This window comes from Pseudoduganella sp. GW821-FHT11H04 (genome assembly GCF_058807935.1).
Map to the genome: position 1 here is coordinate 336,154 of NZ_JBXARE010000003.1, position 54,291 is coordinate 390,444.

Below are 54,291 nucleotides of genomic sequence, written 5' to 3' on the forward strand. Positions count from 1 at the left end.
CTGGCCGCCGCGATGGATGCCGCCGAAGTCCTCTCGCCGGACCAGCGCGCAAAGTTCAACGGCGCCCTGCATATGATGGCGACCAGCCACATGGGAAGCCATACGGGGAGCCATTAAGTTATAGTCTTGACCATGTCCCAACCCCTTGTCCTCATCATCGATGATGACCAGCGCCTGGCGGCGATGGTCGAAACCTACCTGGCCCAGAATGGCCTGCGCGTGGAGCATGCAGAAACCGCGCAGGTTGGGCTGGATAAGCTGGCGCAGGCAGCGCCGGGGCATTATTCCGTCCTTATCCTGGATTTGATGCTGCCGGACGTCGATGGATTGGAGGTATGTCGCCGCCTGCGCGCCATGTCGCTGCCCTTACGCAGCTTGCCGGTGCTGATGCTGACGGCCAAGGGGGATCCGCTCGACCGCGTCGTTGGCCTGGAACTTGGCGCGGACGACTACCTGCCTAAGCCTTTCGAACCGCGCGAGTTGCTGGCGCGGCTGCGGGCCTTGCTACGCCGTCCAACGCTCGCCGATACCTCTGAGGAAGCCGCCGAGCCGCCGCTGCGTTTCGGTCGGCTTGAAATCAATCCCGGCGCGCGTGTTGTGCGTGTGGATGGCGACGAACGGCCTCTGACCGCTTACCAGTTCGATTTGTTGTTGGCCTTTGCCCAGCGCGCGGGACGTGTGCTGTCGCGCGAGCAGCTGCTCGAAGCACTGAATGGCGGTGCGCTGGAGCCATTTGACCGATCGATTGACGTGCACGTGGGCCGCCTGCGCGCCATCATCGAGGACGATCCCAAGTCGCCGCGCCGCATCATCACCGTGCGCGGCGCAGGCTATGTCTTTGCTAAGGTTCAGGATGCCTGATTTCGCTCACCGCATGTACGTGCGCATCTACGCGACGCTGATTGCCTGCATCGTGCTGGCGGTCCTGCTGTTCGGCTATATCCATTTCTGGTTCGCGCCGCCGAAGCATATGCCGCGCAACGCCACGATGGCCGTGATTGTGCTGCTGGTGATGATTGCGATCGTGATTGCTGCGGGTGCTTATCCCGTCGTAAGGCGCATAACGCGCCGGCTTGAGCGCCTGCAGGCCAGCGTGCAGGCCTGGGGGCGGGGCGACTTGGCCGCACGCGTGCAGTTGGAGGGCCGGGATGAGGTGGCGCAGCTGGCTGGCAGCTTCAATGATTCAGCGGAGCGCATCGAGGCGCTGGTCTGCGCGCAGAAGTCCCTGCTGGCCAATGCTTCACACGAATTGCGCTCGCCGCTGGCCCGCATCCGGATGGCGGTAGAGCTGCTGCAGGATGCGGCCAGCCCCGCGATACGTCAGGAATTGGGGCGCAATATCTCAGAGCTGGACCAGTTGATCGACGAAGTGCTGCTGGCAAGCCGCCTGGATGCCGTGCCTTTGAACGGTGGCGCGAGGGAAGAGGTCGACTTTACGGGCATCGTCGCCGAGGAGTGCGCGCGCGTAGGCGCGGCCCTTGATGGCGTGGCGGGCGTGCTGACTGGCGACGCCACGCTGCTGCGGCGCATGGTGCGCAACCTGCTGGAGAATGCGCGGCGCCATGGTGGTGATGCAGGCGTCAGCGTGGTGCTGGCCAGCACGCTAAACGGCACCATGCTCGAAGTCTGCGACCGTGGCCCCGGCGTGCCGGTGGCGGAGCGTGAACGGATATTCGAGCCCTTCTACCGCCTCCCCGGCGCGTCGGAAAAAGCCGGCAGCGTTGGCCTGGGCCTGTCGCTGGTGCGCCAGATCGCCCGCCGCCACGGCGGCGAGGTCGAATGCCTGCCGAACGGCGAACATGGCGCCTGCTTCCGGGTTACGCTCCCGTCAGGCGGTCAGTCATCCGTTTGATGGCGCGCAGCTGGCGGCCGTTTTTCACGGAATATTCCTGGTCGTCGTAACCCCACCAGTCCCAGCACGCTTTTGGATTCGGCATCGGGCTAAGCGCCGCCGCTTGCGGGTAGAGCACCACGATCTTGTTGGTATCGGCCCAGGCGTTGTAGCCGGCGTGGCGCGCGTAGGTGTCCTTGAGATTGCCGATGTCCTGCATGCAGCCATGCAGTGCAATGTGCAGCTTGCAGCCCGCGCCGCCGGCTTCGCAGCCAGGCGGGATGTAGACATAGCCGGTGTTGGCCATGCCGTGCGAGGTGGGTGAGGGCAGGAACTCCGACTGGTCGAACTCCTGTAGCTTACCGGCAGGAGCTTCATTGTCGCCGCGCGCTTTCAGCGGGCCGTAAATCCATTGCAGCAGGTTGCCGGCGGCATCGAAACCGCAGTTGCTGATGAAGGGCGTGGCGAGTGCATCGCACTTGTTGCCGAAGCTGTCGGTCGGCATGGCGTGGCCGGCGGCCAGGTCGCTCTTGTATTCCACTTGGGCGGCGGGGATGAAGGCGGCATAGTATTTCGCCAGGTCGGCCATCGAAGTGGACGGCACCAGCTTGTCGAGGGTGCCGGAGAACATCCACACCCGGTGCGCGGCGAGTTTCGAGATTGGGTCAACCTGGCCGGCCTCGGCGCGCTTGCGGGTCAGCGCTGCCAGTTCAGCGACGTCGGCGCCTTTGCAGCTGCCAATGGCGGCCATCATGCTGCCTTGCGCGCAGTAATAGCTGCCGCCGGCGATGATGCCCGCGCCAACCAGGCTGCCCGAGTAGGCGACCTCGTATTGCACGGCCATGAAGGCGCCCGACGACAGGCCGGAAATCGATACTTGCTGCGTTTTCATCGCCGGTAGCGGCGCTGGCGCAGCAGCGGCTTGTGCGGCGGCGGCCAGCGCCAACGTGCAGCCTGCAATTGTCATACAATCGGAAAACCGAATGAAACGGAAGAGACTACCCATGCCATCTATCCTCACCAAATTTGCCGCGCTATCCGCGCTGAGCCTGAGCGCCGCCGCTGCCTTCGCACAGGCGCCTGCCGCGCAACCTGCAGTTGCCGCCGCCGCCAACGCGCCGGCTACCAACTGCCCCGCTATCCTGAAACAATCCTTCAACCGCCTGCAGGACGATGCACCGCAGGACCTGTGCCAGTACGCCGGCAAAGTGATCCTGGTCGTCAATACGGCCAGTTATTGCGGCTACACCCCGCAATACAAAGGACTGGAAGAAGTGTATGCGAAATATTCCGGAAAAGGATTGGTCGTGCTGGGCTTCCCGTCGAATGATTTCGGCAAGCAGGAGCCGGGCAGCAGCAAGGAGATCGCGGACCTCTGCTACAACACCTATGGCGTGAAATTCCCGATGTTCGCCAAATCGGTGGTGTCGGGCGACGCGCCGAACCCGTTCTACGCGAAGCTGATCAAGGCGACCGGCAAGACGCCGGCCTGGAACTTCCATAAGTACCTGATCGACCGCAAAGGCAATGTGGTCGAGAGCTTCCCGAGCAAGGTCAAGCCGGACGACAAGGCCCTGGTTGAAGCGCTCGAGAAGGCACTCGGCGGCTGATTAAGCCTGGGCGAGGCTAAAGCCTTCGTCCAGCCAGCCGGTAATCCCGCCGGTCATGATTTTCACCGGCCGGCCCAGTTTAGCCAGGCGGATCGCTGCGCGGGCCGCGCCGTTGCAGTGCGGTCCGGCGCAGTAGGTGACGAACAGGGTGTCCTGCGGGTACTCCTCAAGTTTGGAACCGATGATCTTGCGCTGCGCCAGGTCGACCGCGCCTGGCACGTGGCCGGCTGAGTATTTTTCCGTTCCGCGCACATCCAGCAGCACGAAATCCTGCCCGGCGGTGCCCATCACGCTGTGGACATCCCAGCAATCCGTCTCAAAACGCAGCGAATCGTCGAAGTGGGCGAGAGCTTCGGCACTTGGGGCGGCGGCGACTTCGGTCACGATGGATGGCATCTCAATTCTCCTGTAGCGGTTGAAAGTGGCTCCATTGTCGGCCGCCGCCGTCACGCCCGGCAGTGGCGCGAATGCCATAATGCATTAAGATTGCGCCATGAGCGCGAAAAAACACCTGGTCGTAGCGCTGGCCTACGACGGCCTGTGCACCTTTGAATTTGGCTGCACGGTCGAAATGTTTGCCCTGGAGCGCCCGGAACTGGGCGTGGAGTGGTATGACTTTTCCGTCTGCGCCGTTGAACCGGGCCCGATCCGTGCGTCGGGCGGTATCACGGTGCAGGCGCCTTACGATCCCTCCCTGCTGGAGCGGGCGGACACCATCATCATTCCCGGCTGGCGCGATGCGGACGAGGAGCCGCCGCCAGCCCTCCTGGCCCAGATCCGTGCCGCCCATGCGCGCGGCGCCCGGTTTTGCACCATCTGCTCCGGTGTGTTTGTGCTGGCCGCTGCCGGAGTCCTGGACGGCCTGCGCACCACCACGCACTGGCGCTACGTCGACCGCTTGCAGCAGCGTTATCCGCGCGTGCAGGTTCTGGCGGATGACTTGTACGTCGATGAAGGGCAAATTATTACCTCGGCCGGTTCTGCGGCGGGACTGGATATGCTGCTGCACCTGGTGCGGCGCGATTACGGCGCGCGGGTCGGCAATATGGTGGCGCAGCGGCTGGTGGTTGCGCCGCACCGCGAAGGTGGCCAGGCGCAGTTCCTGCCGCGTCCCATGGCGCATGATGAGCAGGGCAGGTTGTCGCGCTTGATGGACTGGTTGCGCAGCCATCCGGCGGAAGCGCACACGGTGGCCAGCATGGCTCAGCGTGCGGCCATGAGCCCGCGCACTCTGCAGCGGCAATTCCAGGACGCTACCGGCATGGGGCCGGTTGAGTGGCTGGTGCGTGAGCGAGTGGCGATCGCGAAGGATTTGCTGGAGTCGCCCGATATCGCGTTGGCCCAGGTGGCCGAGCGGGCTGGTTTTGGCTCGGAAGAGTCGCTGCGCCATCATTTCAGGCGCATAGCGGCCACCACGCCGGGCGCTTATCGTCGCGCTTTCCTTGTCACGGGCAATCGTGCGGCATAAGCTGGTAGCTCCTTTTCCAACTGGAGGTTGCCATGGCTTATGTCGATGGATTCGTCGTGCCGGTTCCCAAAAAGAACATGGATGCGTACTTGGAAATGTCGCGCAATTGCGCCAAAGTGTGGCGCGAATTTGGCGCAATTGAATATCGCGAGACGGTCGCTGATGATGTGAAAGTCGGCGTCCATACTTCCTTCCCGCAAGCAGTAAAGCTGGAAGATGGCGAAGTGGTCGTCTTCTCGTGGATTATCTATCCCTCGAAGGAAGTACGCGATTCATGCAATGAGAAAGTCATGGCCGACCCGCGCATGAAGGAGATGATGGATCCTGCCGGGATGCCATTCGATGGCAAGCGCCTGATCTACGGCGGCTTTGAGATGGTGATAGATTTGTAGTCACTTAATCATTGTTGCGGAAACGACTCAAGGCGGGTTTTGAGGGCAGGGCTTGGCGTATGATCGAGCGAAACCTATCCTCCTGCCCGTCATGAAACGATTGCCGGCATTACCCGAAAACCCTTTCTTTGTGCGCTCCGCAGCGTTGATGGTCATGCTGGCAGCGCTGGTGGCGTCATTCGTTGCCTACTCGTTGCAGGAACTGCGCGTCGATGAAATCAATGTGCAGCGCGAGCAATCTTTGCGATTGATGAACGAACTGCGCTTTTCCTCGCAAGACCTGACCAGCCTGGCGCGTTCACAGGCTGCCACCGGCAAGGCGCACTATCGCCGTTACTATGATGAAGTGCTGGCCATCCGCGAAGGCAAGCAGGCGCGCCCCGAGCGCTATGATGGCGTCTATTGGGACCTGGTGACCGCGGATGGCAACCGGCCGCGCTCCTTCAGCAACGACCGTACGCCCCTGGTCGAGCGCATGCGCCAGGCCGGCTTCAATGACGCCGAATTGAACCTGCTGCAGGTCGCCAAACGCAAATCCGACGAGCTGAGCGCGGTGGAATACGAAGCTATGGACCTTGCAGCAAGCGGCCAGAAAGAGAAAGCGTGGGCAGCCCTGTTCGGCGAGCGTTACGACGGCGCAAAGCAGGAAATCATGCAGTCGATCGATTCGGCGTTCATTGCGGTCGACGGGCGCACGCGCGAGGCCGTCGGCGGGGCCCAGGCCAGCGCGCGGACCTGGCGTCTGATTGTGGCAGTTCTCGGCGTGCTGTGCATGTCCATGCTGGTAGAGCTCTACTTTGCAGCGCGCCGCACGCTGGGCGGGACGGTTGGCGAGATCTATGAAGTCATGCTGGACCTGGCGGAAGGCCGCTTTGGCCGCGTGCTGGCGGCGCGCAAACAGGAAAGCGTGCTGGGTTGGCTGGGACAAATGCAGCACGACCTGCAGGAAGCCGACGCGCAGAAGCGCGAGGCAGCGCGCCAGGTGCAAGAGTCGTTCGACCGCCTGGACAAAATAGCCCGCATGGTGCCGGGCATGGTGCACGTTTTCCGGCGCCAGGCCGATGGCAGGCTCAGTTTTCCATATGCCAGCAATGCGATGCACGGCCTGTATGGCACGGACCCGGAATGTGTACGCGACGATGCCGCGCCCGTATTGGAGAAGCTGCATCCGGACGACCGAGCCGCCGCAAGGGAATCGATGATGGAATCGGTGCGTACGCTGGCGCCATGGCAATTTGAATTTCGCGTCCAGCAGGAGGAGAGCGCAGACCGCTGGCTGCAAAACAGCGCAGTGCCGGAGCGCCAGCCCGACGGCAGCGTGCTGTGGTACGGCTACACCGCCGACGTGACGGACCGCCGGCGCGCGGCCGAGGAATCGCGGGTGGCGGCGATTGCCTTCGACACCAAGGAAGGATTGCTGGTCAGCGACGCAGCGGGCCGCATCCTGCGGGTCAATCGGGCACTGGCCACGCTCAGCGGCTATACCCTGGCCGAACTAGCGGGCGATACGCCGCAACGCCTGTACTCAGTGCCGGGAGAACCGGCGCTGATGGCGGCAATTGCGGTGGCTATCGGGCAGCACGATACCTGGGAAGGCGAAATCGAATTGCGCCGCAAGGACGGCAGCGCATGCCCGGTGCTCACGTCCATCACTGCGGTGCGTGGGCTGGCCGGCGAAGTAACGCATTACGTGCACATGTTTGTCGATAACTCGGAGCGCAAGGCGCGCGAGGAGCTGGTGCGGCGCCTGGCTTATTTCGATGCGCTGACCGGCCTGCCGAACCGGCGCTTGCTGATGGACCGCCTGCAGCAGGCGCTGTACGCCAGCAATCGCAGCAAGCGGCATGGGGCGCTGTGTTTCATCGACCTTGATAAATTCAAGGCGCTCAACGACAACCACGGCCATGAATACGGCGACCGCTTGCTTCAGCAGGTGGCGCAGCGATTGCAGGATAGTGTGCGCGCCGGCGACACGGTGGCGCGGTTGGGCGGCGACGAGTTCGTGCTGGTGCTGGAAGCGCTGGATGCGCAAGCGGGAACTGCGTACCAGCAAGCGGAAGCCGTTGGCGCCAAGGTACTGGCTGCACTGTCCGCCACTTTCCAGCTGGATGATTTGGAGTGGAATTGTTCCGGCAGCCTGGGACTGACCTTGTTCGGCGCCCATCCGGTGGAGCCGGACGTGCTGATAAAACAGGCAGATACCGCAATGTACGAGGCCAAGAAGGCTGGCCGGAATGCGTTGCGCTGCTACGCCGCTTGAGCGCCAGCCACCAGCACGGCACGCAGCGCGCCGCGCAGGGAATTGCACACGACGATTTCCTCCGAGGCGAGCAACATTTCGCGAGTAATCACGCTTTCCTGGGCGCCCCAGGCTTCCATCATCACTGCGCGCATCACACCCGGCAAAATACCTGTAGATAAAGGCGGCGTTATCCACAGCCCATCCTTGCGGATGAAGACATTGCTGCGGCCTCCTTCCGTCAGTTCTTCCCGTTCATTGAAGAACAGCTTGTCGAAGGCTCCTTGTGCGTCGGCGGCTTTCCACGCCGCGTCATAACGTTCGCGGACGGTGGATTTGTGGCGCAGGAAAAGGTCGCTGCTGTCGGTGGCTTCGTCGGCCAGCTGCACGCGCACGGGTTCTTGCAAAGGCGTCAGCACGCCGGCCTGCACGGCGAAGGCGCCGGCGTTGTTCATTGCCAGGCGCAGGCGGTGTGGCTGGCTGGCGGGCAGGGCCTGGCAAGCCAGTGCGAGGCAGGCGCGGGCGGCCGCTTCATCCCAGGCGAAACCGAAATAGCGGGCGGACTTCCCAAGACGCTGCAGGTGGCGGTCCAGGTGGCGCGGTCCGGTTTCGCTGGTGGCGTACATGGTTTCGAATAGTTCGAAATCGTTCGTCAGGCCGGTCAGGAAACGGGCTTTCAGCTGGCATTCGGCAAATTCGTCGTGCGGTTCGCTGTCGTAGACAATGCCGGCGCCGACACCCATCACGCCTTTGCGGATGCCGTTTTGCGGCGCTTGCAGCGCAAGTGTGCGGATCGGGACGTTCAGGCAAAAGTCGCCGTCAGGTGCGAACCAGCCGATGGCGCCGGTGTAGATGCCGCGCGGTTCGATCTCCAGTTCTGCGATGATTTCCATCGTGCGCTTTTTCGGCGCGCCGGTGATGGACCCGCAGGGGTAAAGGGCGGTGAAGATGTCCTGCAAGGTCGCGCCTTCGCGCAGTTTGGCCTGCACGGTGGAGGTCATTTGCAGCACGCTGCTGAAGCGGGTGACTTCGAACAGCTTCGGCACTTCGACGCTGCCGGTGGCGGCCACGCGGCCGATGTCGTTGCGCAACAGGTCGACGATCATCAGGTTTTCGGCGCGGTTCTTCGGGTCGGCTGCCAGGGCTGCGGCGCGGCGGGTATTTTCAGCGTCATCGTCCGCTGCGGGCGCGGTGCCCTTCATCGGGCGCGCGGTCAGCATGTCGCCGTCCTTGCGCACGAACAGCTCGGGCGACAACGACAGCACGGCGCGGCCGTCGTCGAAACCGATCAAGGCGCCGTAGGGCACGGGCTGGCGGGCGCGCAGGCGCTGGTAGAGCGCGAATGGCGAGCCGAATGCGTCAAAGTGCAGGCGGTAGGTGTAGTTGACCTGGTAGGTGTCGCCGGCGGCGATGTAGTCGCGGATGCGCTGGATGGCGTCGACGAACTGCGCTTCGGTGACGTTGGCGCGGATGCCGGCCACGCCAGCGGGACCAGCGTTCTCGGCGCCCGCTGTGGCTTGCGCTGCCAGCCAGTCTGCAACTTCGGTTTGCGACAGTTCGTCGCAGCGCTCGAACAGCAGCACCTGCGCCAGTGGCGGCGCCTCTGGCGAAACGGCGCGCGGCGCCACGCCCACGATGTGGTGGCCCAATTCATAGCTGAGGACCGGCACTGCATGCAGCCCGCGTGCGAGGGCCTGCTCCATCCCGGCCAGCACCGACGGCCAGCCAGCGAAATCGCTGCAGGCGAGGGTGGAGTGATGGCCGGTGTAGAGGCGGGAGGTACGGCCAGCGCCGGTGGCTGGATCGACGCTTGCGTCGTCCAGCAAAGCAAAGGACAAGCAGTTCAATTCAGCAGCAATGCAATCTGTACGGCGGCGTCCTGCGAAGGATTCGACTTGAAGCCGCTCTTGGCGTATCGGTGCCAGCGACCCAACACAAAGCTGACCAGCAGCCCGGCACGGGCAGCGACGTCAGCTTCGTGGGCCTGGCCTTCGGCCGCTGCTGCACGCAGCGCCTGTTTCAGTGCCAGCTCCACGCGGTCATAGAACTGGTTCATGCGCTGTTGCAGGCGCTCATCTTCGTTGACCAGCGCATCGCCGATCAGCACACGGGTCATGCCCGGATTGCTGCTGGCGAAATGCAGCAGCATGCCCAGGATGTCTCGTGCCTGGGCCATGCCGTCCGCCTGTTTCTCGGCGATCTGGTTGATCAGGCCGAACACGGTGGACTCGATGAATTCAATCAGGCCCTCGAACATCTGGGCCTTGCTGGCGAAATGGCGGTACAGCGCCGCCTCGGACACATCCAGCTTGCGCGCCAGCGCAGCCGTGGTGATCTTTTCTCCTTTGGGTTGCTCCAGCATTTCAGCCAGTGCCTGGAGGATTTGCAGCTTGCGCTGTCCGGGCGGTGTACTTGCCATGAGTTTTGGACCTGTTTATTTTAGATTCTTGACCGATTTTACTTTGACATCAAGCCACGCCGGCTTTTTCCCCGGATTTGGCAGGTATTGCGTAACCCACACGGTGCGCATACCCAGCGCATGCGCCGAACGCAGGTTATCCAACGTATCTTCGACAAGGATACACCGGCGCGGGTCCAACCTCTCCCTGCGCATCAGCCGACGCAACATCACACGCGATGGCTTGGGCCGCAACTTGCGGTGCACCCACATTGATTCGATGGTGATCTGGTCGCTGAAATGGCGCCCGATTCCCATATGCCCAACCACACGGCGAGCGTAATCGCGTGGCGCATTCGTCAGCAGGATCTTGCGGCCCGGCAGGCGGCGCAGCAGCTGTCCCAGGCCGCGCTCATGGCGGATCATGGCCTCGAGCTCCGGAATGTCATGCGTCTCACGCAGGAAGTGCGCCGCATCCACGCCATGGTGGCGCACCAGGCCAAGCAAGGTGGCGCCGTAGCGCTTCCAGTAGCGAAGGCGCGTGGCGCTGATTTCTTCCGGCGTGGCCGGCGTCACGCCATCACCCAGCACGCGCGCCATATAGGCATTCATCTTCACCACCATGGCAGGGAAGATTGCGTGCGAGGCATTGTGTAGCGTGTTATCCAGGTCGAACAGCCAGACCGGTGCCAAAGGTTTAATATTCACGTTCTACTTGGAGAGACTATGCGACGCACGATTATAGTGATGTTTTGCCTGCTGCTTGGATTGAGCTTTGGCGCCGGCGCGGTGCAGCCCGCAGCGGCACCGGCGAATGCGGCAGCACAAGCTGCAGCGCCGGCGCGCGGCGCGCTGTATAAACTGGAATACGCTGGACATACGTCATGGCTGTTCGGCACCATCCACGTCGGCACCCCGGACTTTTACCCGCTCGAACCGCGCGTCACGCAGGCGCTGGAGCAGGCCACCGCGATTGCGCTGGAAATCGATCCGACCGCCGACCCGGCCCGCTCAATGGGCGTCATGCGCGAATACGGCCTGTATGCGGCAGGAACCGGAAGCGCCATGACCGACATCCGCCCCGAGTACCGCCCGCGCCTGGAGCGCATGCTGAAGAAACACGGCATTTCGCCTGAGATGGTGGCGCCCATGAAGCCCTGGCTGGTCGTGATGATGATTACCATCGGCGAATACCGTAACCTGGGCTTCCGTCCGGAACTCGGGGTCGACCTGCAATTGGCGCGCACTGCCCACGGCCGCAAGCTGCGCGTGGTGGAACTGGAATCGTTCGCCATCCAGGCCGCGCTGTTCGGCCGCATGGCGCCGCAGGACCAGGCACGCTTCCTCGAAGACAGCCTGGATACCTTCGAAGACCCGAAACAGGGCTTGCAGCCGCGCGATCTGATCGATGCATGGGCATCGGCCGATGCCGCCAAATTCGACGCCCTGGCGCGCGAAGTGGACGAGGACAAGACCTTCTCCGGCAAATTCATGAAGCGGGTGCTGCTCAATGAACGCAATCCGGTTCTGGCCGACGGAATCGTGGAAATGATGAAAAAAGAACAGCACAGCTTTGCCGCTATCGGCACTCTGCATCTGGTTGGAACGGGGAATGTTGCGGAACTGCTGCGCCAGCGTGGCGTGAAAGTAGAGCGGATCTACTAAGGAGAATGGTGCCCTTGACGTGGATTGAACACGTGGCCTCTCCCTTACCAAGGGAGTGCTCTACCACTGAGCTACAAGGGCATTCACGATTTTGGCGGCTGTTGAAAACCGCCAAAATTTTTAGTGAGACCGGATCATAGTGCCAAAAGCCTGTTCGGTCAAGACTTCCAGCAACAGGCTGTGTTCAATTCGCCCGTCGATGATGTGCACGGTGTTCACGCCCGACTTGGCCGCGTCCAGTGCGGAGGAGATTTTCGGCAGCATACCGCCCGAGATGGTGCCATCCGCGAACATTTCGTCGATTTCGCGCGCCGACAGGTCGGTGACCAGGTTGCCGTTCTTATCCTGCACGCCGGCGATATTGGTCATCATGATCAGCTTTTCAGCTTTCAGGATCTCGGCGATCTTGCCCGCTACGACGTCGGCATTGATGTTGTAAGCCTGGCCATCTTTACCGAAGCCGATCGGGGAAATAATTGGGATAAATGCATCATCCTGCAGGGCTTTCACCACGGCCGGGTTGATTGCCTCGATCTCGCCGACGAAGCCGATGTCCAGGAACTGGCCTGGCTTTTCCTTGTCCGGCATCGCCATTTTCTTGGCGCGGATCAGGCCACCGTCTTTACCGGTCAGGCCCACTGCCTGGCCGCCGTAGTGGTTGATCAGCATGACGATGTCCTGCTGAACTTCGCCGCCCAGCACCCACTCAACCACTTCCATGGTTTCCTCGTCGGTGATACGCATGCCCTGAACGAAAGTGCCTTGCTTGCCGATTTTCTTCAGCGCGTTGTCGATCTGCGGACCGCCGCCGTGCACCACGACCGGGTTCATGCCCACCAGTTTCAGCAGGATCAGGTCGCGCGCGAAGCCGTGCTTCAGGCGTTCTTCGGTCATTGCATTGCCACCGTATTTGATGACGATGGTTTTGCCGTGGTAATTACGGATGTACGGCAGTGCCTCGGCCAGGATCTGCGCCTTGATCTGGGGCGTAACGCCGCTCAGGTCAGTGGACATATCCGGGTCGTGGACGGGCAGGTTGGTCATGGCAGTTCCAGAAAATTAGATTTAAGGTCAATGCTGCGCATTATAGGGCTAATCGAGTTGTCTTTCCCGGTTTGATCCGCTAGGCTGGCCCTGTTCCCAAGCATGATTGCAATGATGATATGAGTACCTGTGAGCGTTGCGGCGCCGAGTTCCACTGCGCGATGGCCGATGCGCCGCCCGGCCAAAAGCCGACCGGGGCGCCGGGCGAAACACCTTGCTGGTGTACTTTCGAGCCGCCGTCGGTCCCGGTTCCCGGGGCAGGCACGGTCGGTTGCTGGTGCCCGGATTGCCTGCGTGCCCATCTCGCCAACCTGAAAGCCCCTTGATGTCCGCCCCAGCCAATGCCGACCTGCTCGGCTTTATCGCCGCCTTTTGCACCACCTTTGCCTTTGTACCCCAGGTCCTGTTGGTCTGGCGCCAGCGCCATGCCGACGGTATCTCCACCGGCATGTACCTGATTTTCAGCCTAGGCGTCCTTCTTTGGCTGGTGTATGGCCTGCTGACCGATGCCTGGCCGGTGATCATCGCCAATGGCATCACCCTGGTGCTGGCCCTGTGCGTGCTGGCGATGAAACTGCATTTTTCGCGGCGCTGAAAAAACGCATCATCTCGCGGCTGGCATCCGGCCCTCGCGGATCGGTATAACTGCCGGCGGTGCTGCCGCCGGACCAGGCGTGGCCCGCACCGTGGATCACCCAATGCTCGCCCAGCGGCGACCCATCTTCCAGCCAATGCGCCTTCAGCGTGAAGGCGTGGCCATCCGGCACCTGGCCTGCCAGCGTGGCGGGATTGGCCTTCTCGCCTAGCGGGTGGCTGCGCAAGCCTTGTTCCAGAACGGCCTCGCCATTGGCGGGGTGCACGGTGCGGTCCCGGTCTCCGTGAAAGACGATCACGGGCTGGCCGGCTGTTAGCGACGCTTGCGCCCGTGCCGCGCCGGCACGCATGGCCAGCAGCGCCGATGGCAGGTCGCGCGCTGCTGCGAAGGGCAGGCCTGAATGCACGCCGACCGCTGCGAACAGGTCCGGATAGAGGGTACCGACGATGACCGCCATGGCGCCGCCAGCCGACAATCCGGCGATATAGACCTGGCTTTGGTGAACCGGGTAGCGCGCCATGACGTCACGCGCCATGGCGGCGATGATGGCCGGTTCGCCCTGGCCGCGGTCCTGGTCCAGGGCGCTGAACCAGTTCCAGCAGCGCGTGTGGTTGGCGTCCTGGGTTTGCGCCGGGTACAGCACCAGGCAGCCGCGTTCCTCGGCCACCGCATTCATTTGCGTGCCGGCGGCGAAATCGTCGGGGTCTTGCAGGCAGCCATGCAGCATCACCAGCAGCGGCATGGGCTGGCCCTCGTAACAAGATGGCACGTACAGCTTGTAGTGGCGGCTGCCGGCACGGCAAGCGAACTCGCCGCTGATAAATTGCGGCTGGCCAGGGGCTGCGCGGCCCAGGCGGCTGCGCGCCAGTTGGCCTAGCGCGCGGGAAAACCAATGGCGATCGAGCTTCATTTGCACCTCGCAGGCTGGTTGGTCGGGTTGTCTCCTCGCCACTCCTTTTTGTTCTGGTGCCCCATCAGTATATGGCCATTCCGGGAACTTTTGCCGCACTGCGGTAAAATGTCGCCATGAGTACTGAACTGCCGCCAGGCGCGCCGGAACTGGCGACGCCCGTGCCTTCCCCCTGCATCAGCCTGTGCAAAATGAACCCTGATACGGGTTTTTGTGAAGGTTGCCTGCGCACCATCGACGAAATCGTCGCCTGGTCGCGTGCCGACGACGCTTACAAGCGCGCCGTATGGGCCGAGCTGCGCCGCCGCGAGCAACTGATCGACTTTGACTGACGCAATGAAGCTACACCCATCCATCCACGTTTTCGAACGCGGCTGGCTCTCATCGAACAATGTCTTGCTGTTGGGCCGCCACGACGCTGCCATGATCGACAGCGGCTATGTCACGCATAAACAGCAGACGCTGGAGATGGTGCGTCACGCGCTGCAAGGCCGCCGCCTGGAGCGGCTGTACAACACCCACCTGCATTCCGACCATTGCGGCGGCAATGCCGCGCTGCAGTCGCACTTCGGCTGCGACACCTTCATACCGGAGGCGGAAGCGGACAAGGTGCGGCGCTGGGACGAGAATGCGCTGAGCTTCAAGGCCACCGGCCAGCAATGCGACCGTTTTTCGATCGACGGCGTGGTGAAGTCGGGCGACACGCTGACCCTGGGCGATCTGGAATGGCAAGTGCTGGGCGCACCTGGCCACCACGCGCACTCAATGATTTACTACTGCCCGTCCGAGAAGGTGCTGGTTTCGGCCGACGCCCTGTGGCAGAACGGCTTCGGCGTCATCTTCCCTGAGCTGGAAGACGACGGCGGCTTTGAAGAAGCCGGCGCCACGCTGGACCTGATCGCGAGCCTGGACGTGAAAACTGTCATCCCCGGCCACGGCGTTGTGTTTGAAGACGTGGCGCCTGCCCTGACGCGCGCCCGACGCCGCCTGGACTTCCTCGCGGCAGACCCGAAGCGCAATGCGGAATACGCGGTCAAAGTGCTGCTCAAATTCCTGCTGCTGGAGCGCCAGAGCATGCCGGTGGCCGAAGCCGGGCCGCTGTTCGCCTCCATTCCGCTGATGGAAACGATCGGCCGCAAACACTTCGGCATGAACGCGAACGAGTTGGCCGCCTGGGCCATCAAACAACTGGTGCGCGCCTGCAGCGCACGCATCGAGAACGAAGTCCTCCTCAACGACGGCTAAGCTATACTGGGCCGCATGAGCGCCCAATCCCCGCATGTCCAGCATGTTAGGCAGGTTCTTTTATGGCCATTGCGGTTGATGCCGCCGGATGGCGCTGAGCGCGCACACGCGCGGCCTTGGGAGCTTTTGGGTGATGACACGCCGTGGCGCGAGGTCACCTCGGCGCAGGATGCCAGTCCCGCGTTCCAGGAGCGTTATTACACCGAATTCGTCAGCTTCCTGCCTTATGTGCAGCGCTTTCTCTTTGGCGCGGGCCAGCGCCGCATCTTCCGCCGCAAGGATATCGCCCAGGTCCGCGTGACCGCGCAGCCCGGCGCCGCACCGCGCGTGCTGGATGTGCATAATCTCTGCCTGCATTTCTTCTTCGACGTCGACATCGTGCTGCTGGTGCTGGAGGTTGGCGCCAGCGATTTGCCCTTGGATGAAGCGCAGGACCTGCTGTACCGCTTTGGCCGCGCCTATCCCGCTGGTTGGGACGAACATGGCAACGCGCTGCATTGCATGCAAGGCGTGGAATGGCTGGACGCCGAAGGCCGCTTGCTGGAGCAATCGGATGCACAGGAGCGGCAAGCTTTTATCGACCAGGTGGTGCGGCACCAAGCGCCGCGCATCGCGTCGCACTGGCGCTACTTGCTGGCGCCAATGGAGCCGGATACGCCGGGCGCCACGGCCGCGCTGCGTTACCGTCAGGTCGAGTACTACCGCATGCCGATGATGGCTTACCTTGCGCTTGACCGGCCAAGCGAGCTGTCTTCCGCTGATTTTGCAGCGCTTGGGACTATGGCCGGCACCTCGGCCGCGCCGGCCGCTGTGGCTTCCGCAGGCTCCGTGGCCGCTGCTGATACGCAGCGTGTTCAATCCGATGGCGTTGACCGCCGCTTCTTTTACGACCGCTTTTGGTGCAATGGCGGCGCGGCGCCCTACACGCGCTACATTTGCAGCGGCTATGCGCTGGTCGTGGTGGGCGACGCATCGTCGCAATTCTTCTGCTGCAAGGAGCGCGGTGTACTGTCGCAGTTCCGGCACCAGCACTTCCTGCTGTTCATGATTGCGCACTTGCAGAAGGCATCTTTGCTGATGTTCTCCGACCGCCTGGCGGAGGCGCTGACTGAGTTATCGGTGACGGACGCCGACAGCGTGCGCTCATTCAAGCGCCGCATCCGTTACGCCTTCGAGAGCTTCCTGCGTTTCACGCACCGCTATTGGTTCACGGAGATCTCGGACCAGCAGCAAATCCGCGCGCTGTTCCGCATGTGCGGCCAGCACCTCGAGATTGAGCGTGCCTATGCCGAGGTGAAAACCCGCGTCGCCGACATGAACGGATACCTGGATGCGGACAGCCTGCGGCGCCAGGCCAATACCGTTGTGCGCCTGACCGTGGTGACCATCTTCGGCATGATCGGCACCATCACGACCGGTTTCCTCGGCATGAACCTGCTGGCCGAAGCCGATGCGCCAATGTCTCGCAGGGCTTGGATTTTTGGCGCGACGTTCGTCATCACGACCGCATTGACTGTGTACACGATGGCTAAGTCCAAGCGCCTGTCCGATTTTCTTGACGCGCTATCGGATGAGAGGCTGTCTGCCTGGACCAAGTTCAAGGCCTTGGCATCGGTCTGGCGTTCCTAAATTGACAATATTTCGTGGGCGCTGCAAGATCAGGCTTTCTCTCGCCTGTGAGCATCCATGAATCCAACGCGTATCGCCACTGCCGTAGCCCTTTGCCTTTCCCTGCAGGGATTTGCCTGCGCCAGCAACGCGCCGATCACGCGCGTCACTCTGTATTCCGGCATCGCGACCGTGGTGCGCAGCGCACAGGTGTCGCCGGGCATGAGGGAGCTCGAAATCACCGGGCTGCCGGCGAATTTCGATGCGCAGACGCTGCGCATCCAGGCGCCGTCCGGCGTGCAGGTTGGTGAAATCGTGACGCGCGACGTGGGTCAGGCGGAAGCGGTGAGCCCGCGTGAGGCGGAGCTGGAGGCCAAGCTTCAGGCGCTGGAAGACAGCCGAGACTTGCTGAACGTGGAAGTCGAATCGTCCGCGCTGGTGAAGAATTATCTGTCCAAGCTGAATGGCGGCGAGAACGCGCAAGCGCCGGTGGACGGCAAATCGCTCGGCGCTGCGGTGGATACCATCAAGCGCAGCGGCCGCGAGGCGCTGGCGCAGATTCAGCGTACGCAGGTGCAGATTCGTGAACTGGATAAGAAGATCAAGGCCACGCAGCGCGAACTGGAAAAGGCGCGCAGCGGCGCACGCGACCAGCGCAGCATCACCATTGCAGTCGCTGCGCAGCAGGCGGGCAGCATCAAGCTGTCCTACCAGGTCAATCGCGCGGGCTGGAGGCCGACTTACCGCGCCACGTTGAATTCCGCTACCTCCACCATTGAGCTGGAACGCATGGCGGTGGTTGCGCAAAAGTCCGGCGAGGACTGGAGCGGTGTGGAAATGCGCTTGTCCACTGGCCAGCCGCGCCAGTCGCCGCAGGCCCCGGAGCCGTTGACGCAGCGCCTGACTTATTACCCGCCGCAACCGGTCCAGGCTAAATATGGATTGGTAATGGAGGAGAAGCCGATGGCGCCGCCGGCCCCAGCCCCGATGGCAGTGGAGGTTTCCGGCCGCCGTGCGCGCGAAGACAATTTCATTCCGCCCGTGCTGGAAACGCAGGGTGCCTTCGATACCGAATTCGCCGTGCCAAACCGCGTCAACCTGGCCTCCGATGGCCGCGAAATCACCTTGGCCTTGTCGACGATGAAGGTCGCCGCCAAGCAGCTCGTACGCGTAGTGCCGCGCCAGGGAAAATTCGCCGTTATCACGGCGGAAGCAGAGCGCCCATCCGGCGTTTGGCTGAACGGGAATATCCAACTGTTCCGCGACGGCGCTTATGTTGGCGCCACCAACTGGAATACCCAGGGTTCGGACAAGCTGGCGCTGTCCTTCGGCCGCGATGAACTGGTACGTGTGACGGTGGACCGAGCCGACCAGCAATCCGGCAGCCGAGGCTTCCTGTCCCAGCGCGGCGAGCATCAGGTAGCCGACGTGTTCACGATCAGCAGCTTCCACAAGACGCCTGTGGATTTGCTGGTGCTGGAGTCATCGCCGGTCAGCGCTTCCGAGGAAATCAAGGTCAAGCAAACCTTCTCGCCGCAGCCGGGCATTGCGATGTGGGAGCAGCGCCAGGGTGTGGTCGGCTGGGAGAAAACCTTGGCGCCGAATGAGACAATGAAGATCAATGTCGGCTACAACATCACCTATCCGAAAGAGGGTACAGTAAGCGGCATGCACAATTTCTGAGGGCTGCGACATGACCATTCCAGCAGTTTTGCAGAACCTGACGCTCCCCGTCATCGCATCGCCGATGTTCATCGCCAGCGGCCCAGCCCTGGTTGCGGCGCAGTGCAAGGCCGGCATCGTCGGTTCCTTCCCTGCGTTGAACGCGCGGCCGAAAGAGCTGCTGGACACCTGGCTGACCGATTTGCAGAAGGAGCTGGCCGACTACCAGGCGCAGAATCCCGGCGTGCGGGTTGGGCCGATTGCGGTCAACCAGATCGTCCATCATTCGAACGAACGGCTGGAGCACGATGTGGAAGTCTGCGTGCGCCACAAAGTGCCGATCATTATTTCCTCGCTGCGCGCGCCGCCTGTGGAAATGTTGGATGCTATCCACAGCTACGGCGGCATTGTGCTGCATGACGTGATTAATATTCGCCACGCGCAAAAGGCGCTGGAAGCGGGTGTGGATGGCCTGATCCTGGTCGCCAGCGGCGCGGGCGGCCATGCAGGTACGCTGTCGCCTTTCGCGCTGGTGGGCGAAGTGCGACGCTTCTTCGATGGTCCGCTGGCGCTCTCAGGCTCGATCGCCACCGGCGACGCGGTCCTGGCCGCACAGGCCATGGGCGCCGACTTTGCGTACATGGGCTCGCGCTTCCTGGCCACGCAGGAATCCAACGTCACTGAAGATTATCGCGAAGCGATTATTGAGTCGTCGGCGTCCGATGTGGTCTACACCAACCTCTTCACCGGCGTGCATGGCAACTACCTGAAGAAGTCCATCGTCTCTGCCGGCCTCGATCCGGAGAACCTGCCGGAATCGGACAAATCGAAAATGAGTTTTGGCGGCGGCAGCGCCAAGGCCTGGCGCGACATCTGGGGCGCGGGGCAGGGCGTCGGCTTGATGCACGACGTTCCCACCACGGCAGAGTTGGTCGAGCGCCTGAAGACGGAATATAACGCCGCCAGGGCCCGGCTCAAACTGTAATCAGCGGGTGCTGAGGTCGTCCGGGTTGATTGCCCACAGGCCCGGCAGGTTGCGCCAGTAGCCGTAAGCATCCATGCCGAAGCCGACGACGAAGCGGTTCGGGATCGTGATGCCAACCAGGTCGGCCTTCACCGGCTTGGTTTTGCCGATGTCCTTGTCGCAGAAGACTGCGATGATGACTTCTTTGGCGCCCATCTCCAGCAGGCGCTCCTTGACGTGGGCCAGGGTCTCGCCTTCGTCCAGGATGTCGTCCAGCACGATCACTGTGCGGCCCGAGACGGTCGGGCGCGGAACGACTTTCCACACAACTTTGCCGCCCTGGTCCTCATCGCCGTAACGGCTGACGTGGATGTAGTCGAATTCGAGCGGGAAGTTCAGCTGCGGCAGGATGTTGCCGGTGAAAACAACGGCGCCGCCCATGACGCCCAGCACCAGCGGGAATTCCTGCCTGGACGGATCGCCAAATCGGTCGTTCAGCGAGTCGGCCATGCGGCTGACCGCAGCCTGTACCGATTCTTTGTCGAAGAGTTCTTCTGCGTTCTCGAGGAGCGCACGTGCACGGTTGTGGTGAAAGTCTTGCATGATGTTCTGAGGCAGGTCAAGAATGGCTCAATTATCCCGCCATTCCGCCGCCCGCCCTAGGAACAGTTGGATTTACGCCACACGCCTCTTCATCTCAACTGTAATCGCGCACATCGTCGATGATCTTGCCGTCATTCGGCAAACTGCCGCTTGGCTCAAAACAGACTTCCCCGCGCAGTTTGGTGATGTCGCGGATGGTTGCGATTATGTCGGCGGCTTGCGATTGCAGTGATGGGTCATCAGTTTCGCAGTGCAAAGTCATCACTTCGTCCGCAATTTTCCCGGAGACGACCAAGCGCGCCTTGCCCATTCCAGGGTGACGGCGAGTGATTTCGTGCACCTGGGAAGGGTGGACGAACATGGCGCGTACCTTGGTGGTCTGGTCGGCGCGGCCCAGCCAGCCTTTGATGCGGGTGTTTGTGCGGCCGCAGGGGGACGGTGCGGCGTCGACCAGCACGGCCGACAGGTCGCCTGTAGCGAAGCGGATCAGCGGGTAGTCGGGATTGAAGAGGGTGACCAGCACTTCGCCTATTTCGCCCGGTGCGACGGGCTCGCCGGAGCCGGGACGCACGATTTCCAGCAGCACTTCTTCGTCCAGCACCATCCCGGGATTGAGCTTGCCGTTGCTGCGGGTCTCGTAGGCGATGCTGCCGATATCGGCGGACGCGTAGGTTTGGATCACTTCCGGCACGCCGTGATCGGCGAACCACTGGCGCAGAGATTCGGGCAGCGCTTCCGCACCCATCATGGCGCGCTTCACGCTGCTGATGTCGGCGCCCATTTCGGCTGCCTTCTCGATGATGATTTTCAGGAAGGAGGGCGTGCCGATATAGGTGTCTGGCCGCAGTTCGGCCATGGCCTGTACCTGCAACTCGGTCTGGCCGGCACCGGCAGGAATTACCGTGCAGCCGATGCGCGCTGCGCCGCCTTCCACCATGAAGGCGGCTGGCGTGAAGTGGTAGGAGAAGCAGTTCTGGATCAGGCCTCCGGCGCGCACGCCGGTAGCGAACATCGGGCGCGAGAAGCGCCACCAGTCGAGCGAGCGGCCTTCCGGGTCGAAGATCGGGCCGGGCGACATGAAGATGCGTCCCAGCTTGCTGGCTGGAGTGCTGTTCAGGCCACCGAAGGGGCGCTGCTCGGATTGCAATGCCTTCAGGTCGGCCTTGCGCGTGACCGGCAGCTGCGCTAGTGCCTCGCGGCTGTTGATGCGCGAGGCATCCACGCCGGCCAGAATGCGTGCCCAGCCTGGCGCTGACTGTGCTTGCGCCACCAACTGCGGCAGGCGCGCCATCAAATCGCGTTCGCGCTCGGCGTGTGGGCGTGTTTCAAGGTTATCGAGAGTTTCGGCCATCATGCCGCTCCTTCAATCTCGCGTTGCAGTTTTTTGGTCAGTTTTGCGAATACCAGCTCGTGCGAGCGCTTGAGCAGCGCTTTCGCTTCGGCATCAGGCAGTTTGGACAGGTCTTCCACCATGACCCACTTGGCGCGGGCCAGGTAGGGTGCGGGGATGATGCCGTCACGGTCAGTCAGTTCAAGGAAGCGGTCGTCGTCGACTTTGAAGCTGATGGCTCTCGCTTTGTCTTTTGCATCCATTGCTGCAAACATCTTTTCGCCGACCGAAAACACCAGGTTACATTCCCATTTGATGTCTTCGGTGGCACCGGGAAGGGTGCGGCAGAATTCTTTTGCTTTGTTCAGATTCATTTTATATAGAGGTATCAGGGGCCAACACGCTTCGCGTGTCAGCACCTGACACCTGAAGTTTTTATGCCAGCCAGCGTTTGCGGCGTCGGTAAAATTTCATGTCGCGGAAGCTCTTGCGGCCGGCACCGGACATGCCGAGGTAGAACTCCTTGACGTCTTCATTGTTGGCAAGCTCGCTGGCCTCGCCTTCCATCACCACCCGTCCGTTTTCGAGGATGTAGCCAAAGTCCGCATAGCGCAGCGCTACATTGGTGTTTTGTTCCGCCAGCAGGAAGGACACGTTCTCTTTGACGTTCAGGTCTTTCACGATGCCGAAGATCTCTTCCACGATTTGCGGTGCAATGCCCATTGAGGGCTCGTCAAGCAAAATCATGGACGGCTTGGCCATCAGCGCGCGGCCGATGGCGCACATCTGCTGCTCGCCGCCGGAGGTGTAGCCCGCCTGGCTGTTGCGCCGCTCGCGCAGGCGGGGGAAGTAGTGGTAGACCTTTTCCAGCGATTCCTTCATCTCGCCGCGCGATGCATTGCGCGTGTAAGCCCCCGTCAGCAAATTCTCTTCGATGGTCAGGTGGCCGAAGCAATGGCGTCCTTCCATCACCTGCGACAGCCCGCGCTTGACAAGCTCATTAGGCGTGAGCTGGTCGATGCGTTCACCTTTGAATTGCACTTCGCCCTTGGTCACGTCACCGCGCTCGCCGCGCAGCAGGGTCGAGATGGTTTTCAGTGTGGTGGACTTGCCGGCGCCGTTGGCGCCCAGCAGGGCAACGATCTTGCCCTGTGGGACCTGCAGCGATACGCCCTTCAGCACCAGGATCACGTGGTCGTAAATGACCTCGATATTATTTACCGACAGGTAGCTCATTGGCTTCTCACTTCATGCACGCAGGCGTGATCTTCTTCTCGGCCGCGTACTTGCCGGACGATTCATCCACCAGTTTGCGCAGCAGGACTTTATCGCCCACCACCCAGTTCGGCGTGACAGCCTTCCAGGCCTTGCCGTCCCATTGCTGGACTTTCACGGCGCCCGAACCTTCGTGGTCGTCGCAGGAAGTCTTCACGGTCGGGAACATGTTGTAAACGCCCAGGACTTTCTGGCGCGCTTCGTCGATGTTCAGGTTTTCGAAGCCCCAGCGCATCTGCTCACCGGTTACTGGTTTGCCTTTGCCGAATTTGTCCTGCGCGGCGCGCATCGCTTCCACGTACATAACGCCAGCAGTCAGGCCGCGCATGTGATAGACGGAACCGATACGGGTTTGGTCAGTCAGGTTGCCTTTGCCGCCGGCGTAGACTTTTTTGCGCAGTTCATCCAGCAGCGGATAGTTGCCTGGGGTGTTGAAGGTCATCGAGGTGTAGCCCTTGGCGGCATCGCCCGATGGCACGGTGTCTTCCTCGGAACCAGCCCACCACACGCCAAGCATCTTCTCGCGTGGGAAGCCGTTGCGCTGCGCGGTCTTGATGGCTACGGAGTTCATTACGCCCCAACCCCACAGGATCACGTAATCAGGCTTAGCCTGGCGGATCTGCAGCCATTGCGACTGCTGCTCGCTGCCTGGCGGGGCGACAGGGATCTTAATCAGTTCAAAGCCGTATTGCGCGGACATTGCTTCCAGTACTGGCAGCGGTTCCTTGCCGAAAGCGGAGTCGTGGTACAGGTGCACGATTTTCTTGCCCTTCAGCTTATCCATGCCGCCGCTCTTTTCGCCCAGGTATTTCACCATGGCGGCTGCCTGGCTCCAGTAGTTGGAAATCAGCGGGAAGACATAGGGGAAGACCTTGCCGTTCGCCGCGTCGGAGCGGCCATAGCCCAGGGTGGTCATTGGGATCTTGTCCTGCGGGATGCGGTCCAGGATGCCGTAAGCGATACCGGTCGACAGCGGTTCCACCACGGTGGCGCCGCCGTTCTTGGTTTTCAGGCGCTCATAGCACTCCACCCCGCGCGAAGGATTGTATTCAGTCTCGCACTCTTCCCAGCCGATCTTCACGCCGTTCACGCCGCCGTTGGCGTTGACCAGGTTGAAGTAGTCGATGATGCCGCCGTAGAAACCGGAGCCGCCTGCCGCATAAGGACCGACGCGGTAGGAGGGCAGGGCGACGAATTGTTCGGCGGGTTGCGCCCATGCGCTACTGGCGACGATGCTGCTTGCTACGGCAATGCCAAGTACGAACGATTTCATGTGATGTCTCCAGGTTTATAGTTGATCCGCTTAGTGGGGGAAGGGCCACAGGCGGAGTTTCTCTTTACCGATTTGCCACAAACGCGCCAGACCGTGGGGTTCCACGATCAGGAAGAAAATGATCAGGGCGCCGAACACCATCAACTCCAGGTTCGACGCCACGGTAGTAGGCAGGGCCAGTGCGTGCGCCACGATGTTCAGGAACACCGGCAGGAGCACGATGAAGGCTGAGCCGAGGAAGGAGCCCAATACCGACCCGACGCCGCCAATGATGATCATGAACAGGATGCGGAAGGACAGGTCCAGGTTATACGCTTCCGGTTCCACTGTGCCGAGGTAAGCGAAGGCATACAGCGCGCCCGCCACGCCGCAGTAGAAGGAGCTCACGGCGAAGGCTAGCAGCTTGGTGCGCATCAGGCGGATGCCGATCACTTCCGCCGCCATGTCCATGTCGCGCACCGCCATCCACGAGCGGCCGACGTTTGAGCGGATCATGTTTTTGGCCAGCAGCGCCATGATCGCCACCACGCCCAGCACCAGCAGGTATTTGCGCTCCGGCGTATCGAAACCATAGCCGAAGATTTCCATCTTCTGTGCGGTGATCACGCCGGAAGAGCTGTTATTGGTCAGCCAGCCTATCTTGGTCAGGCACCAGACCACGAAGAACTGCGTGGCCAGCGTGGAAGCGGCCAGGTAAAAGCCGCGGATGCGTAGCGAAGGCAGGCCAAACGCGATCCCGACCATGGCGGCGCACAGGCCGCCCAGCACAAAGGCCGCCAGCACCGGAATGCCCGGCACGCGTAGCATGAAATTGTATGCGGCGAACGCGCCTACGGCCATGAAGGCCGCGGTCCCCAACGACAACTGGCCTGCATAGCCGGTGAGGATGTTCAGCCCCAGTGCGGCCAGCGCAAAAATCAAAAAAGGGATGAAGATGGCCGACAGCATATAAGGCGACGAGACCAGCGGCAGTACCAGCAGCGCGACGGCCAGCGTCGTGAACAGGGCGATGCGGTCTTGGCGGATCGGCAGGATCTGGCCGTCCGCCTCGTAGCTGGTCTTGAATTGTCCTGCTTCGCGGTAGAACATTGCTCAAATCCTCCGGATGATTTTTTCGCCGAACAGCCCTTCCGGGCGCACCAGAAGGAACATCAGGGCCAGCACATAAGGGAACCAGCCTTCGATACCGCCGCCGACGTGCGGGCCGATATAAACTTCGGCCAGTTTTTCGGAGGCGCCGATAATCAGGCCACCGACAATCGCGCCTGGCACCGAAGTGAAGCCGCCAAGGATCAGCACCGGCAGCGCCTTCAACGCGATGAAGGTCAGCGCAAACTGAACGCCATTGCGCGCGCCCCACAGCATGCCCGCCACCAGCGCGACCATGCCGGCTACCGCCCACAGGATGCCCCAGATGCGTTGCAGTGGGATGCCGACTGCTTGCGCGGCCTGGTGGTCGTCCGCCACGGCGCGCAGCGCGCGTCCCACCTTGGTCTTGGCGAACATCAGGGCCAGCAAGGCGACCATCACGGCGCAAATTGCTGCAGCCGTCAGGTCAAACTTGGAAACGATGATGTTGAATTTCTCCATCAGGAATTCGCTTGGCACATCCTCGATTGGGATTTCCAGCTTGTGCACCTGCGAGCCCCAGATCAGCTGCGCCAGCCCTTCGATAAAGAAGGCCAGGCCAATGGTTGCCATGAACAGCGTGATTTCAGGTTGGTTGACCAGTGGCCGCAGTACGATCCGTTCGATGGCCAGGCCAAGGATAATCATCGCCAGCACGGTCGCTGGGACCGCGAGCCACAGGGAAAGGCCGAATTTGTCCATGAAGCCTACGCAGGTCAGTGCGGCGAAAAACACCATCGCGCCCTGTGCAAAATTGAACACGCCGGAAGCCTTGTAGATCAGCACGAAGCCGATCGCCACCAGCGCATACATCACGCCGGAGAGCAGGCCGCCAATCAGCACCTCGGCAAAGAAGTTGATATCCATTTAGTGGGCCACTCCGAGATAAGCATCGATCACATCCTGGTTGGTGCGGACTTCATCCGGCGTGCCGTCGCCGATCTTCTTGCCGTAGTCCAGTACCACCACGCGGTCGGAGATGTCCATCACCACGCCCATATCGTGCTCAATCAGGACGATGGTGGTGCCGAACTGCTCGTTCACGTCGAGGATAAAGCGGCACATGTCCTGCTTTTCTTCGACGTTCATGCCGGCCATCGGCTCGTCCAGCAGCAGGATTTGCGGCTCGGCGGCCAGGGCGCGGCCCAGTTCAACGCGTTTTTGCAGGCCATACGGCAGGCGGCCCACCGGGGTCTTGCGGATATGCTGGATCTCGAGGAAGTCGATCACTTCCTCGCATTTGCGGCGATGCTCGATTTCTTCCTTTCGTGCTGGCCCCAGATAGAGCGCTTGCAAAAGGAAGTTGGATTTCATCTTCAGATTACGACCGGTCATGATGTTGTCCAGCACCGTCATCCCTTTGAACAGCGCGATGTTCTGGAAAGTGCGTGCGATACCCGACTTGGCGGCGGCGTAGCAATCCATATTCTTGCGCTGCTGCCCGCGGTAGACGATTTCGCCTTGCTGCGGGCGGTACACGCCGTTGATCACGTTCAGCATCGAACTTTTGCCCGCGCCGTTCGGGCCGATAATGGCGCGAATCTCGTGCTCGCGTACGTTGAAGGAGATATTGGTCAGCGCCTTCACCCCGCCGAACGACAGCGAGATGTTGCGCATATCCAGGATTACGTCGCCGATCTTGCGCCCGGCGGTAATAGCTTCCTGTTCATTCATTTGCATGGTGCGCACTCCGCTTATGCTGCCTTGAGGTCCATGATTCGAAGGTCAGCCGCCACCATACCGGTGCGCCCATCCTCGAATTTGACCTGGGTTTCGATGTATTGCGAAGCTTTGTCGCCGTACAGTGCCTCGATCAGCACCGCATATTTCTCGGCGATGAACTTGCGGCGCACCTTGCGGGTACGCGTCAGTTCATCGTCGTCAGGGTCGAGCTCCTTGTGCAGTACCAGGAAGCGGTACACCTGGGTGTCAGCCATCAACGCTTCCTGCGCAAGATCGGCGTTGACCTTTTCCACGCATTCTTTCACCAGCGCGTAAGTCTGCTCGTGCGCAGCCAGGTCGGTGTAGCCGGAGTAGGCGATGCCACGGCGCTCGGCCCAGTTGCCCACAGCTTCCATATCGATGTTGATGAAGGCGGTCACCTTGTCGCGCTCGTGGCCGAAAGCCACGGCTTCTTTGATGAAGGGGAAGAACTTCAGTTTGTTTTCGATGTAGTTAGGCGCGAAAATGGCGCCGTTGTTCATCTTGCCCACGTCGGCGGCGCGGTCGATGATGCGCAGGTGCCCGTCGTTGTCGAAGATACCGGCGTCGCCGGTATGGAAATAGCCTTCGCCGTCGATCGCTTCGGCTGTTGCGTCGGGGCGCTTGTAATAGCAGTGCATCAGCGTTGGCGACTTGACCAGTACTTCGCCGTTCGGCGCCAGCTTCACTTCCACGCCAGGCGCAGGTTTGCCGACGGAGTCGAATTTGATTTCGCCATCCGGTTGCAGGCAGATATAGGCGCAGGTTTCGGTGGAACCGTAGAACTGCTTCAGGTTCACGCCAATCGAGCGGTAGAAGCGGAACAGGTCAGGACCGATCGCAGCGCCTGCGGTGTAAGCCACACGGATGCGCGACATGCCAAGCACATTACGCAGCGGCCCATACACCAGCGCATTGCCGATTGCGTAGCTGATACGGTCGCCCAGCGCGACAGGTTTACCGTCAAGGATGTCCGAGCCAACGCGGCGCGCCACATCCATATAGTGATGGAACATCTTGCGCTTGATCGCCCCCGCATCTTCCATGCGTATCATCACCTGCGTCAGCATGTTTTCAAAGATGCGCGGCGGCGCGAAGTAATAGGAGGGGCCGATTTCGCGCAAGTCGGTGGTGACGGTATCCGACGATTCCGGGCAGTTGACGGTGAAGCCGGCGGTCAACGCCTGGGCGAATGAGAACAGGCAGTCGCCCACCCAAGCCATCGGCAGGTAGGACAGCACATTCTCTTCATCGGTCAGTTTGTCGAAGCCGATTCCGCCGGTGGCTGCCGACAGCAGGGCCTTGTGGGTCTGGCAAACGCCCTTAGGTTTGCCGGTGGTGCCGGAGGTGTACAGGATGATGGCGTTATCGCTTTCCGTGCCTTCCGCGATCGATGCTTCGTAGAAGCCTGGATGCGCCTTGTCATATTCGCGGCCAAGTTCCTGCAATCGTGCGTAGGAAACCAGCTGCTGGTGCGTGTAATTGCGCATGCCGCGCTCATCTTCGTACGCGATATGCGCGATCGAAGGGCATTGCTCGCACAGGTCCAGCAGCTTGTCGACCTGTTCCTGGTCTTCCACTATGGCGTACTGGATCTCCGCATTTTCCAGTACGAAGGCCAGGTCGGCTGCCGGAGCGTCCTGGTACATCGGGACCGGCACGCCGCCAATGCACTGCGCCGCCAGCATGGACCAATACAGGCGCGGGCGGTTGTCGCCGATGATCGCCAGGTTCATGCCGCGCTGGAAGCCGATCGCGGCCAGGCCGCAGGCCAGCGCACGCACTTCCTCATTCGTTTGCTGCCAGTCCCAGGTCTGCCAGATGCCCAGGTCCTTTTCACGGAACGCAGGCTTATGCGGCCGCTCCTTGCCATGCTGAAGCAGCCTGCGAGGGAAGGTCGTCAGATTATCCTGCACGGTGTCTCCTTGGATTATTAGTGCGCTTTTTAGTTTTGATGCGCATTTTGTGTGATGATATTAGCGTGAGCTAGTTCGCAAGGTTGTCATTTCAAAGACAATTGCGCGACTTTTGATGGTGCGACGCAACAACAATGAAAAATGAACCGAGTCTGATCGAGGCCATACGCAGTTCCACCTGGGCGCCCATCCTCACAGCGGAGCAATTGGCGCGCGTGGAGGCCACCTGTTATGAGGAATTTATTCCCAAAGGCGGCTTCGTTTGCCATAAAGGCGAAATTGTCGATAACTGGATCGGTATTATCTCGGGCATGGTGAAAATGAATAATTTTTCTCCAAACGGGAAAAGCGTCACATTTACTGGCGTGCCGCCCGGTGGCTGGTTTGGTGAAGGTTCATTACTAAAGGACGAATGCCGTCGCTATGACGCCATGACGCTGCGCGACAGCCGCATCGCACGCATGCCGGCTGTCACCTTCCACTACCTGCTCGAGAATAGCCTACCCTTCACCCGGTTCTTATTGATGCAGCTCAACGAACGTTTGGGTCAGTTCATTGGCATGGTGGAAAACGAGCGCTTGCTGGACCCTGATACCCGCGTCGCACGTTGCCTGGCTTCGCTGTTCAATTCCCACCTCTACCCCGGCATTGAGCGCCTGGTGCAGATTTCGCAGGAAGAAGTCGGCCTGCTGTCGGGTTCCTCACGCCAGCGCGCCAACCAGGCATTGCAAGTGCTTGAAAAAGAAGGCTTGTTGCGCGTGGACTACGGCGGCATCCGCATCCTCGACCTCGACGGTTTGCGCCGCTTCGAAGCTTAATATCTGCAACGAGCGTTCCCGAACAGACCAGCCCAACTTGCCGCGGCATTCTGGGCGCACCTGATCTGTATCGGAGGACATCATGAACTTTGCAATCAGAACTGCGCTGGCGGCTTTCCTTGCCTTGCTGGGCGCCCAAGCATTTGCACAAATCACCCTTTATCCAGGCGAAGGCTGGCGTGGCCGGCCACTTAGCGCCAATCATTCCATCCGCGACTTGCGATCCGCTGGCTTCGACGACCGCGCCTCATCAGTTGTGGTCGAAGGTGGCCGTTGGGAAGTCTGCGAAGACCCCAACTTCGGCGGCGAGTGCAAGATCCTGCGCCGTGGTAGCTATGAATCGCTGAACGGAATGGGCATGAACAACAGCATTTCTTCGATTCGCGCCGTACCGCGCCGGCGCAATTACGAGGAATCGGCTTATGCGCCTGAACCAATGCCGCAGGCAAGCTATGAATACCGCCAGCGTCCAAGTGAACGCCTCTTTGAAGCCCCGATTACTTCCGCGCGCGCCGTGGTGGGCCCACCGGAACAGCGATGCTGGGTCGAACGTGAACAGGTTTCGGCCTCAGGCGATAACGGCACGGCCGGCGCCATTGCCGGCGCCCTGATCGGCGGCGTGCTTGGCCACCAGGTCGGCCGTGGCACTGGCCGAGACGTTGCCACAGTCGGCGGCGCCATCGCCGGCGCAGCAGTCGGCTCCAACGTCGGCCGCAACGGCGGCAACCAATACGCCCAGAACGTGCAGCGCTGCGAGGCCGTTCCCAGCCGCACCCCGCAATACTGGGACGTCACCTACGACTTCCGCGGCACTGAGCACCGCGCCCAGCTCTCGACCGAGCCGGGCCGGACCATCACCGTTAATCGAAACGGCGAGCCGCGCATGTAGTCCCGGCTAAGCAACATAGCGCAATCGGGGTATGATTGCGCTATGAAAGAATCAATCAGCACCAGACTGGAATCCATGCGCGCGGCCATGCGCCGCCATCAGGTTGATGCCTGCATGGTCCCTTCCTCCGATCCACACCTTTCCGAATACTTGCCGCCGCGTTGGCAGGGCCGTGAGTGGCTGTCGAATTTCACCGGCTCAGTCGGTACCTTCATCATTACGCAAGACTTTGCGGGTGTCTGGACAGACGGCCGTTATTGGACGCAGGCGGAGACTGAGCTTGCCGGCACCGGCGTGCGTCTGATGAAAATTTCATCGGGTGCCAGCGTGCAGTATGTGGATTGGCTGGGGGAGAAGCTTCAGCCAGGCCAGGTGTTGGCGGTGGATGGAACGGTTCTTGGCTTGTCGATTGCCCGCCTGTTGCAGGCGCGCGGCATCGCTATGCGCACGGACCTCGACCTGCTGGAAGATGTCTGGGCCGGCCGCCCGGGCCTGCCGGATGCGCCAGTCTACGAACACCAGCGTCCATACGCCGACAAGACCCGCGCAGCCAAACTGGCGGCGCTGCGGGCTGAAATGTCGCGTCAGGGCGCGACCCATCACATTATTTCGACGCTGGACGATATCGCCTACCTGTTCAACTTGCGCGGTTCGGACGTCAACTACAACCCGATCTTCCTGTCGCACGCGCTGGTCGACAGCGAGCGCGCCATGCTGTTCGTTGGCGCAGGCAAGGTCGATCCCGGCCTGGCTGGACTGCTGGCTGCGGACAATGTCTTTGTTGAACCGTACGAGGAGGCAGCACAAGCGCTAGCGTCGCTCCCCGCCGGCAGCACGCTGCTGATCGACCCGCGCCGCATCACTTTTGGCACGCGCCAGGCGGTGCCTGACGGCGTGAACGTGATCGAGGCAATCAACCCGACCACCTTTGCCAAGTCCCGCAAGACTGAACACGAGGCCGACTACGTCCGCGCCACGATGGAGCAGGACGGCGCCGCGCTGTGCGAATTTTTCAGCTGGCTGGAACAAACACTGGCGGATCCAAAGCGCGAGCCGCTGACGGAGTATTCCATTGGCGTGCACCTGCTGGAAGCGCGCCGCCGCCGTCCAGGCTTTGTCAGCCCGAGCTTCGGCACCATCGCGGGCTTCAAGGCTAACGGTGCGATCATGCACTACCGCGCGCCGGCGCAAGGAAGCGCAGTGGTGGAAGGCGATGGCCTGTTGCTGCTCGATTCCGGCGGCCAGTACACCGGCGGCACCACCGACATCACACGCGTGGTGCCGGTCGGCGCCATCACACAGGAACACAAACGCGACTTCACCCTGGTACTCAAAGGCATGATGGCCTTGTCCGTTGCCCATTTCCCGCGCGGCGTGAAGTCGCCGATGCTGGACGCGATCGCGCGCGCGCCGCTGTGGGCGGCCGGCATCGACTTCGGCCACGGCACCGGCCACGGCGTCGGGTTCTTCCTGAATGTGCACGAGGGCCCGCAATCGATTTCGCCGTCGACACCGCCGGACGCGCATACGGCGATGGAGCCGGGCATGATCACCTCCAACGAGCCGGGCATCTACCGTCCCGGCAAATGGGGCATCCGCATCGAGAACCTGGTGTTGAACGTGCCGGCTGCGGATTCGGAGTTCGGCGAATTCCTGCGTTTCGAAACCCTGACGCTGTGCCCGATCGACACGCGCTGCATCGACAAATCCATGCTGCGCGAAGATGAAGTGCGCTGGCTGAACGACTACCACGCCACCGTGCGCAAACGCCTGCGACAGCACGTCGGCGGCGCAGCGCTGCACTGGCTGGAACAAAGGACGGAGGCAATATGAGCCGCTCCACTAGAGCGTCAGCCGCCCTGGCGCGGCTGAAAGAGCGCTCCGGCAACCAGGCCTATTCGATGACCATGACCGGCAGCGGCCACTTCTTCCTGACAGAAGGACCAGGCCAGCCGCCACTATGCCCGCCGATGGAACTGGACGATTTTGTAGCCTTCGTGAATGCGCAAGGCCCGCAAAAAGTGAAACGCGTCAGCAAACTCGATGTAGCATTTGAAAAACAGCTCGCCAAGAAAACACCAAAACCATAAGTGAGGCAGCCATGCCCAGCATAGAATTCCTGCGCGCTTACTGGTCGTCCGGCGAACTGGCGACCAACCTTGTGATCCTGATGAACATCATTGGAGCGCTCCTGCTTGGCCTGCTGGTCGGCTACGAGCGTTCTTATCACGGCCGAGCGGCCGGCATGCGTACTTACGGGCTGGTTTGCATGGCGTCGGCTGCGCTGACCGTGGTGTGCGGCTATCCCTCGCTGTGGTTTGGCGGCCATATGTCGGAGCTGGTGGGCACCGATCCCACGCGCGTGGTGCAGGGCATTGTGACCGGCATCGGCTTCCTCGGCGCGGGCGTGATCATGCGCGAGGGCTTCAATATTTCCGGCCTGACGACGGCGGCGTCGATCTGGGCTTCGTCCGTGATCGGCATTGCGGTGGGGCTGGGTTTCTATCTCGGCGCGATGGGCCTGGCCTTCCTGTGCGCGATGTCGATGATTTTCCTGTCCAAGGTAGAGGCCTGGCTGCCTTCGCGCCACGCCATCGCTATCACCATGCGCTTCAAGCCTGGTTTTGAGCCGAAAGAAGACCAGTTGCGCGCGATGGCCCTGGAGCGCGGCTACCAGATCGCCGGCGGTTCGCTGACCATTGGTATGGACCAAGGCAAGCTGGAATGGCGCTTCGTCGCGCTGGCGCTCAGCAAACGTAGCGGCTCGCCGCTGTCGCGCATCGCCGAAGAGATGACCCATTTCGACGGCATCGATAGCTTCCAGGTCACACACGCACGCAACTAGGAGGCCAGTTTGGTCATCAATTCACAAGACGTTCTAGATTTCTGGTTCTTGCCTATCGGCGCCAAGGGCCACAATATGCAGCGCCCCGAGTGGTGGCGTAAGGATGACGCGTTCGACCGCGCCATCTTCCAGCAATTCGGCGACGTGATCGAAGAGGCGCTGGTGGGCGGCCTGCGCCAGTGGGACGACGAGGGCACGCAAGGCACGTTGGCGCGCATCATCGTGCTGGACCAGTTCACGCGCAACGTTTATCGCGGCACGCCGAAGGCCTTTGCCGGCGATGAACTGGCACTGGAAGCGGCTAAAGCCCTCGATGATTCGGGTGCGAACCAGACCTTGCCGCCTGCGCAGCGCGCCTTCTCCTTTATGCCGATGGAACATTCGGAAAACCTGTCGATGCAGATGCGCTGCGTGGACCTGTTCACGATGCTGGCGGCTGATGCATCAGGCTATGCGGGCATGCTGGATTTCGCGAAGAAGCACTTTGAGGTGGTGCACCGCTTCGGGCGCTTCCCGCACCGTAACGCCATCCTGGGGCGGGAATCGACGCCCGAGGAAGTTGAATTCCTTAAGCAGCCAGGGTCGAGTTTCTGATGTTGCGACTTACCGTAGTTGGCGGTGGCCATGTGGGCCGCGTGCTGGGGCGTCTGTTTTCGCGTGCCGGCGTATTCGCCTTGCAGGATATTGTCGCCCGCTCAGCGGACAGCGCAGCACAGGCGCAGGCCTTCATCGGTGCCGGAATGCCCGCCGTTGCTGGCGGCGCGCTGCGCCAGGCCGATGTCTACATGCTCACCGTTAGCGACGACCAGATTGTGCCGGCGTGCGACGAGCTGGCAGCTGCCGTGCCGCTGCAAGGTGCGGTGGTATTCCATTGCAGCGGAGCGCTGGCATCGGACAAGCTGGCGGTGGCGCGCGCTGCAGGCGCCCACGTCGCCAGCGTGCACCCGATCCGCAGTTTTGCCGATACCGAGGCCGTCGCCGCCGGCTTTGCAGGAACCTTCTGCGGAGTAGAAGGCGACCTGCCGGCGCTTGACGTTCTGCTGCCGGCACTGGCGGCGATCGGGGGCAAGGCGGTGCAGATCGATCCTTCCGCAAAAACGGTGTACCACGCAGCTGCCGTTTTCGCGAGCAATTACCTGGTCACCGTGATCGATGCCGCGCTTCGCGCCTACCAGGCGGCCGGCATTCCGGAAACCATAGCGCGCGAGCTGGCGCGGCCGCTGGCGCTAGAATCGATGGAAAACGCTTTCCGCCTGGGAGCGGCGCCTGCGCTTACGGGGCCGATCGCGCGCGGCGACATGGCGACGGTTCAGCGTCAGCATAACGCTGTGGCGGGATGGGATGCGGCCACGGGCCGCCTGTACGAATCACTGGTGGCGCCGACCGTCGCGCTGGCCGAGCGCAAGCGTGCAGGCAAGCCTTGACGAACTGGCCTTGCATTCCAGCAGTGCAAAAGTATAGTTGAAAGGCAGGACATGCTTTTTGCTCCATCTTTTGTTGTGGTCGAGCAAAAAGATGGCCCCGGCGGGTGACAAAATTGGCCGTTAGCAATAAGCTAGTCCACTTGGGAAGAGCCACACACAGTTCTAGGGGAACGCTATGTTATTTTTGAAATCCACGTCGGTCACCAAGGCGCCTGGCATTTACGAAGTTGATATTGCCGCCAAACCGCCTGGCAAGACTTTCGGGGTGTACATGGCAACCGATCCGGACAATCCGCCGTCCGCCGTGCTGGAAGCCCTGGCTGCCGGCGGCTTCAAGCAAGTGCACAGCTCCGGCTACACCCACAAGGACCGCGGCAAGGTGCTGGACCTGCACTTCCAGAAAGACGGCACCGACCTGTTCAATGGCTGGAAGGCGGAAGAAGCCGAAGCCAATATGGCCATCATCAACAAGATTTTCAGCGACATCGGCGTCGCCATCACCCCGCGCGTGATGTCGCTGGCCGAAGCTTACGCCTGAACCTCAATGTGATACAGGGCCCATGGGCAAGTGGTGAAACGCTCGCCCACCGGCCTGCTTGCCATTTCCGGCACGCGGTCTGCATCGTAAATCGCCCATAAGGGCCCCAGGCCTCCCAGTGCCATCGGCGCCCCATCCAGGTGGGTCGCAACGATATAGCGTTGTGCTTTCGCGCGCGCCAGCGATACCGCCACCGCATAACCGTCCACCGCACGCAGCAGCAGGTTGCTGTTATCGCTGGTTTGCGCACCGGCAGCTTTCAGCACGTCCACCAGAAGCGGGCCGGACAAGGTATGCGCGCGGCTATCGTATTCCAGTGTCGGCTTGATGGTAATCGCCGGCAGGGCCGTCAAAGCGGCAAAATCAAAGGCGAACGCCTTCTCAAAGCTCAGCCGCTGCTTATACATCATCTGGTCGGACACGCGGTCAAAGCTGCCGCGGTTCGGCTTGGCGATCGCGCCGGTCACGGTCAGCAGCGCCGGCCCGCGCTCGGTTTTGGGAGCAGCGGCGCCCAGGGACGGGAGGGCGCCGACCGCTGCCACGGCGCCGAGGAATTGACGTTTCTTCATTGCTATATCATAACGCCTATGGACCTGTTTTCCGCCGAAGCTGAGCTTTTACCCATCCCGATCGACGATGGCGAGCTGTATTTCATGCGGCAGCTGCCGCTTGCTGTGGATAACGCGCAAGTTATGCAGGGCTTGCTGGACGAAACGGCATGGAAAGCGGAAACCATCTTCCTGTTTGGCCGTGAAGTGGCGCAGCCGCGCCTGAGCGCCTGGTATGGCGAGCAACGCTACACCTATTCTGGCCGCACCTTCGAACCCCTGCCGTTCACGCCGCTGCAACTGGAAATCAAGCGTGCCGTCGAGACCGCGACCGGCAAGCGCTTCAACAGCCTGCTGCTCAACTATTACCGCAATGAGCAGGACAGCATGGGCTTCCATAGCGACGATGAAGTGGAGCTGGGCCCGCAGCCGGCCATCGCTTCCGTCAGCTTTGGCGCCACACGCACCTTTATCCTCAAGCATAAGAAGCAACCGAAGACCCTCAAAATCGACCTGACCGATGGCAGTTTGCTTCTGATGGCAGGCAAACTCCAGCATTGCTGGCGGCATGGAATCAATAAAGAGCGAAAACCCTGCGGTGCGCGCATAAATCTGACATTTAGGCTCATCTGAGTTTAAGTTCGGCTATTTTGGGCTGAACAATGGTAATTCAAGGCCGCTTACAAATTCACACAATTCTTACCAGTTCGTCTCCCCCTTGAACTTTTGGCAGTGTTATCGTGCTTTCCATCGCACTTCCACAGACGAAGCGCGGTCCCAAGCAAGTCCATTCACTTTTGCTGAAAGATCACGAACATGAAAAAAATCGCACTCGCTCTCATCACTTCCGCCGTTGCCTTGGGCGCGGCATCCGTCCAGGCCCAAGAGCTGAAGCCGTACATCGGCGCCGGCGTTGTGGCCAACTCGAACAAGTACACCCTGCCTAACGACACCAGCAATGGTGACAAGAAGAGCACCGAATACGGTGGCAAGATCTTCGGTGGCGTGCAGATCGACAAGACCTGGGGTGTGGAAGCTGGTTATGTAGACTTCGGCAAACAGTCGTACAACTACACCACCGGCGCCGGTACCGGCAGCATTGAAAGCAAGGCTAAGTCCTTCTACCTGGCCGGCAAAGGCACCTTCCCGATCAACCAGCAACTGGCCCTGACCGGCAAGCTGGGTGTGGCTCACAACAAGAACGACGTGAACGCCACCGGCCTGGCTTCGGCCTACAACGGCGACAGCAGCCGTAACGCACTGTACGCATCGGTTGGCGCTGAATATGCGTTCACCGAGAAAGTATCGGGCGTGCTGGAATACGAACACTTCGGCAAGAACGATATCGACCAGGGCCGCCGCAAAGGCGCGGTCAACCTGGGCGTAAAAGCTAGCTTCTGAGTCGAGGGGGAGGGCAGTTCAGCTGCTTCCCCCCGCAAAGTCCCCATCGAGGCCGGGTACGACAAGGGCAGCTTCGCACTGCCTAAGTCCTTGTGCCCGCCTCACCTTCCACCCGGACATTGCGTCCGCTGCATTGGGTAGTCGAAGGCTTTTTCCTTCCCTTTCGACACGCCTTCAATGCGCGCTTTGAGGCCATCCGCCCCATCGCGCTTGTAAATAATCCGCTGCGGGAAGTCATGCTGCGGGTTCTCAAACACTACCTCACCATCGCCAATCGATTTGATCGGGAAAGCAGCTTCCGGCTGTTTGCCTGGCTTGGCAACATAGGTCCATATTCCGGGCTCGGTTTCACGGATGATGAGATGTTCCCATTCCACCGTTTTGCCGTTCTTGACCGTGCGGGCCATGCCGAGCATGGTGCCGCCGGCAGGCGGGGACCACATTTCCACTGAACCCGCATCTGAGCCGGTTTGCGACCAGCATCCGGCCAGCCAGGCCAGCTTGTCGAGCGGGGCCTCGTGCGCGATGGCGCCTGCGCTGGCCAGCAGCAGGCCGCAAAGGAATTGTTTGCGCATATGAGGCCCCTTTCGATTAGCCGTGCAGCGGCTTGTAGCGGATACGCTTCGGCTTGGCGCCTTCTTCACCCAGGCGCTTCTTCTTGTCCGCTTCGTATTCCTGATAGTTACCAGCAAAGAAGGTCGCTTGCGAGTCGCCTTCGAAGGCCAGGATGTGGGTGGCGATACGGTCCAGGAACCAGCGGTCGTGGGAGATCACCATCACGGAACCAGCGAATTCCAGTAACGCATCTTCCAGCGCACGCAGGGTTTCCACGTCCAGGTCATTGGACGGTTCGTCCAGCAGCAGCACGTTGCCGCCCATCAGCAGGGTTTTCGCCAGGTGCAGACGGCCACGCTCACCACCGGACAGGTTGCCGACGATCTTCTGCTGGTCCGAGCCCTTGAAGTTGAAGCGGCCTACATAGGCGCGCGAAGGCATTTCGAAACGGCCAACGCTGAGGATGTCGGCGCCGCCGGAAACTGCTTCGAACACGGTCTTTTCGTTGTCCAGCTTGTCGCGGCTCTGGTCCACCAACGAAATCTTGGCGGTCTTGCCGATTGCCACTTCGCCGCTGTCCGGCTGCTCGATACCGGCGATCATTTTGAACAGGGTCGACTTACCGGCGCCGTTCGGGCCAATGATGCCGACGATCGCGCCCGGTGGGATGGTGAAGGACAGGTTGTCGATCAGCAGGCGGTCGCCAAACGATTTGGTGACGTTCTTGAATTCGATCACATCGTTACCCAGGCGTTCGGCCACAGGGATGAAGATCTCCTGGGTCTCGTTACGCTTCTGGTATTCGTATTCGCTCAGTTCGTTGAAGCGTGCCATACGGGCCTTGGACTTGGCCTGGCGTGCCTTCGGGTTCTGGCGCGACCATTCCAATTCCTTCTGCAGCGCTTTCTGGCGCGCGGATTCGGTGGCTTCTTCCTGCTTCAGGCGGTCCTGCTTCTGGTCCAGCCAGGAAGAGTAGTTGCCTTTCCAAGGAATGCCGTGGCCGCGGTCCAGTTCCAGGATCCATTCTGCGGCGTTGTCGAGGAAGTAGCGATCGTGGGTGATGCCGACCACGGTGCCTGGGAAGCGCACCAGGAATTGCTCCAGCCATTCCACCGATTCAGCATCCAGGTGGTTGGTCGGTTCGTCGAGCAGCAGCATGTCCGGCTTGGACAGCAGCAGTTTGCACAGCGCCACGCGGCGCTTCTCACCGCCGGACAGCACGCCGATCTTCTGGTCCCAAGGCGGCAGGCGCAGCGCATCGGCAGCCATTTCCAGTTGCAGGTTCAGGTTGCCGCCGTCGGCAGCAGCGATGATCGATTCCAGGCGCTCTTGCTCTTTGGCCAGCGCGTCGAAGTCTGCGTCTTCTTCCGCATAGGCAGCGTACACGGCCTCCAGCAGGGCTTGAGCATTGAAGGCTTCGCCCAGGCCGGATTCAACTTCCTGGCGCACGGTTTTTTCTGGATCCAGCTGTGGTTCCTGCGGCAGGTAGCCAATATTCAGGCCAGGCATCGGGCGTGCTTCGCCCTGGATGTCGGTGTCGATGCCTGCCATGATTTTCAGCAGGGAGGATTTGCCGGAGCCGTTCAGGCCCAGCACGCCGATCTTGGCGCCTGGGAAGAAAGACAGGGAAATGTCCTTCAGAATCTGACGTTTCGGTGGGACGATTTTGCCCACGCGGTTCATGGTATAGACGTAATTGGCCACGGTATGTGTTCTTGTCGGTTCGTAAAGGCGCTAGTTTAGCGCATTTGGTGGGACGTAAAAAAACCCGGCATCTGCCGGGTTTTATGGAAGCGCGTTTGGCGCTGCTTATGCTTTGCGGCGGCGCATGGTTGCCAAGGCAGCCAGGCCCAGGCCGGTCAGAAGCAGGCTGGTCGGCACAGGAACGGCACCTTGCGCTGGCGCTGGTTCTTCCGCATCGAAGTCCAGGCGAATATTGGTAATGGTGAACTGGCCAATGGTGGACTTGATGGACATGTTCAGGATGCCGTCGGCGAACAGGTCGTTCAGCGCGACTTCGTCCAGGTCCAGCAGGACGTCCAGGCCGCCGAAGATCGACTGGTGATGGTCGCGGTTGCGGTGGTAGAAGTAGTTATAGCCGTTCTTGGCAGTGCCGGTGGTCTTGTCCGATTCCAGGACGCTGTCGGTCCAGCTGGTATAGATGCTGCTGAAGTCGCCAACGGTGTCGCTGCCGGAAGCATCGCCAGCCGAAACCTTCATAATGTCGGCCACAGGGTCGCTGAACTCGTTGGTGATGTCCTTGACGCGCACTTTGTCGAACACGGTCTTGTCCGCGCAAACGCCTTTATTGTCGCAATCGCGGTAAATGTGGCTGGTGTTCGGACCTTGAATGTAGCCGGTGCTGGAAGTATCGACGGAAGAGAAGTTCGCAGCCGAGTAGCCGGTCACGGTCAGGAAGCCCGACAGGATCGAATTCTTGCTGAGGCCATTCGCGGCCAGCAGGCTGTTCACGTCGATCTGGAAGTCCTTGGTCTGGCCGTTAGTCACTTGGCTAGCAGGCGACATCGAGGTCGACAGCGAAATTGGAGCAGCCTGGACGGATGCTGCGGCGACGATGGCGACGATACCTGCCAGAAACTTTTTGCTTACCATGGATAATCTCCCGTTACGATACCGATAGTAATGCAACTATCGTGCCTGCCGTACCGATAGATCATCCATGTCCTTGATTTGTATGGGAGAAACTTAGTTGAACGCAAGCAAGCGCACTTATTGAAGCTGCAATGCTGTAAAGTTTTCCGACACTCAATTCGCCTTTCTGCTTACCAACCAGCCTTCCAGCATGTAAATAACGAGCGCGCTCCAGATGAAGACGAAACCGACTAAACGCGTCTGGGAAAACGCCTCATGGAATACCCACACGCCCAACAGCATCTGAAGCGAAGGCGACATGTATTGCAGCATGCCCAGCACCGACATCGGAATGCGGCGGGCGCCGGCAGCGAACAGCAGCAGCGGGATCGCTGTGGTCGGCCCGGCCGCAGCCAGCAGCCAGCGCGTGCTGTCCGATTCGGCATTCAGGAATACGCTCTGGCCGTTGTACACCAGCCAGCCGAGGTAGGCCACCGCCAGGGGGAACAGGATCAGGGTTTCGAAGGACAGGCCTTCCAGCGCGGCCAGCGCCGCCGTCTTACGCAGCAGGCCATAGGCGCCAAAGCTGATGGCCAGCACCAAGGCAATATATGGCACCTGGCCCGCTTGCCAGGTCAGCCAGGCCACGCCGGTTGCCGCCACCCCAATTGCGATCCACTGGCCGCGGCGCAGTTTTTCCTTCAGCACCAGCATGCCCAGCAGGACATTGACCAAAGGATTGATGAAATAGCCGAGGCTGGCATCGACCACATGGCCGTTGTTGACGGCCCAGATATACACAAACCAGTTCGCACTCAGGAGAAAGGCGCTGGCCAGGAAGCTGCCCACCACTTTGGGCTGGCGCAACACTTGCGGCAGCCATTTCCACTGGCGGCGCACCGCCAGAACCATCATCAGGAAGAGCAGGGACCACGCCATGCGATGGGCGAGGATTTCGGACGCCGGTACGTTCTTAATTGCGTGAAAATACAGTGGGAACAGGCCCCAGGACAGGAAAGCGCCTGCGGCGTACAGCATGCCGGTATTCATGAGAGCGGTGATTTTCTTTTCGTAAAGGTGGAAAATAGCACATCCGCCACATTTTCACCGGCGACCTAAAAAACTTGCAAAAGGCCTATAGTTGGCCTATTGTGCGATGCACCAAAACCAATTTGGGTGAAATCTTGTCACAACATAAGAAAAGCAGCGTTGCCGCGCTGACGCTGGCCGCCGTTGGCATTGTTTACGGCGATATCGGCACTAGCCCCCTCTATACCCTCAAAACCATCTTCGATCCGGCCCACGGGCTCCCGCTGAACCAGGAAAACCTCCTGGGCATCGTTTCCCTGATTTTCTGGGGCCTGACGATGATTGTGACCGTCAAATATGTCACCTTGATGCTACGCGCCGATAACCGCGGCGAAGGAGGCATCATGGCCTTGATGGCCCTGGCCCTGAATTCCGTAAACAAGGCGGCGCCGAAATGGCACTTCCCCCTGCTGCTGATCGGTACCTTTGGCGCCACCATGTTCTATGGCGACAGCGTGATTACTCCCGCCATTTCAGTGTTGTCGGCGATCGAAGGTCTTGAGGTCGCAGCACCCGGCCTGGAAAAATTCATCGTCCCGCTCACCATCATTGTGCTGGTGAGCCTGTATGCCGTGCAGCGTCACGGTACTGCCGGCATTGGACGCTTCTTCGGCCCGATCATGGTGCTGTGGTTCGCTGCCCTGGCGGCGATGGGCGTCATTAACATCGCTAAAGAAACTGCCATCCTGCATGCGCTCAACCCGGCGCATGCATTTACCTTCCTGTTCTCGCATGGCATGGTGGCCTTCGTGGCGCTGGGTGCAGTAGTGCTGGCATTCACCGGCGCCGAGGCGCTCTATGCCGACATGGGCCACTTCGGCAAGAAGCCGATCCGCATCGCGTGGTTCTTGATCTGTTTCCCTGCGCTGGCGCTGAACTACCTGGGCCAGGGTGCGCTGCTGATCAAGGATCCGGCTGCGTTGGCCAACCCCTTCTACAATCAGCTCGGCAGCTGGAGCGTGATCCCGCTGGTGATCCTGTCGACCGCCGCCACGGTAATCGCGTCGCAGGCCACCATTTCCGGCACATTCTCGATGACTAAGCAAGCGATTGCGCTTGGTATGCTGCCGCGCATGCGCATCCAGCACACATCGGAAAGCGAGATGGGCCAGATCTACATTCCTGTCGTGAACTGGCTGCAGTTGGGCGTAGTGCTGATTGCGGTGATCGGCTTCCAGTCTTCGGATGCGTTGGCTGGTGCTTACGGCATTGCGGTGACCGCAACCATGCTGGCGACCACCATCCTGACGTTCTTCGTGACGCGTTACCGCTGGCACATGCCGCTGATCCTGTGCTTCGGCGCTACAGGATTTTTCATTGTCATCGACATCACGCTGTTCTCGGCGACGACCCTGAAACTGTTCCATGGTGGCTGGTTCCCGCTACTGCTAGGTATCGCGTTGTTCACCACAATGCTCACCTGGCGCACTGGCCGCGAGCTGGTGTTCAAGAACCTGGAAAAGCACGCGATCCCGCTGGAAGACTTCCTGAATTCCCTGTTCATGGCGCCGCCGACCCGTGTGCCTGGCACCGCGGTGTTCCTGCGCGGCGAGAGCGATGGCGTGCCGCATGCGCTGCTGCATAACCTGTCGCACAATAAGGTGCTGCATGAGCGCGTGGTGTTCTTCACCGTGCACATCGTGGAAGAGCCGTATGTATCGCCTTCGGAGCAGGTGCGCGTCACCTCGCTCGGCCATGAGTGCTACCAGCTGAACATCCACTACGGCTTCAAGGACGAACCGGATGTACCGGCCATCATGGCCTTGTGCGAGCAGTGCGGCCTGAAGTTCGAGATGATGGAAACCTCCTTCTTCATCGCGCGCCAGACCGTAATTTCCACGCCGGGTGAAGGCATGGCGCCATGGCGCGAACACCTGTTCGTGGCCATGTCGCGCAATGCGCGCGCGGCGGCGGACTACTACCAGATCCCGCCGAATCGCGTGATTGAACTCGGCACACAAGTGGAAATTTAATTTGTAACGGGAAGGTGCGTCATATGCAGGGTGAATTTACGGTCTGCTAAACTTCTGCTCCGTTACCCCGATTCATTTGACGAATAGGCAAGATTGAAATGAAGAATTCGATGTTCAAGGCAATCGCCACCCTGGCTTGCGCCGTAGCCCTGACGGCTTGCGGCGGTGGTTCCAACAATAGCGAGACCACCACTCCGCTGCCACCGCAGCCCAACTATACAAAGGTAAGCGAAGTCATTGGGACCGGCGCGGTCGTTGCAAACGGTGACCTCGTGTCTTACTATGCCACGGGTTACGTCTACGACGAGACCAAGGCGGACAAGAAAGGTGATCCGTTCGTGACGCCGACTGTTGGCGCACCGTTTGTGGTCACCGTGGGCGTCGGTGCGGTTATTCCAGGCATTGACCAGGCACTGGTCGGCATGAAAGTGAATGGCAAGAGCACCTGGCTGATCCCGGCAAACATGGCGTTCGGCGCGACTGGCTTTACAGACACCGCCGGAAAAGTGAAAGTGCCGGCCAATACCGCCGTGGTCTATGACCTTGAAGTAGTCGCCTCGACTACGCTGTCGCTGTTCCCTAAGATTGACACCGTTATCGGCACCGGCGCAGTTGCTGCTTCGAAGAACTTGGTGACCATCAATTACACTGGTTATCTGCGCGACGATAACCAGATCGATAAGAAGGGCGCGAAATTTGAAACTTCCAGTGCGCCGTTTTCCTTCCTGCTGAACGTCGATAGCCGTATCCAAGGATGGGACCTGGGCATTCTTGGCATGAAGGTGGGCGGCAAGCGTACGCTGCTGATTCCGTCCGGTATGGCATGGGGCAAGGATGGTCGCAAAGATAACGCAGGTACGGTGATTGTTCCGGCCAATACCGACGTGGTATATGACATTGAGCTGACTGCGGTTAATGCATCGCCGCCTGCCCAAACGACGCAGCCTGCATTCGATGCAAAGGATGAAGTAATTGGTACTGGCACCGTGGCCGCGGCCACTGGCTACACCCTGGCCGTGCAATATACAGGCTACCTGTACAACGATAGCGTGACCGATAAGAAGGGCCTGCGCTTCGACACCTCACGTATCACTGGTACCGCGTTTTCCGTCAAGCTGGGTGAAAATAAAGTCATCCAAGGCTGGGAGAAGGGCTTGCTTGGCATGAAGGCTGGCGGCAAACGTACGCTGATCATTCCGGCAAACTTGGCCTACGGTGATAAGGCGCAGACCAACATTCCGGCAAACTCTCCATTGATCTTTGACGTGGAAGTGACTACCGTTACCGCTCCTTGATCGGGCGGAAGCCAGTAAAGAAAAACGGCCTGCGGGCCGTTTTTTTTATCACCGCAGCATTTCCAGGTGTGGAATGCCGTCTTCGTCGTAGGGCTGGCCAACTGCCTTGAAGCCGAAGCTGCCATAGAATTTTTCCAGGTGCGCCTGAGCGCCGATGCGGATGCGTTGGCCGGGGTGCAGCGCTTCGGCGCAGCGGATGCCCTCGGCGATCAGTTGGCGGCCCGCGCCACTGCCGCGTGCCGCATGCGTGGTCAGCACACGCCCCAGCGACATCTCGGGATACTTGATGCCCGGCGCGATACAGCGCAGGTACGCGGCCAGCTTGCGTTTGCCGTCGACTAGCTGCCAGCCGAGCAGGTGGTGGGCGTCCTGGTCGCAATCATCGAGGTCCGAATAAAAACACTGCTGTTCGATGACGAAGACCTCTTGCCGCTGCCGCAGCATTTCGTAGAGGTCTTTGTTGGGAATGCTGTTGAAGTCCAGCCACTGCCATTCAATCATTGGTCGCCTCGCATGATGGGAGGCGACCATTTTATGCCAGCTTACTGTTCCTGGCGGAGTTCGCCATTCTTGATCGCTAAAGCGAGTTCGGCTTTCACCTCGGCGCGGGTTTTTCCACCGCGCATTGGAGAGGCAAAGTCGAGCGGATACAGTTCGCCGGTAAGGATTTCACCTTTGCGCAGGGCGGCGATGGCTTCAGCACGCACTTCGGCACGGGTTTTGGTCGAGACGAAAGTATTGTCGAATTGGGAGCCGTCGTAGGCCTCGCCCGACGCTGCGGTACGGGTGGTCGGCGGCGCTGCCTGGGCAGCAGCGGAGAGGGCCAGGGCAGTGCTGGCGATGAGGGTTGCAAATGCTTTCATGATCTTTCTCCTTCAACGGTGGGCACGGCCGGCTTGGCCGCCGTGCCCTTTCTTGCTTATACGATAGTCAGGGTGACGTCGATGTTGCCGCGTGTCGCGTTCGAGTACGGGCACACGATGTGGGCGGCGTTCACCAGTTTTTCTGCGGTTTCACGGTCCAGGCCGGGCAGGGAAATTTTCAGTTCCACTTCGATGCCGAAGCCGGTTTCGATCGGGCCAATGCCGACCGTGGCGTTGATCGAGGCATCCGCCGGAACCGCGATCTTGTCGCGGCCGCCAACGAACTTCATGGCGCCGATGAAGCAGGCGGAATAACCGGCTGCGAACAGCTGCTCAGGGTTGGTGCCGAAGGCGCCATTGCCGCCCAGTTCTTTTGGAGTGGTCAGCTTGACGTCCAGGGCGCCGTCGCTGGTAGCGGATTTGCCTTCGCGGCCGCCGGTGGAAGTTGCGTTAGCGCGGTACAGGATGTTCGAGATCTTAGCCATGATGAGTTTCCTTTTCGTGAGTAGTGAGCGATTAACTAGCGTGCTATTTGTTTCCGGTTTCCGGGGCGTTGTTTGCTGCCCATGTGCACACTATAGATAGCGCGCGATTTAATTGCAAGCTATTTTTGAAGAATTTTTCGCTCATGAGGAATCTCACTCGGTTTGCGCCAGCAATTGCTGGATCCGCGCTTCGGTTTGCTCGTATTGGCCTTCACCAAAGTGTGTGTACACCACTTGGCCTTTTTTATTGATTAAATAGAAAGCTGGCCAGTAGCGGTTGTTGTACGCATTCCAGGTGGCGTAGCGGTTGTCCTGGGCGACTGGGTAGCGTATGTCAAATCGCTTCAGGGCGGTGCGCACATTCTCTGTCTTGCGCTCGAACGCATATTCCGGCGTGTGGACGCCGATAACGACCAAACCCTTGTCCTTGTACATATCGTGCCACTTCACGACATGGGACAGGGTGTTGATACAGTTTATGCAGTCATAGGTCCAGAAATCAACCAATACCACCTTGCCACGCAGCTGCTTCATGCTCAGCGGTTCGCTGTTCAGCCATTGGTCGATGCCTGTGAATTCGGGAGCCTCGGCTGGGGCGGCGCTGGCGCCGGCGGAAGCGCCGAGCAGGGTGGCCGCGGCGGCCAGGAATTTCAGGGTGTTCTTCATGATTACAGTCCTTTCAGGGTTGGGAAGTGCTGGGCGGCCCAGGCATAAGCCAGGGTGTCGTATTGCAGGTAAATCGCGACGGCGGTGGCAAGCACCAGTACGCCGAATACTTGTTGCAGGCGATGGGCATGGCGCGCCACGGCACGCACATGCTGGGTGGCGTACTGGCCGCCATAGATAATTCCGAGCATGGGGACGGCGGCTCCGATGGCATACAGGGTGAGCAGCAGGGCGGACCAGGCAGGGTCCTGCGCTTTCACCACCAGCACCAGGATGGAAGCAAGCACCGGGCCGGCGCAGGGTGTCCACACGGCGCCGAGCGATACCCCCAGCAGGAAGGCGCCGCCGTTGCTGCCGTCGTCCTCGCGCGGAGCGGACGAAGCGCTGCGGCCGGGCAGGCGGGCCAGCAGCCATTCATAAGGCCCCGGCCACACGCGGAACAGGCCGGACAGGGCAAGCAGGGCGATGGCGGTATTGCGCAGCACATCCTGCGCGACTTCGATAGCGCTCGAAACGGCGCCCAACAGCATGGCGACACTGGCAAAACTCAGGATAAAACCAGCCACAATGAAAAGCGGGCGGCGTGGATTGCGCTGGTTGACGCCGGAGCCCAGCAAGATGGGCAGCATAGGCAGCACGCAGGGCGAAGCGACTGTCAGCAGGCCGGCCAGGAAAGCCAGCGGAGTGTCGAGCGGGTTGGTCATGGTCGGCTCCGTGTTTTGGAATGACTCCATTGGACCGCGCCCACGTATCCGCCATATTTCGCCGCACCCCCGCGTGTGCAATGTTTTGTGTACCTGCACCGCCCGTACACACTGGGATACAAAACTACCCGCCGCATTGGGTATCATGGCTTCATGGAAAACCAAGACCACATCCTGATCGTTGACGATGACCGCGATATCCGCGAGTTGATCGGCGCCTATTTGCAGAAAAACGGCTTGCGCGTTTCACTCGCCGCGAACGGGCGCCAGATGCGCGCCGTGGTGGAAGAAGACACGCCGGACCTGATCGTGCTGGACCTGATGCTGCCCGGCGAAGACGGCCTGACGCTGTGCCGCGACCTTCGGGCCGGCAAACACAAGGCCGTCCCGGTGCTGATGCTCACGGCGCGCAACGACGAGACCGACCGCATCATCGGCCTCGAAATGGGCGCCGACGACTACCTGCCCAAGCCCTTCGCAGTGCGCGAACTGCTGGCACGTATCAATGCAGTGCTGCGGCGCACGCGCATGCTGCCGCCGAACATGCAGGTCAACGAGTCGGAACCGATGCTGGCTTTCGGCGACTGGCGCCTTGACACGGTGGCCCGTCACCTGCTCGATGCCGACGGCACCCAGGTTGCGCTGAGCGGCGCCGAATACCGCCTGCTGCGCGTCTTCCTCGACCATCCACAGCGCGTGCTGACGCGCGACCAGCTGCTGAACCTGACCCAGGGCCGCAATGCCGACCAGTTCGACCGCTCGATCGACTTGCTGGTGAGCCGTGTGCGACAACGCCTGCGCGACACGGCGCGCGAGCCGCGCTACATCAAGACGCTGCGCAGCGAAGGCTATGTATTCTCGGCTGCCGTGACGCTGGCGGCAGGCCAGCCATGATGCGCCTGCACTGGCCGCGCACGCTGTTCGCGCGCCTCGCCTTGCTGCTATGCCTCGGGGTGGCGGTAGCGCAGGGCTTGTCGTTCTGGCTCACCATGCGCGAGCGCAATGAGGCCACCACCAATATGATGATGGGCTATATCGAGCGCGAGGTCACTACTTCGGTGGCGCTGCTTGATGCCTTGCCCGCCGCCCAGCGTGCCGAATGGTTGCCGCGCCTCGCGCGCCGCAGTTATGAATTCCGGCTCGAGCCTTGCGATGAAGCACTGCCGCACCTGGAGGTGCTGGAGGCGAATGCGGTGCGCTCTTTTGAAGAGGGCATCGGCAAGAAATACAAGCTGACAGTGCACCAGATCATCGGCGAACGCGAACGGTACCAGGTGCACCTGGAGCTGAGCGACGGGATGCCGCTGACCATCGATTTCCGTCCCATGCGCACCGTGCCAATGTCGCCATGGTTTGGCGCTTTGATGGCGGCGCAGCTGGCGGTGTTCGCCCTGTGCTGCTGGCTGGCTGTGCGTCTCGCTACGCGACCGCTTGAGCAGCTGGCGCAAGCGGCGGATGCACTTGGCCCGGATATGCAGGGCGCACACTTGCCGGAAAGCGGCCCATCCGAGGTGGCGCGTGCAGCGCGCGCCTTCAACGCGATGCAGCAGCGTATCGCCGGCTATATGGGAGAGCGCATCCAGATCCTGGCGTCGATTTCGCACGACTTGCAGACGCCGATTACGCGCATGCGTTTGCGGGTCGACATGATGGACGACGATGCGCAGCAGGCCAAATTGCGCCAGGATTTGCGGGCGATGGAGCAGCTGGTGAAAGAGGGCGTGGCTTATGCGCGCACGCTGCACGGCACCAGCGAGGCGCCGACCCGCATCGATCCTGATGCGCTGCTCGAAAGCATGGTGCACGACTACGTCGATGCCGGCAGCGCAGTAACGCTGCAAGGTGCGGTTGGCCGGCCGATGGATCTGCGGCCGCAGGCGCTGCGCCGTGTGCTGGGGAACCTGATCGACAATGCGCTCAAGTTTAGCGGTAGCGCTGAGGTGCGCGTCGAAGGTAGCGGTGCGGGCATTGTGGTGCGCGTGCTCGATCGCGGTCCAGGGATCCCGGCGGAATCACTGCAAGCGGTATTCGAGCCCTTCGTGCGGCTGGAGTCTTCACGCAGCCGCGAAACGGGCGGCACAGGCTTGGGACTGGCGATCGCACGCCAACTGGCAACGGCAATGGGCGGCACGCTGACGCTGCACCAGCGCGAAGGTGGCGGCCTGGAAACGCGGCTGGCGCTGCCAGGCTAAGTCAGACCATCGCGCAGTCGAAACCTTCCAGCACGTTGACGATATTGGTGCCCAGCTCGCGCAGCGGGCTGCCGCCTTCGAGCACGAAGGCAGTGGGGAAACCAAGCCAGGCCAGTCGCTCGCCTGCGCGCAGGAAGTCCCCAGCCTGCAGGTCAAAGCCGCCATGCGCCTCGCCGGCAAAAATGTTACCGCCCAGTGCGACAACCAGCGCATCGGGACGGAACATGTTCAGTCGCAAGCAGGCTGTTTCCAGCGCCGCAAACCATTCGGCCGCGCCAGCACCTGGCGCCAGCGGAAGGTTGATGTTGTAGCCAACGCCTGCACCGCCGCCTGTTTCGTCGGCGTGACCGGAGAACCAGGGAAACGCATGGTTCGGATCCGCGTGGATCGACATGCACAGCACGTCGGCGCGCTGGTAGAAGATGCCCTGCGCGCCGTTGCCATGGTGGTAGTCCAGGTCGAGGATGGCGACGCGCGTCAGGCCGTCGTCCAGCAAATGCTGCGCAGCCAATGCGGCGTTATTCAGGTAGCATCCGCCGCCGCAAAAGTCGGCGCCGGCCAGGTGGCCTGGCGGCTGCGTCAATGCGAAGCTGGCGCGTTCACCCACACGCAGCGCATGGGCGGCATTGACGGCGCAATCGGCACCGGTCTTGGCTGCCGTCCAGGTGCCGGCGGTGATAGGCGTGACGGCATCCATCGAATACAAGCCAAAGCGCGCGGCCAGGCTGGCCGGTTCAATATCGGTGCGGAAGGTGCGTACCGGCCATTGCGTGGCGATGGCGGGATGGTCGGCGTTTCCCGGCGCGGCGGCCGACCACTCGGCCCATGCAGTGCGCAGGAAATGCAGGTAGCGCGGCGCATGCGTCCGTTCCAGTGCCATCAAAGGCACGCCATGCGGCGTAACGATCTGCCCCAGGCCGCGCCGCCCAAGCTCGGACAGCACGCTTTCAACGCGCTGGGGTTCCCCAGCGTGCTGAGCGTGTTGTTCGTTATAAAAGGTGAGCAAGGGTCAGGTGCAGTGGTTCGGGCACAGGTTGCTGGCGCGGTAGGCTTTGACGTAGTCGTCGAAGCTGCCGCCCTGGCTGCGTTCCATTTCTTCCTGCTCGGCGATGGAGGCGCGCGCCAATTCGTTGAAGCGCGCCACGTCTTCGGCGCTTGGCGGATGGCTGCGGAAGAAAGCCGCATGCTTCTCGCTCTGGTGCAGGCCGAAAGCGGTGAACGATTTGCCGTTCTCGCGCAACGCTTGCAGCACGCGCGCCGAAGGCGTGATCTCCGGATCGTGCAGCTTGGCCGCTTGCGCCTCCAGAGCCGCCATGTGTTCGCGGCCGCCGTGTTCGCGGTCCAGCAGTTCCGCCACCGGCTTGAAGCGCTCCAGCAAATCCAGGCCCCACTGTTTCAGCGTGACTTCTTCGCCATCGCGTGTCAGGGTCAGACCAGGACGGCGGCCTTCCTTCACGGTGCGCGCGAAATTACGCGCCAGCAGCTCGCCATGTTCCGGCGTGATCAGCGGGCTTTCTTCCAGAGCGCTGAACAGCAGGAACACGTCGAGGAAACGGCCGGTCTGCACATTGATGCCGACAGGCTCGAACGGATCCACATCCATGCAACGCACTTCGATGTACTGCACGCCGCGGTTGCACAGCGCCTGGATCGGACGCTCGCCGGTATTGATCACGCGCTTTGGACGGATGGTCGAGTAGTACTCGTTCTCGATCTGGATCACATTGGTCGACAGCTGCACCCACTCGCCATTTACTTTGGTGCCGATTTTTGCATACGGCTCGTAAGGCTGGTTGACAGCCTTGGTCAGCGTGGCCACATAGGAATCCAGGCTGTTCTCGTGCGGATGCAGGCCGGATTGCGCCTCGTTCTGGTAACCCAGATCGCTCATGCGCAGGCTGGTCGCGTACGGCAGGTAAAGCGTATCGCCGGACAGCTTTTCCAGCTTATGCGGACGACCGCGCAGGAAGCCCTCTGCCAGCGCCGGCGAAGCGCCGAACAAATACATCAGCAGCCAGCTGTAGCGGCGGAAATTGCGGATGGTGGCCAGGTAGGCTTCCGACTGGTAGGCCTTGGGCGTAACATGGGTCGCGCCCTCGTTTTCGGCCAGGATACGCCACAGGCGCTCGTCCAGCGAATAGTTGTAGTGGATGCCCGCGATGCACTGCATTGCCTTGCCATAGCGCAGGGCCAGTCCGCGGCGGTACACATGCTTCAGCATGCCCAGGTTGGACTTGCCGTACCACGCGATCTCGATGTCTTCCTCGGCCGGCAGCTCGCACGGCATGGATTGGCTCCAGATCAACTCATTGCCCAGCTTCGTGTAGCTGAAACGATGAATCGCATCCAGCTTTTCCAGCGTGGTCGCGATATCGCGCTCCGCCGGGGTGATGAACTCCAGCAGGGTCTCAGCGTAATCGGTGGTGATTTGCGGATTCGTCAGGGCCGAGCCCAATGGCAGGGGATGTGGCGTATGCGCCAGGCGGCCATCCGGCTGCACCCGCAGGGTTTCTCGTTCAATGCCGCGCAGGCCGCCGCCCAGCACCGCACGGTGCTTATCGTCGGCCAGCAAGGCCAGGCGGCGAGTCAATAGATTGGACAATTTGCTTCCTTTCCGATGCAGCAAATCAAATTGGTGCGAGATTAACCGAAAACCGAAAAGCGCGTACGATGAGCCCCCAAAACGGCCCGGAAGCCGCATGTTGCCGTATTTTACCCGGGTCAGGTCGCCGGACGCCTGCCGCCGCTGACCCGCTCGATGCCGGCCAAATCCTGCCAGCTTTGCACCTCAGTGTAAGCAGCGGAAGACAGCAGGGCACGCACGGCCTCCGCCTGGTCGTAGCCATGTTCCATCAGCAGCCAGCTGCCTGTCGCCAGCTTGGCGGGCGCACCAGCGATGATGGTACGCAGGGCGCTCAAGCCATCAGCGAAATCGGTCAATGCGCCGCTGGGTTCGTAGCGCAAATCCCCCTCGGACAAATGACGATCGCCGTCGGCGATGTAAGGAGGGTTGGAGACGATCAGGTCGAACTGCTCGCCCTCCACTGCTCCATACCAGTCGCTGTGCAGGAAACGAACGGCGGCGTTGTTGCGCAGCGCATTGCGCGAGGCCACGGCCAACGCCTCCTGGCTAAGGTCCAGCGCCGTGACGCTGGCATCGGGACGGCTATGGGCAATCGCCACGGCGATAGCGCCGCTGCCCGTGCCCATGTCCAGCACCTTGCCGCGCGGCGGCAAACGCACCAGGGCAAGTTCCACCAGCAGCTCCGTATCGGGACGCGGGATCAGCACCGCCGGCGTGGTTTCGAAATCGAGGCCAAAGAACTCGCGCTGGCCGATGATGTAGGCCACCGGCTCGCCATCATGGCGGCGCTGAAGCAGCGCGGCGACACGCGCCGCTTCATCGACCGTGAGCGCGCGGTCTGACTGCGTGATCAGGGTTGTTCGTGTGATGCCCAGCGCATGGCATACCAGGATGCGTTGGTCGACCGGATCGAGCAGGGGCTTGCGCTGCAAGGCGCCCAGCGTGATACCGGCTGTGACCTGGTTCTTCATGCGCGCTTACGCAGCACCACCCAGGCGGTGCCGATGGACAGGATGCCGAACCAGATGAAGGACCAGACAGGAATCTGCAAGCCCATGAATTTTTCAGTCGCGTCCTGGCACAAGCCTTCCGCGTAAAACAGCCAAGGCAGGTATTCAGAGGTAGGGATTTTGTTCAGCATCGTTTCCATTGGATCGATACCGCAGGACAGGCCAGGATGCGCCAGGATCCACAGCTGCTTGCCCGCCACGCCCAGGCCGCCCAGCGCACCCAGCAGGCCGATGCCGGCCGCCAGCTTAGGCTTGGAGGTAAAGGCGCCAACCAGCGCAGCCAGGCCGATCGCGATGAACAAGTAGCGCTGGATCACGCACAGCGGGCAAGGCATCAGGAACAGCACATGCTGCAGATACATTGCAGCGCCGATCATGGCAAAGCTCACAAAGGCGATCGCCAGCAGAACGTTACGGTTGCTCATCGTCATCAATTTATCAGGTTGAAAATCCGGCCAATTCTCGCACAAAGCGCTGAAGGCTACCTTAATCTAAATCGGGGTCAGCTTCGGCAATCGGACAAATGTCCACCTTGGGGTCAGGAACGAAAGTGGACATTTAATCGCCCAGAGCGGCGAGCTGTTCGGCTTGGTGCTCGGTGGTCAGGGCGGTAGTCAGTTCACCGAGGTCGCCGTCCATGATCATGTCCAGCTTGTACAAGGTCAGGTTGATGCGGTGGTCGGTCATGCGGCCTTGCGGGAAGTTGTAGGTGCGAATGCGCTCACTGCGGTCGCCAGAGCCGATCAGGCTCTTACGCGTCGCCGCTTCCTTCGATTGCTGTTCGCGCAGCTGCACGTCCTTGATGCGCGCGGCCAGCACCTTCATCGCGGAGGCCTTGTTCTTGTGCTGGGAGCGGTCGTCCTGGCACTCCACCACGATGCCGGATGGGATGTGCGTGATACGCACCGCCGAATCGGTCTTGTTGATGTGCTGTCCGCCGGCGCCCGACGCGCGGTAGGTGTC

At 61.1% G+C, this 54,291-nt stretch carries 60 protein-coding genes and 1 tRNA gene (2 of these 61 cut by a window edge); 29 read left to right on the plus strand and 32 right to left on the minus strand.

Annotated features, from left to right (window positions below; all coding sequences use genetic code 11):
• The 3 genes in view from AC1RTP_RS08610 to AC1RTP_RS08620 are tightly spaced (at most 15 nt apart) and all read left to right on the plus strand, a layout consistent with a single transcriptional unit that may run on beyond the window.
• Nucleotides 1–117, plus strand: partial view of a Spy/CpxP family protein refolding chaperone gene (locus AC1RTP_RS08610; protein ID WP_498606442.1) — the 3' portion only. The gene continues 372 nt to the left of window position 1, outside the view; the window shows 117 of its 489 coding nt (coding positions 373–489); its start codon lies beyond the left edge, outside the window; the stop codon is at nt 115–117.
• Between the two features lie 15 nt (nt 118–132).
• Nucleotides 133–861: a response regulator gene (locus AC1RTP_RS08615; RefSeq protein WP_498606444.1), complete on the plus strand. Its 729-nt coding sequence runs from the start codon at nt 133–135 to the stop codon at nt 859–861.
• A complete protein-coding gene (locus AC1RTP_RS08620) occupies nt 854–1,852 on the plus strand; it encodes a sensor histidine kinase (RefSeq protein ID WP_498606447.1) in 999 nt (332 codons plus the stop codon). The genes AC1RTP_RS08615 and AC1RTP_RS08620 overlap by 8 nt, the downstream gene beginning before the upstream one ends.
• Here the strand turns inward: AC1RTP_RS08620 and AC1RTP_RS08625 are convergent.
• A complete protein-coding gene (locus AC1RTP_RS08625; RefSeq protein WP_498606448.1) occupies nt 1,818–2,798 on the minus strand; it encodes an extracellular catalytic domain type 2 short-chain-length polyhydroxyalkanoate depolymerase in 981 nt (326 codons plus the stop codon). The genes AC1RTP_RS08620 and AC1RTP_RS08625 overlap by 35 nt on opposite strands.
• 37 nt (nt 2,799–2,835) lie before the next feature.
• Between AC1RTP_RS08625 and AC1RTP_RS08630 the strand changes: the two genes are divergently transcribed.
• Nucleotides 2,836–3,441: a glutathione peroxidase gene (locus AC1RTP_RS08630; RefSeq protein ID WP_498606450.1), complete on the plus strand. Its 606-nt coding sequence runs from the start codon at nt 2,836–2,838 to the stop codon at nt 3,439–3,441.
• On the opposite strand, the gene AC1RTP_RS08635 is transcribed toward AC1RTP_RS08630, so the two are convergent.
• On the minus strand, nt 3,442–3,837 hold the full coding sequence (locus tag AC1RTP_RS08635) for a rhodanese-like domain-containing protein (protein ID WP_498607145.1): 396 nt from the start codon (nt 3,835–3,837) through the stop codon (nt 3,442–3,444).
• 97 nt (nt 3,838–3,934) lie between these two features.
• Between AC1RTP_RS08635 and ftrA the strand changes: the two genes are divergently transcribed.
• The 3 genes from ftrA to AC1RTP_RS08650 all read left to right on the plus strand — a co-directional run bounded on the left by ftrA (nt 3,935) and on the right by AC1RTP_RS08650 (nt 7,561).
• Nucleotides 3,935–4,909 carry a transcriptional regulator FtrA gene (gene ftrA / locus AC1RTP_RS08640; RefSeq protein WP_498606452.1) on the plus strand — a complete coding sequence of 325 codons (975 nt, stop codon included), beginning with the start codon at nt 3,935–3,937 and terminating at the stop codon, nt 4,907–4,909.
• Between the two features lie 32 nt (nt 4,910–4,941).
• On the plus strand, nt 4,942–5,301 hold the full coding sequence (locus AC1RTP_RS08645; RefSeq protein WP_498606454.1) for a DUF1428 domain-containing protein: 360 nt from the start codon (nt 4,942–4,944) through the stop codon (nt 5,299–5,301).
• A gap of 91 nt (nt 5,302–5,392) precedes the next feature.
• Nucleotides 5,393–7,561 carry a diguanylate cyclase domain-containing protein gene (locus AC1RTP_RS08650; protein WP_498606457.1) on the plus strand — a complete coding sequence of 723 codons (2,169 nt, stop codon included), beginning with the start codon at nt 5,393–5,395 and terminating at the stop codon, nt 7,559–7,561.
• Here AC1RTP_RS08650 and pabB read toward each other — a convergent pair.
• The 3 genes from pabB to AC1RTP_RS08665 are packed head-to-tail and all read right to left on the minus strand — an operon-like array spanning nt 7,549 to nt 10,646.
• Entirely contained in the window at nt 7,549–9,387 is a 1,839-nt protein-coding gene (gene pabB / locus AC1RTP_RS08655; protein ID WP_498606459.1) for an aminodeoxychorismate synthase component I, read from the minus strand. The genes AC1RTP_RS08650 and pabB overlap by 13 nt on opposite strands.
• Nucleotides 9,384–9,959, minus strand: coding sequence for a nucleoid occlusion factor SlmA (slmA, locus tag AC1RTP_RS08660; RefSeq protein WP_498606461.1), 576 nt, complete (start codon nt 9,957–9,959; stop codon nt 9,384–9,386). The genes pabB and slmA overlap by 4 nt, the downstream gene beginning before the upstream one ends.
• Nucleotides 9,960–9,974: 15 nt before the next feature.
• Entirely contained in the window at nt 9,975–10,646 is a 672-nt protein-coding gene (locus tag AC1RTP_RS08665) for a pyrimidine 5'-nucleotidase (RefSeq protein ID WP_498606463.1), read from the minus strand.
• Between the two features lie 18 nt (nt 10,647–10,664).
• Here AC1RTP_RS08665 and AC1RTP_RS08670 point away from each other — a divergent pair, with 18 nt between their 5' ends.
• Complete coding sequence (locus AC1RTP_RS08670) at nt 10,665–11,603, plus strand: TraB/GumN family protein (RefSeq protein WP_498606466.1); 939 nt, start codon at nt 10,665–10,667, stop codon at nt 11,601–11,603.
• A 6-nt stretch (nt 11,604–11,609) separates the two neighbouring features.
• Here the strand turns inward: AC1RTP_RS08670 and AC1RTP_RS08675 are convergent.
• A tRNA-Thr gene (locus AC1RTP_RS08675) sits at nt 11,610–11,684 on the minus strand.
• A 39-nt stretch (nt 11,685–11,723) separates the two neighbouring features.
• Entirely contained in the window at nt 11,724–12,617 is an 894-nt protein-coding gene (gene argB / locus AC1RTP_RS08680; RefSeq protein WP_498607147.1) for an acetylglutamate kinase, read from the minus strand.
• Between the two features lie 149 nt (nt 12,618–12,766).
• Here argB and AC1RTP_RS08685 point away from each other — a divergent pair, with 149 nt between their 5' ends.
• Nucleotides 12,767–12,973, plus strand: a complete 207-nt coding sequence (locus tag AC1RTP_RS08685; protein WP_498606468.1) for a cysteine-rich CWC family protein — start codon at nt 12,767–12,769, stop codon at nt 12,971–12,973.
• On the plus strand, nt 12,973–13,242 hold the full coding sequence (locus AC1RTP_RS08690) for a SemiSWEET transporter (RefSeq protein WP_498606470.1): 270 nt from the start codon (nt 12,973–12,975) through the stop codon (nt 13,240–13,242). Before AC1RTP_RS08685 ends, AC1RTP_RS08690 begins: the two co-directional genes overlap by 1 nt.
• On the opposite strand, the gene AC1RTP_RS08695 is transcribed toward AC1RTP_RS08690, so the two are convergent.
• Nucleotides 13,184–14,152, minus strand: a complete 969-nt coding sequence (locus AC1RTP_RS08695; RefSeq protein ID WP_498606472.1) for an extracellular catalytic domain type 1 short-chain-length polyhydroxyalkanoate depolymerase — start codon at nt 14,150–14,152, stop codon at nt 13,184–13,186. The two genes, AC1RTP_RS08690 and AC1RTP_RS08695, sit on opposite strands and share 59 nt — an antisense overlap.
• A 116-nt stretch (nt 14,153–14,268) precedes the next feature.
• Between AC1RTP_RS08695 and AC1RTP_RS08700 the strand changes: the two genes are divergently transcribed.
• From AC1RTP_RS08700 to AC1RTP_RS08720, 5 genes are read left to right on the plus strand one after another with little or no spacing between them, the layout of a single operon-like run.
• A complete protein-coding gene (locus AC1RTP_RS08700; protein ID WP_498606475.1) occupies nt 14,269–14,484 on the plus strand; it encodes a DUF1289 domain-containing protein in 216 nt (71 codons plus the stop codon).
• 4 nt (nt 14,485–14,488) lie between these two features.
• Entirely contained in the window at nt 14,489–15,397 is a 909-nt protein-coding gene (locus AC1RTP_RS08705) for an MBL fold metallo-hydrolase (RefSeq protein ID WP_498606478.1), read from the plus strand.
• Nucleotides 15,398–15,412: 15 nt separating this feature from the next.
• The gene (locus AC1RTP_RS08710) at nt 15,413–17,026 is read left to right on the plus strand and encodes a hypothetical protein (protein WP_498606482.1); all 1,614 of its coding nucleotides are present in this window, start codon (nt 15,413–15,415) and stop codon (nt 17,024–17,026) included.
• A 57-nt stretch (nt 17,027–17,083) separates the two neighbouring features.
• Nucleotides 17,084–18,688 carry a DUF4139 domain-containing protein gene (locus AC1RTP_RS08715; protein WP_498606485.1) on the plus strand — a complete coding sequence of 535 codons (1,605 nt, stop codon included), beginning with the start codon at nt 17,084–17,086 and terminating at the stop codon, nt 18,686–18,688.
• 10 nt (nt 18,689–18,698) lie between these two features.
• Nucleotides 18,699–19,652: an NAD(P)H-dependent flavin oxidoreductase gene (locus AC1RTP_RS08720; RefSeq protein WP_498606487.1), complete on the plus strand. Its 954-nt coding sequence runs from the start codon at nt 18,699–18,701 to the stop codon at nt 19,650–19,652.
• Here AC1RTP_RS08720 and AC1RTP_RS08725 read toward each other — a convergent pair whose 3' ends face one another.
• The 9 genes from AC1RTP_RS08725 to AC1RTP_RS08765 form a co-directional block, all read right to left on the minus strand.
• Nucleotides 19,653–20,234, minus strand: a complete 582-nt coding sequence (locus AC1RTP_RS08725; RefSeq protein WP_498606488.1) for a hypoxanthine-guanine phosphoribosyltransferase — start codon at nt 20,232–20,234, stop codon at nt 19,653–19,655.
• Nucleotides 20,235–20,328: 94 nt separating this feature from the next.
• Entirely contained in the window at nt 20,329–21,585 is a 1,257-nt protein-coding gene (locus AC1RTP_RS08730; protein WP_498607148.1) for a phenylacetate--CoA ligase family protein, read from the minus strand.
• Entirely contained in the window at nt 21,585–21,938 is a 354-nt protein-coding gene (locus tag AC1RTP_RS08735; protein WP_498606490.1) for an MmcQ/YjbR family DNA-binding protein, read from the minus strand. The genes AC1RTP_RS08730 and AC1RTP_RS08735 overlap by 1 nt, the downstream gene beginning before the upstream one ends.
• A 61-nt stretch (nt 21,939–21,999) precedes the next feature.
• Entirely contained in the window at nt 22,000–22,800 is an 801-nt protein-coding gene (locus tag AC1RTP_RS08740; RefSeq protein WP_498606492.1) for an ABC transporter ATP-binding protein, read from the minus strand.
• 7 nt (nt 22,801–22,807) lie between these two features.
• Entirely contained in the window at nt 22,808–24,112 is a 1,305-nt protein-coding gene (locus AC1RTP_RS08745; RefSeq protein WP_498606495.1) for an ABC transporter substrate-binding protein, read from the minus strand.
• A gap of 30 nt (nt 24,113–24,142) precedes the next feature.
• Entirely contained in the window at nt 24,143–25,201 is a 1,059-nt protein-coding gene (locus AC1RTP_RS08750; protein WP_498606497.1) for a branched-chain amino acid ABC transporter permease, read from the minus strand.
• 3 nt (nt 25,202–25,204) lie between these two features.
• The gene (locus tag AC1RTP_RS08755) at nt 25,205–26,101 is read right to left on the minus strand and encodes a branched-chain amino acid ABC transporter permease (RefSeq protein WP_498607150.1); all 897 of its coding nucleotides are present in this window, start codon (nt 26,099–26,101) and stop codon (nt 25,205–25,207) included.
• 6 nt (nt 26,102–26,107) lie between these two features.
• The gene (locus tag AC1RTP_RS08760) at nt 26,108–26,920 is read right to left on the minus strand and encodes an ABC transporter ATP-binding protein (protein WP_498606499.1); all 813 of its coding nucleotides are present in this window, start codon (nt 26,918–26,920) and stop codon (nt 26,108–26,110) included.
• Between the two features lie 14 nt (nt 26,921–26,934).
• Nucleotides 26,935–28,857: an AMP-dependent synthetase/ligase gene (locus AC1RTP_RS08765; RefSeq protein WP_498606500.1), complete on the minus strand. Its 1,923-nt coding sequence runs from the start codon at nt 28,855–28,857 to the stop codon at nt 26,935–26,937.
• 134 nt (nt 28,858–28,991) lie between these two features.
• Here AC1RTP_RS08765 and AC1RTP_RS08770 point away from each other — a divergent pair, with 134 nt between their 5' ends.
• From AC1RTP_RS08770 to AC1RTP_RS08805, 8 genes are all read left to right on the plus strand, one after another.
• Nucleotides 28,992–29,675, plus strand: coding sequence for a Crp/Fnr family transcriptional regulator (locus AC1RTP_RS08770; RefSeq protein WP_498606502.1), 684 nt, complete (start codon nt 28,992–28,994; stop codon nt 29,673–29,675).
• An 82-nt stretch (nt 29,676–29,757) separates the two neighbouring features.
• Nucleotides 29,758–30,564, plus strand: a complete 807-nt coding sequence (locus AC1RTP_RS08775; RefSeq protein WP_498606505.1) for a beta/gamma crystallin-related protein — start codon at nt 29,758–29,760, stop codon at nt 30,562–30,564.
• A 42-nt stretch (nt 30,565–30,606) separates the two neighbouring features.
• Nucleotides 30,607–32,397, plus strand: coding sequence for an aminopeptidase P family protein (locus AC1RTP_RS08780; RefSeq protein ID WP_498606507.1), 1,791 nt, complete (start codon nt 30,607–30,609; stop codon nt 32,395–32,397).
• Nucleotides 32,394–32,654, plus strand: a complete 261-nt coding sequence (locus AC1RTP_RS08785) for a hypothetical protein (RefSeq protein ID WP_498606510.1) — start codon at nt 32,394–32,396, stop codon at nt 32,652–32,654. Before AC1RTP_RS08780 ends, AC1RTP_RS08785 begins: the two co-directional genes overlap by 4 nt.
• Nucleotides 32,655–32,665: 11 nt before the next feature.
• Nucleotides 32,666–33,409, plus strand: a complete 744-nt coding sequence (locus AC1RTP_RS08790) for an MgtC/SapB family protein (protein ID WP_498606512.1) — start codon at nt 32,666–32,668, stop codon at nt 33,407–33,409.
• Between the two features lie 9 nt (nt 33,410–33,418).
• On the plus strand, nt 33,419–34,003 hold the full coding sequence (locus AC1RTP_RS08795; RefSeq protein WP_498606515.1) for a DUF924 family protein: 585 nt from the start codon (nt 33,419–33,421) through the stop codon (nt 34,001–34,003).
• Nucleotides 34,003–34,833: a Rossmann-like and DUF2520 domain-containing protein gene (locus AC1RTP_RS08800; protein WP_498606517.1), complete on the plus strand. Its 831-nt coding sequence runs from the start codon at nt 34,003–34,005 to the stop codon at nt 34,831–34,833. Before AC1RTP_RS08795 ends, AC1RTP_RS08800 begins: the two co-directional genes overlap by 1 nt.
• Before the next feature lie 175 nt (nt 34,834–35,008).
• Complete coding sequence (locus tag AC1RTP_RS08805; RefSeq protein ID WP_498606520.1) at nt 35,009–35,371, plus strand: hypothetical protein; 363 nt, start codon at nt 35,009–35,011, stop codon at nt 35,369–35,371.
• On the opposite strand, the gene AC1RTP_RS08810 is transcribed toward AC1RTP_RS08805, so the two are convergent.
• Complete coding sequence (locus tag AC1RTP_RS08810; protein ID WP_498606522.1) at nt 35,362–35,940, minus strand: putative pterin-binding protein; 579 nt, start codon at nt 35,938–35,940, stop codon at nt 35,362–35,364. The two genes, AC1RTP_RS08805 and AC1RTP_RS08810, sit on opposite strands and share 10 nt — an antisense overlap.
• Before the next feature lie 18 nt (nt 35,941–35,958).
• On the opposite strand from AC1RTP_RS08810, the gene AC1RTP_RS08815 reads away from it, so the two are divergent.
• Both AC1RTP_RS08815 and AC1RTP_RS08820 read left to right on the plus strand, forming a co-directional pair.
• Nucleotides 35,959–36,552, plus strand: coding sequence for an alpha-ketoglutarate-dependent dioxygenase AlkB family protein (locus AC1RTP_RS08815; RefSeq protein ID WP_498606526.1), 594 nt, complete (start codon nt 35,959–35,961; stop codon nt 36,550–36,552).
• 183 nt (nt 36,553–36,735) lie between these two features.
• The gene (locus AC1RTP_RS08820) at nt 36,736–37,320 is read left to right on the plus strand and encodes a porin family protein (RefSeq protein ID WP_498606528.1); all 585 of its coding nucleotides are present in this window, start codon (nt 36,736–36,738) and stop codon (nt 37,318–37,320) included.
• A 101-nt stretch (nt 37,321–37,421) separates the two neighbouring features.
• On the opposite strand, the gene AC1RTP_RS08825 is transcribed toward AC1RTP_RS08820, so the two are convergent.
• The 4 genes from AC1RTP_RS08825 to rarD form a co-directional block, all read right to left on the minus strand.
• Nucleotides 37,422–37,895 carry a DUF6265 family protein gene (locus AC1RTP_RS08825; protein ID WP_498606530.1) on the minus strand — a complete coding sequence of 158 codons (474 nt, stop codon included), beginning with the start codon at nt 37,893–37,895 and terminating at the stop codon, nt 37,422–37,424.
• A 16-nt stretch (nt 37,896–37,911) separates the two neighbouring features.
• On the minus strand, nt 37,912–39,579 hold the full coding sequence (ettA, locus tag AC1RTP_RS08830) for an energy-dependent translational throttle protein EttA (protein ID WP_498606534.1): 1,668 nt from the start codon (nt 39,577–39,579) through the stop codon (nt 37,912–37,914).
• A gap of 105 nt (nt 39,580–39,684) precedes the next feature.
• Nucleotides 39,685–40,488 carry a PEP-CTERM sorting domain-containing protein gene (locus tag AC1RTP_RS08835; RefSeq protein ID WP_498606538.1) on the minus strand — a complete coding sequence of 268 codons (804 nt, stop codon included), beginning with the start codon at nt 40,486–40,488 and terminating at the stop codon, nt 39,685–39,687.
• 153 nt (nt 40,489–40,641) lie between these two features.
• Nucleotides 40,642–41,517, minus strand: a complete 876-nt coding sequence (gene rarD / locus AC1RTP_RS08840; RefSeq protein WP_498606541.1) for an EamA family transporter RarD — start codon at nt 41,515–41,517, stop codon at nt 40,642–40,644.
• Between the two features lie 131 nt (nt 41,518–41,648).
• Here rarD and AC1RTP_RS08845 point away from each other — a divergent pair, with 131 nt between their 5' ends.
• Together AC1RTP_RS08845 and AC1RTP_RS08850 are read left to right on the plus strand one after the other, a co-directional pair.
• Complete coding sequence (locus AC1RTP_RS08845) at nt 41,649–43,529, plus strand: potassium transporter Kup (protein ID WP_498607151.1); 1,881 nt, start codon at nt 41,649–41,651, stop codon at nt 43,527–43,529.
• A gap of 110 nt (nt 43,530–43,639) precedes the next feature.
• Complete coding sequence (locus AC1RTP_RS08850) at nt 43,640–44,824, plus strand: FKBP-type peptidyl-prolyl cis-trans isomerase (protein ID WP_498606544.1); 1,185 nt, start codon at nt 43,640–43,642, stop codon at nt 44,822–44,824.
• 48 nt (nt 44,825–44,872) lie between these two features.
• Here AC1RTP_RS08850 and AC1RTP_RS08855 read toward each other — a convergent pair whose 3' ends face one another.
• The 5 genes from AC1RTP_RS08855 to AC1RTP_RS08875 form a co-directional block, all read right to left on the minus strand.
• A complete protein-coding gene (locus AC1RTP_RS08855) occupies nt 44,873–45,325 on the minus strand; it encodes a GNAT family N-acetyltransferase (RefSeq protein WP_498606547.1) in 453 nt (150 codons plus the stop codon).
• 41 nt (nt 45,326–45,366) lie between these two features.
• Entirely contained in the window at nt 45,367–45,687 is a 321-nt protein-coding gene (locus AC1RTP_RS08860) for a DUF4148 domain-containing protein (RefSeq protein WP_498606549.1), read from the minus strand.
• Between the two features lie 56 nt (nt 45,688–45,743).
• On the minus strand, nt 45,744–46,172 hold the full coding sequence (locus tag AC1RTP_RS08865) for an organic hydroperoxide resistance protein (RefSeq protein WP_498606551.1): 429 nt from the start codon (nt 46,170–46,172) through the stop codon (nt 45,744–45,746).
• Between the two features lie 153 nt (nt 46,173–46,325).
• Nucleotides 46,326–46,838, minus strand: coding sequence for a thioredoxin family protein (locus AC1RTP_RS08870; RefSeq protein ID WP_498606552.1), 513 nt, complete (start codon nt 46,836–46,838; stop codon nt 46,326–46,328).
• 2 nt (nt 46,839–46,840) lie between these two features.
• A complete protein-coding gene (locus AC1RTP_RS08875) occupies nt 46,841–47,542 on the minus strand; it encodes a cytochrome c biogenesis CcdA family protein (protein ID WP_498606554.1) in 702 nt (233 codons plus the stop codon).
• 153 nt (nt 47,543–47,695) lie between these two features.
• Between AC1RTP_RS08875 and AC1RTP_RS08880 the strand changes: the two genes are divergently transcribed.
• Together AC1RTP_RS08880 and AC1RTP_RS08885 are read left to right on the plus strand one after the other, a co-directional pair.
• A complete protein-coding gene (locus AC1RTP_RS08880; protein WP_498606557.1) occupies nt 47,696–48,436 on the plus strand; it encodes a response regulator in 741 nt (246 codons plus the stop codon).
• Nucleotides 48,433–49,734, plus strand: a complete 1,302-nt coding sequence (locus AC1RTP_RS08885; protein ID WP_498606561.1) for an ATP-binding protein — start codon at nt 48,433–48,435, stop codon at nt 49,732–49,734. Before AC1RTP_RS08880 ends, AC1RTP_RS08885 begins: the two co-directional genes overlap by 4 nt.
• 1 nt (nt 49,735) lies before the next feature.
• Here the strand turns inward: AC1RTP_RS08885 and AC1RTP_RS08890 are convergent, their stop codons facing one another.
• The 5 genes from AC1RTP_RS08890 to prfA all read right to left on the minus strand — a co-directional run.
• Nucleotides 49,736–50,740: a histone deacetylase family protein gene (locus AC1RTP_RS08890; RefSeq protein ID WP_498606563.1), complete on the minus strand. Its 1,005-nt coding sequence runs from the start codon at nt 50,738–50,740 to the stop codon at nt 49,736–49,738.
• A gap of 3 nt (nt 50,741–50,743) precedes the next feature.
• Complete coding sequence (gshA, locus tag AC1RTP_RS08895; protein WP_498606565.1) at nt 50,744–52,336, minus strand: glutamate--cysteine ligase; 1,593 nt, start codon at nt 52,334–52,336, stop codon at nt 50,744–50,746.
• Nucleotides 52,337–52,455: 119 nt separating this feature from the next.
• A complete protein-coding gene (gene prmC, locus AC1RTP_RS08900) occupies nt 52,456–53,289 on the minus strand; it encodes a peptide chain release factor N(5)-glutamine methyltransferase (RefSeq protein WP_498606567.1) in 834 nt (277 codons plus the stop codon).
• A complete protein-coding gene (locus tag AC1RTP_RS08905) occupies nt 53,286–53,759 on the minus strand; it encodes a disulfide bond formation protein B (protein ID WP_498606569.1) in 474 nt (157 codons plus the stop codon). The genes prmC and AC1RTP_RS08905 overlap by 4 nt, the downstream gene beginning before the upstream one ends.
• Before the next feature lie 127 nt (nt 53,760–53,886).
• A protein-coding gene (gene prfA / locus AC1RTP_RS08910; RefSeq protein WP_498606572.1) for a peptide chain release factor 1 crosses the window boundary here: on the minus strand, nt 53,887–54,291 show its end. The gene runs 672 nt beyond the window's last position; 405 of the gene's 1,077 nt are visible here — the last part of the coding sequence; its start codon lies beyond the right edge, outside the window — the gene reads right to left on this strand; it ends in the stop codon at nt 53,887–53,889.

Bases quoted from the DNA above. Each gene is read 5' to 3' on its own strand.
- AC1RTP_RS08615 (WP_498606444.1), top strand. From the start codon at position 133: ATGTCCCAACCCCTTGTCCTCATCATCGATGATGACCAGCGCCTGGCG.
- AC1RTP_RS08620 (WP_498606447.1), top strand. From the start codon at position 854: ATGCCTGATTTCGCTCACCGCATGTACGTGCGCATCTACGCGACGCTG.
- AC1RTP_RS08625 (WP_498606448.1), bottom strand. From the start codon at position 2,798: ATGACAATTGCAGGCTGCACGTTGGCGCTGGCCGCCGCCGCACAAGCC.
- AC1RTP_RS08630 (WP_498606450.1), top strand. From the start codon at position 2,836: ATGCCATCTATCCTCACCAAATTTGCCGCGCTATCCGCGCTGAGCCTG.
- AC1RTP_RS08635 (WP_498607145.1), bottom strand. From the start codon at position 3,837: ATGCCATCCATCGTGACCGAAGTCGCCGCCGCCCCAAGTGCCGAAGCT.
- ftrA (WP_498606452.1), top strand. From the start codon at position 3,935: ATGAGCGCGAAAAAACACCTGGTCGTAGCGCTGGCCTACGACGGCCTG.
- AC1RTP_RS08645 (WP_498606454.1), top strand. From the start codon at position 4,942: ATGGCTTATGTCGATGGATTCGTCGTGCCGGTTCCCAAAAAGAACATG.
- AC1RTP_RS08650 (WP_498606457.1), top strand. From the start codon at position 5,393: ATGAAACGATTGCCGGCATTACCCGAAAACCCTTTCTTTGTGCGCTCC.
- slmA (WP_498606461.1), bottom strand. From the start codon at position 9,959: ATGGCAAGTACACCGCCCGGACAGCGCAAGCTGCAAATCCTCCAGGCA.
- AC1RTP_RS08670 (WP_498606466.1), top strand. From the start codon at position 10,665: ATGCGACGCACGATTATAGTGATGTTTTGCCTGCTGCTTGGATTGAGC.
- argB (WP_498607147.1), bottom strand. From the start codon at position 12,617: ATGTCCACTGACCTGAGCGGCGTTACGCCCCAGATCAAGGCGCAGATC.
- AC1RTP_RS08685 (WP_498606468.1), top strand. From the start codon at position 12,767: ATGAGTACCTGTGAGCGTTGCGGCGCCGAGTTCCACTGCGCGATGGCC.
- AC1RTP_RS08690 (WP_498606470.1), top strand. From the start codon at position 12,973: ATGTCCGCCCCAGCCAATGCCGACCTGCTCGGCTTTATCGCCGCCTTT.
- AC1RTP_RS08695 (WP_498606472.1), bottom strand. From the start codon at position 14,152: ATGAAGCTCGATCGCCATTGGTTTTCCCGCGCGCTAGGCCAACTGGCG.
- AC1RTP_RS08700 (WP_498606475.1), top strand. From the start codon at position 14,269: ATGAGTACTGAACTGCCGCCAGGCGCGCCGGAACTGGCGACGCCCGTG.
- AC1RTP_RS08705 (WP_498606478.1), top strand. From the start codon at position 14,489: ATGAAGCTACACCCATCCATCCACGTTTTCGAACGCGGCTGGCTCTCA.
- AC1RTP_RS08710 (WP_498606482.1), top strand. From the start codon at position 15,413: ATGAGCGCCCAATCCCCGCATGTCCAGCATGTTAGGCAGGTTCTTTTA.
- AC1RTP_RS08715 (WP_498606485.1), top strand. From the start codon at position 17,084: ATGAATCCAACGCGTATCGCCACTGCCGTAGCCCTTTGCCTTTCCCTG.
- AC1RTP_RS08720 (WP_498606487.1), top strand. From the start codon at position 18,699: ATGACCATTCCAGCAGTTTTGCAGAACCTGACGCTCCCCGTCATCGCA.
- AC1RTP_RS08725 (WP_498606488.1), bottom strand. From the start codon at position 20,234: ATGCAAGACTTTCACCACAACCGTGCACGTGCGCTCCTCGAGAACGCA.
- AC1RTP_RS08730 (WP_498607148.1), bottom strand. From the start codon at position 21,585: ATGGCCGAAACTCTCGATAACCTTGAAACACGCCCACACGCCGAGCGC.
- AC1RTP_RS08735 (WP_498606490.1), bottom strand. From the start codon at position 21,938: ATGAATCTGAACAAAGCAAAAGAATTCTGCCGCACCCTTCCCGGTGCC.
- AC1RTP_RS08740 (WP_498606492.1), bottom strand. From the start codon at position 22,800: ATGAGCTACCTGTCGGTAAATAATATCGAGGTCATTTACGACCACGTG.
- AC1RTP_RS08745 (WP_498606495.1), bottom strand. From the start codon at position 24,112: ATGAAATCGTTCGTACTTGGCATTGCCGTAGCAAGCAGCATCGTCGCC.
- AC1RTP_RS08750 (WP_498606497.1), bottom strand. From the start codon at position 25,201: ATGTTCTACCGCGAAGCAGGACAATTCAAGACCAGCTACGAGGCGGAC.
- AC1RTP_RS08760 (WP_498606499.1), bottom strand. From the start codon at position 26,920: ATGCAAATGAATGAACAGGAAGCTATTACCGCCGGGCGCAAGATCGGC.
- AC1RTP_RS08770 (WP_498606502.1), top strand. From the start codon at position 28,992: ATGAAAAATGAACCGAGTCTGATCGAGGCCATACGCAGTTCCACCTGG.
- AC1RTP_RS08775 (WP_498606505.1), top strand. From the start codon at position 29,758: ATGAACTTTGCAATCAGAACTGCGCTGGCGGCTTTCCTTGCCTTGCTG.
- AC1RTP_RS08780 (WP_498606507.1), top strand. From the start codon at position 30,607: ATGAAAGAATCAATCAGCACCAGACTGGAATCCATGCGCGCGGCCATG.
- AC1RTP_RS08785 (WP_498606510.1), top strand. From the start codon at position 32,394: ATGAGCCGCTCCACTAGAGCGTCAGCCGCCCTGGCGCGGCTGAAAGAG.
- AC1RTP_RS08790 (WP_498606512.1), top strand. From the start codon at position 32,666: ATGCCCAGCATAGAATTCCTGCGCGCTTACTGGTCGTCCGGCGAACTG.
- AC1RTP_RS08800 (WP_498606517.1), top strand. From the start codon at position 34,003: ATGTTGCGACTTACCGTAGTTGGCGGTGGCCATGTGGGCCGCGTGCTG.
- AC1RTP_RS08805 (WP_498606520.1), top strand. From the start codon at position 35,009: ATGTTATTTTTGAAATCCACGTCGGTCACCAAGGCGCCTGGCATTTAC.
- AC1RTP_RS08810 (WP_498606522.1), bottom strand. From the start codon at position 35,940: ATGAAGAAACGTCAATTCCTCGGCGCCGTGGCAGCGGTCGGCGCCCTC.
- AC1RTP_RS08815 (WP_498606526.1), top strand. From the start codon at position 35,959: ATGGACCTGTTTTCCGCCGAAGCTGAGCTTTTACCCATCCCGATCGAC.
- AC1RTP_RS08820 (WP_498606528.1), top strand. From the start codon at position 36,736: ATGAAAAAAATCGCACTCGCTCTCATCACTTCCGCCGTTGCCTTGGGC.
- AC1RTP_RS08825 (WP_498606530.1), bottom strand. From the start codon at position 37,895: ATGCGCAAACAATTCCTTTGCGGCCTGCTGCTGGCCAGCGCAGGCGCC.
- AC1RTP_RS08835 (WP_498606538.1), bottom strand. From the start codon at position 40,488: ATGGTAAGCAAAAAGTTTCTGGCAGGTATCGTCGCCATCGTCGCCGCA.
- rarD (WP_498606541.1), bottom strand. From the start codon at position 41,517: ATGAATACCGGCATGCTGTACGCCGCAGGCGCTTTCCTGTCCTGGGGC.
- AC1RTP_RS08850 (WP_498606544.1), top strand. From the start codon at position 43,640: ATGTTCAAGGCAATCGCCACCCTGGCTTGCGCCGTAGCCCTGACGGCT.
- AC1RTP_RS08855 (WP_498606547.1), bottom strand. From the start codon at position 45,325: ATGATTGAATGGCAGTGGCTGGACTTCAACAGCATTCCCAACAAAGAC.
- AC1RTP_RS08860 (WP_498606549.1), bottom strand. From the start codon at position 45,687: ATGAAAGCATTTGCAACCCTCATCGCCAGCACTGCCCTGGCCCTCTCC.
- AC1RTP_RS08865 (WP_498606551.1), bottom strand. From the start codon at position 46,172: ATGGCTAAGATCTCGAACATCCTGTACCGCGCTAACGCAACTTCCACC.
- AC1RTP_RS08870 (WP_498606552.1), bottom strand. From the start codon at position 46,838: ATGAAGAACACCCTGAAATTCCTGGCCGCCGCGGCCACCCTGCTCGGC.
- AC1RTP_RS08875 (WP_498606554.1), bottom strand. From the start codon at position 47,542: ATGACCAACCCGCTCGACACTCCGCTGGCTTTCCTGGCCGGCCTGCTG.
- AC1RTP_RS08880 (WP_498606557.1), top strand. From the start codon at position 47,696: ATGGAAAACCAAGACCACATCCTGATCGTTGACGATGACCGCGATATC.
- AC1RTP_RS08885 (WP_498606561.1), top strand. From the start codon at position 48,433: ATGATGCGCCTGCACTGGCCGCGCACGCTGTTCGCGCGCCTCGCCTTG.
- prmC (WP_498606567.1), bottom strand. From the start codon at position 53,289: ATGAAGAACCAGGTCACAGCCGGTATCACGCTGGGCGCCTTGCAGCGC.
- AC1RTP_RS08905 (WP_498606569.1), bottom strand. From the start codon at position 53,759: ATGACGATGAGCAACCGTAACGTTCTGCTGGCGATCGCCTTTGTGAGC.